53 protein-coding genes (1 of these 53 running past the window's edge) are annotated in these 56,908 nt (G+C 66.9%); 18 read left to right on the top strand and 35 right to left on the bottom strand.

Features of this window, described 5'->3' with window-relative positions; all coding sequences use genetic code 11:
* Positions 1-31 precede the first annotated feature (31 nt).
* A complete protein-coding gene (locus tag GOY17_RS10250; RefSeq protein WP_157030340.1) occupies positions 32-793 on the top strand; it encodes an SDR family oxidoreductase in 762 nt (253 codons plus the stop codon).
* On the opposite strand, the gene GOY17_RS10255 is transcribed toward GOY17_RS10250, so the two are convergent.
* The 14 genes from GOY17_RS10255 to GOY17_RS10320 all read right to left on the bottom strand — a co-directional run bounded on the left by GOY17_RS10255 (position 787) and on the right by GOY17_RS10320 (position 10,963).
* On the bottom strand, positions 787-1,266 hold the full coding sequence (locus GOY17_RS10255) for a YbhB/YbcL family Raf kinase inhibitor-like protein (RefSeq protein WP_157030341.1): 480 nt from the start codon (positions 1,264-1,266) through the stop codon (positions 787-789). The genes GOY17_RS10250 and GOY17_RS10255 overlap by 7 nt on opposite strands.
* A gap of 102 nt (positions 1,267-1,368) precedes the next feature.
* On the bottom strand, positions 1,369-1,980 hold the full coding sequence (locus GOY17_RS10260; protein WP_157030342.1) for an HD domain-containing protein: 612 nt from the start codon (positions 1,978-1,980) through the stop codon (positions 1,369-1,371).
* 195 nt (positions 1,981-2,175) lie between these two features.
* On the bottom strand, positions 2,176-2,748 hold the full coding sequence (locus GOY17_RS10265) for an NADPH-dependent FMN reductase (RefSeq protein ID WP_157030343.1): 573 nt from the start codon (positions 2,746-2,748) through the stop codon (positions 2,176-2,178).
* A gap of 77 nt (positions 2,749-2,825) precedes the next feature.
* Positions 2,826-3,167, bottom strand: coding sequence for a zinc ribbon domain-containing protein YjdM (locus GOY17_RS10270; protein WP_157030344.1), 342 nt, complete (start codon positions 3,165-3,167; stop codon positions 2,826-2,828).
* A 67-nt stretch (positions 3,168-3,234) separates the two neighbouring features.
* Positions 3,235-3,618, bottom strand: coding sequence for a DUF1622 domain-containing protein (locus tag GOY17_RS10275; protein WP_157030345.1), 384 nt, complete (start codon positions 3,616-3,618; stop codon positions 3,235-3,237).
* A gap of 50 nt (positions 3,619-3,668) precedes the next feature.
* On the bottom strand, positions 3,669-4,625 hold the full coding sequence (locus GOY17_RS10280) for a formylglycine-generating enzyme family protein (RefSeq protein ID WP_232338398.1): 957 nt from the start codon (positions 4,623-4,625) through the stop codon (positions 3,669-3,671).
* A complete protein-coding gene (locus tag GOY17_RS10285) occupies positions 4,622-5,566 on the bottom strand; it encodes an HAD family hydrolase (protein ID WP_157030346.1) in 945 nt (314 codons plus the stop codon). The genes GOY17_RS10280 and GOY17_RS10285 overlap by 4 nt, the downstream gene beginning before the upstream one ends.
* Before the next feature lie 16 nt (positions 5,567-5,582).
* Positions 5,583-7,250 (bottom strand): arylsulfatase, encoded by a 1,668-nt coding sequence (locus GOY17_RS10290; protein WP_115840440.1) that lies wholly within the window; start codon positions 7,248-7,250, stop codon positions 5,583-5,585.
* Positions 7,251-7,295: 45 nt separating this feature from the next.
* The gene (locus GOY17_RS10295; RefSeq protein WP_232338399.1) at positions 7,296-7,922 is read right to left on the bottom strand and encodes a YidH family protein; all 627 of its coding nucleotides are present in this window, start codon (positions 7,920-7,922) and stop codon (positions 7,296-7,298) included.
* 12 nt (positions 7,923-7,934) lie between these two features.
* Positions 7,935-8,345: a hypothetical protein gene (locus tag GOY17_RS10300; RefSeq protein WP_232338400.1), complete on the bottom strand. Its 411-nt coding sequence runs from the start codon at positions 8,343-8,345 to the stop codon at positions 7,935-7,937.
* A 322-nt stretch (positions 8,346-8,667) separates the two neighbouring features.
* Positions 8,668-9,123 (bottom strand): azurin, encoded by a 456-nt coding sequence (gene azu / locus GOY17_RS10305; protein WP_157030348.1) that lies wholly within the window; start codon positions 9,121-9,123, stop codon positions 8,668-8,670.
* Positions 9,124-9,200: 77 nt separating this feature from the next.
* Entirely contained in the window at positions 9,201-10,004 is an 804-nt protein-coding gene (locus GOY17_RS10310) for a DNA alkylation repair protein (protein ID WP_157030349.1), read from the bottom strand.
* 5 nt (positions 10,005-10,009) lie between these two features.
* Positions 10,010-10,378, bottom strand: coding sequence for a VOC family protein (locus tag GOY17_RS10315; RefSeq protein WP_157030350.1), 369 nt, complete (start codon positions 10,376-10,378; stop codon positions 10,010-10,012).
* Between the two features lie 99 nt (positions 10,379-10,477).
* Positions 10,478-10,963, bottom strand: a complete 486-nt coding sequence (locus GOY17_RS10320; RefSeq protein WP_157030351.1) for a hypothetical protein — start codon at positions 10,961-10,963, stop codon at positions 10,478-10,480.
* Between the two features lie 148 nt (positions 10,964-11,111).
* Here GOY17_RS10320 and GOY17_RS10325 point away from each other — a divergent pair, with 148 nt between their 5' ends.
* The 3 genes from GOY17_RS10325 (at position 11,112) to GOY17_RS10340 (ending at position 16,144) form a co-directional block, all read left to right on the top strand.
* Complete coding sequence (locus GOY17_RS10325) at positions 11,112-11,525, top strand: BlaI/MecI/CopY family transcriptional regulator (protein WP_115840986.1); 414 nt, start codon at positions 11,112-11,114, stop codon at positions 11,523-11,525.
* Positions 11,518-13,413, top strand: coding sequence for a M56 family metallopeptidase (locus tag GOY17_RS10330; protein WP_157030352.1), 1,896 nt, complete (start codon positions 11,518-11,520; stop codon positions 13,411-13,413). The genes GOY17_RS10325 and GOY17_RS10330 overlap by 8 nt, the downstream gene beginning before the upstream one ends.
* A 1,063-nt stretch (positions 13,414-14,476) precedes the next feature.
* Positions 14,477-16,144 (top strand): GMC oxidoreductase, encoded by a 1,668-nt coding sequence (locus GOY17_RS10340; RefSeq protein WP_157030353.1) that lies wholly within the window; start codon positions 14,477-14,479, stop codon positions 16,142-16,144.
* Between the two features lie 21 nt (positions 16,145-16,165).
* Here GOY17_RS10340 and GOY17_RS10345 read toward each other — a convergent pair whose 3' ends face one another.
* A complete protein-coding gene (locus GOY17_RS10345) occupies positions 16,166-16,432 on the bottom strand; it encodes a DksA/TraR family C4-type zinc finger protein (protein ID WP_157030354.1) in 267 nt (88 codons plus the stop codon).
* Positions 16,433-16,569: 137 nt separating this feature from the next.
* On the opposite strand from GOY17_RS10345, the gene GOY17_RS10350 reads away from it, so the two are divergent.
* Positions 16,570-17,646: a tetratricopeptide repeat protein gene (locus tag GOY17_RS10350; RefSeq protein ID WP_157030355.1), complete on the top strand. Its 1,077-nt coding sequence runs from the start codon at positions 16,570-16,572 to the stop codon at positions 17,644-17,646.
* An 85-nt stretch (positions 17,647-17,731) separates the two neighbouring features.
* Positions 17,732-18,544, top strand: coding sequence for a TIGR04325 family methyltransferase (locus GOY17_RS10355; protein WP_157030356.1), 813 nt, complete (start codon positions 17,732-17,734; stop codon positions 18,542-18,544).
* Between the two features lie 73 nt (positions 18,545-18,617).
* Here GOY17_RS10355 and GOY17_RS10360 read toward each other — a convergent pair whose 3' ends face one another.
* From GOY17_RS10360 to ald, 11 genes are all read right to left on the bottom strand, one after another.
* Positions 18,618-19,166 carry a DUF4136 domain-containing protein gene (locus GOY17_RS10360; RefSeq protein ID WP_157030357.1) on the bottom strand — a complete coding sequence of 183 codons (549 nt, stop codon included), beginning with the start codon at positions 19,164-19,166 and terminating at the stop codon, positions 18,618-18,620.
* Between the two features lie 278 nt (positions 19,167-19,444).
* A complete protein-coding gene (locus GOY17_RS10365; RefSeq protein WP_232338401.1) occupies positions 19,445-20,884 on the bottom strand; it encodes a transporter in 1,440 nt (479 codons plus the stop codon).
* A gap of 91 nt (positions 20,885-20,975) precedes the next feature.
* Positions 20,976-21,485 (bottom strand): hypothetical protein, encoded by a 510-nt coding sequence (locus GOY17_RS10370; RefSeq protein WP_157030358.1) that lies wholly within the window; start codon positions 21,483-21,485, stop codon positions 20,976-20,978.
* Positions 21,486-21,499: 14 nt separating this feature from the next.
* A complete protein-coding gene (locus GOY17_RS10375; protein WP_157030359.1) occupies positions 21,500-22,201 on the bottom strand; it encodes a C39 family peptidase in 702 nt (233 codons plus the stop codon).
* Positions 22,198-22,626, bottom strand: coding sequence for a hypothetical protein (locus GOY17_RS10380; protein ID WP_198173651.1), 429 nt, complete (start codon positions 22,624-22,626; stop codon positions 22,198-22,200). The genes GOY17_RS10375 and GOY17_RS10380 overlap by 4 nt, the downstream gene beginning before the upstream one ends.
* Positions 22,627-22,754: 128 nt before the next feature.
* Positions 22,755-24,098 carry a hypothetical protein gene (locus GOY17_RS10385; RefSeq protein ID WP_198173652.1) on the bottom strand — a complete coding sequence of 448 codons (1,344 nt, stop codon included), beginning with the start codon at positions 24,096-24,098 and terminating at the stop codon, positions 22,755-22,757.
* Positions 24,099-24,532: 434 nt separating this feature from the next.
* Complete coding sequence (locus GOY17_RS10390; RefSeq protein ID WP_157031684.1) at positions 24,533-25,852, bottom strand: replication-associated recombination protein A; 1,320 nt, start codon at positions 25,850-25,852, stop codon at positions 24,533-24,535.
* A gap of 149 nt (positions 25,853-26,001) precedes the next feature.
* The gene (locus GOY17_RS10395) at positions 26,002-26,697 is read right to left on the bottom strand and encodes a hypothetical protein (protein ID WP_157030360.1); all 696 of its coding nucleotides are present in this window, start codon (positions 26,695-26,697) and stop codon (positions 26,002-26,004) included.
* A 104-nt stretch (positions 26,698-26,801) separates the two neighbouring features.
* Positions 26,802-27,428: an outer membrane lipoprotein periplasmic chaperone LolA gene (gene lolA / locus GOY17_RS10400; RefSeq protein WP_115841511.1), complete on the bottom strand. Its 627-nt coding sequence runs from the start codon at positions 27,426-27,428 to the stop codon at positions 26,802-26,804.
* A 92-nt stretch (positions 27,429-27,520) separates the two neighbouring features.
* Positions 27,521-29,881, bottom strand: a complete 2,361-nt coding sequence (locus GOY17_RS10405; RefSeq protein WP_232338402.1) for a DNA translocase FtsK — start codon at positions 29,879-29,881, stop codon at positions 27,521-27,523.
* A gap of 247 nt (positions 29,882-30,128) precedes the next feature.
* Positions 30,129-31,199: an alanine dehydrogenase gene (gene ald, locus GOY17_RS10410; protein ID WP_157030361.1), complete on the bottom strand. Its 1,071-nt coding sequence runs from the start codon at positions 31,197-31,199 to the stop codon at positions 30,129-30,131.
* 297 nt (positions 31,200-31,496) lie between these two features.
* Here ald and trxB point away from each other — a divergent pair, with 297 nt between their 5' ends.
* From trxB to GOY17_RS10435, 5 genes are all read left to right on the top strand, one after another.
* Positions 31,497-32,450 carry a thioredoxin-disulfide reductase gene (trxB, locus tag GOY17_RS10415; protein WP_157030362.1) on the top strand — a complete coding sequence of 318 codons (954 nt, stop codon included), beginning with the start codon at positions 31,497-31,499 and terminating at the stop codon, positions 32,448-32,450.
* Positions 32,451-32,520: 70 nt separating this feature from the next.
* The gene (locus GOY17_RS10420; protein ID WP_157030363.1) at positions 32,521-33,678 is read left to right on the top strand and encodes a GNAT family N-acetyltransferase; all 1,158 of its coding nucleotides are present in this window, start codon (positions 32,521-32,523) and stop codon (positions 33,676-33,678) included.
* Positions 33,675-34,445, top strand: coding sequence for a leucyl/phenylalanyl-tRNA--protein transferase (gene aat / locus GOY17_RS10425; protein ID WP_157030364.1), 771 nt, complete (start codon positions 33,675-33,677; stop codon positions 34,443-34,445). Before GOY17_RS10420 ends, aat begins: the two co-directional genes overlap by 4 nt.
* Before the next feature lie 98 nt (positions 34,446-34,543).
* Complete coding sequence (infA, locus tag GOY17_RS10430) at positions 34,544-34,762, top strand: translation initiation factor IF-1 (protein ID WP_031372296.1); 219 nt, start codon at positions 34,544-34,546, stop codon at positions 34,760-34,762.
* A gap of 134 nt (positions 34,763-34,896) precedes the next feature.
* Positions 34,897-36,228: an aminotransferase class V-fold PLP-dependent enzyme gene (locus GOY17_RS10435; RefSeq protein ID WP_198173653.1), complete on the top strand. Its 1,332-nt coding sequence runs from the start codon at positions 34,897-34,899 to the stop codon at positions 36,226-36,228.
* Between the two features lie 91 nt (positions 36,229-36,319).
* On the opposite strand, the gene clpA is transcribed toward GOY17_RS10435, so the two are convergent.
* Together clpA and clpS are read right to left on the bottom strand one after the other, a co-directional pair.
* Complete coding sequence (clpA, locus tag GOY17_RS10440) at positions 36,320-38,605, bottom strand: ATP-dependent Clp protease ATP-binding subunit ClpA (RefSeq protein ID WP_115841516.1); 2,286 nt, start codon at positions 38,603-38,605, stop codon at positions 36,320-36,322.
* A gap of 139 nt (positions 38,606-38,744) precedes the next feature.
* Positions 38,745-39,065 carry an ATP-dependent Clp protease adapter ClpS gene (gene clpS, locus GOY17_RS10445; protein ID WP_115841517.1) on the bottom strand — a complete coding sequence of 107 codons (321 nt, stop codon included), beginning with the start codon at positions 39,063-39,065 and terminating at the stop codon, positions 38,745-38,747.
* Positions 39,066-39,199: 134 nt separating this feature from the next.
* Between clpS and GOY17_RS10450 the strand changes: the two genes are divergently transcribed.
* From GOY17_RS10450 to hflD, 4 genes are read left to right on the top strand one after another with little or no spacing between them, the layout of a single operon-like run.
* Complete coding sequence (locus GOY17_RS10450) at positions 39,200-39,700, top strand: hypothetical protein (RefSeq protein ID WP_157030365.1); 501 nt, start codon at positions 39,200-39,202, stop codon at positions 39,698-39,700.
* The gene (locus GOY17_RS10455) at positions 39,700-40,179 is read left to right on the top strand and encodes an NUDIX hydrolase (RefSeq protein ID WP_157030366.1); all 480 of its coding nucleotides are present in this window, start codon (positions 39,700-39,702) and stop codon (positions 40,177-40,179) included. Before GOY17_RS10450 ends, GOY17_RS10455 begins: the two co-directional genes overlap by 1 nt.
* Positions 40,176-41,309 (top strand): tRNA 2-thiouridine(34) synthase MnmA, encoded by a 1,134-nt coding sequence (gene mnmA, locus GOY17_RS10460; protein WP_157030367.1) that lies wholly within the window; start codon positions 40,176-40,178, stop codon positions 41,307-41,309. Before GOY17_RS10455 ends, mnmA begins: the two co-directional genes overlap by 4 nt.
* Positions 41,310-41,323: 14 nt before the next feature.
* The gene (hflD, locus tag GOY17_RS10465; protein ID WP_157031686.1) at positions 41,324-41,926 is read left to right on the top strand and encodes a high frequency lysogenization protein HflD; all 603 of its coding nucleotides are present in this window, start codon (positions 41,324-41,326) and stop codon (positions 41,924-41,926) included.
* 398 nt (positions 41,927-42,324) lie between these two features.
* Here the strand turns inward: hflD and acnB are convergent, their stop codons facing one another.
* The 3 genes from acnB to GOY17_RS10480 are packed head-to-tail and all read right to left on the bottom strand — an operon-like array spanning position 42,325 to position 45,663.
* Positions 42,325-44,910: a bifunctional aconitate hydratase 2/2-methylisocitrate dehydratase gene (gene acnB, locus GOY17_RS10470; protein ID WP_157030368.1), complete on the bottom strand. Its 2,586-nt coding sequence runs from the start codon at positions 44,908-44,910 to the stop codon at positions 42,325-42,327.
* 38 nt (positions 44,911-44,948) lie between these two features.
* Entirely contained in the window at positions 44,949-45,413 is a 465-nt protein-coding gene (locus tag GOY17_RS10475; RefSeq protein WP_157030369.1) for a type II toxin-antitoxin system VapC family toxin, read from the bottom strand.
* Positions 45,414-45,417: 4 nt separating this feature from the next.
* Positions 45,418-45,663, bottom strand: coding sequence for an AbrB/MazE/SpoVT family DNA-binding domain-containing protein (locus tag GOY17_RS10480; RefSeq protein WP_115841523.1), 246 nt, complete (start codon positions 45,661-45,663; stop codon positions 45,418-45,420).
* Between the two features lie 235 nt (positions 45,664-45,898).
* Here GOY17_RS10480 and acnA point away from each other — a divergent pair, with 235 nt between their 5' ends.
* Entirely contained in the window at positions 45,899-48,664 is a 2,766-nt protein-coding gene (gene acnA, locus GOY17_RS10485) for an aconitate hydratase AcnA (RefSeq protein WP_157030370.1), read from the top strand.
* A 287-nt stretch (positions 48,665-48,951) separates the two neighbouring features.
* On the opposite strand, the gene GOY17_RS10490 is transcribed toward acnA, so the two are convergent.
* Positions 48,952-49,362: a Cif family virulence factor gene (locus GOY17_RS10490; protein ID WP_232338403.1), complete on the bottom strand. Its 411-nt coding sequence runs from the start codon at positions 49,360-49,362 to the stop codon at positions 48,952-48,954.
* 219 nt (positions 49,363-49,581) lie between these two features.
* On the opposite strand from GOY17_RS10490, the gene GOY17_RS10495 reads away from it, so the two are divergent.
* Both GOY17_RS10495 and GOY17_RS10500 read left to right on the top strand, forming a co-directional pair.
* Positions 49,582-51,261, top strand: a complete 1,680-nt coding sequence (locus tag GOY17_RS10495) for a long-chain fatty acid--CoA ligase (RefSeq protein WP_157031687.1) — start codon at positions 49,582-49,584, stop codon at positions 51,259-51,261.
* Between the two features lie 165 nt (positions 51,262-51,426).
* Positions 51,427-52,302 (top strand): crotonase/enoyl-CoA hydratase family protein, encoded by an 876-nt coding sequence (locus GOY17_RS10500; RefSeq protein WP_157031688.1) that lies wholly within the window; start codon positions 51,427-51,429, stop codon positions 52,300-52,302.
* Positions 52,303-52,409: 107 nt separating this feature from the next.
* Here the strand turns inward: GOY17_RS10500 and GOY17_RS10505 are convergent, their stop codons facing one another.
* From GOY17_RS10505 to lysS, 3 genes are all read right to left on the bottom strand, one after another.
* Positions 52,410-54,581, bottom strand: coding sequence for a response regulator (locus tag GOY17_RS10505; protein WP_157030372.1), 2,172 nt, complete (start codon positions 54,579-54,581; stop codon positions 52,410-52,412).
* A gap of 6 nt (positions 54,582-54,587) precedes the next feature.
* Entirely contained in the window at positions 54,588-55,604 is a 1,017-nt protein-coding gene (locus GOY17_RS10510) for a response regulator (RefSeq protein WP_232338601.1), read from the bottom strand.
* Positions 55,605-55,904: 300 nt separating this feature from the next.
* Positions 55,905-56,908, bottom strand: the 3' portion of a protein-coding gene (gene lysS, locus GOY17_RS10515; RefSeq protein ID WP_157030373.1) for a lysine--tRNA ligase. Its footprint extends 520 nt past the window's final position; the window shows 1,004 of its 1,524 coding nt (coding positions 521-1,524); its start codon lies off the right edge, out of view; it ends in the stop codon at positions 55,905-55,907.

Consider the following 56,908-nt stretch of genomic DNA (forward strand, 5'->3'; position numbering starts at 1 on the left):
GGCCCTTGCATCCCGACATCCGGAGAACACCATGTCCAATCAGACCCCTTCCCTCTCCCTCGACATCGCCGGCAAGGTCGTCGCCATCACCGGCGCGAGCAGCGGCATCGGCGAAGCGACCGCACTGCGGCTGGCGCAGCACGGCGCGATCCTCGCACTCGGCGCGCGTCGTACCGACCGGCTCGAAGCGATCGCCACGCGCATCCGCAACGAAGGCGGCGACGTGTTCGTGCAGGCGCTCGACGTCACGCGACGCGACGACGTGGAGGCGTTCGTGAACGCCACGATCGCGCGCTTCGGCCGCGTCGACGTGCTGGTCAACAACGCGGGCGTGATGCCGCTCTCGCGCATGGCCGACCTCAAGGTCGACGAATGGGACCGCATGGTCGACGTCAACGTGAAGGGCGTGCTGTACGGCATCGGCGCGGTGCTGCCGTCGATGAACGAGCGCGGCGCCGGGCAGATCATCAACGTCTCGTCCGTCGCCGGCCGCCAGGTGTTCGCCACGGCCGCCGTCTACTGCGCCACGAAGTTCGCCGTGCACGCACTGTCGGAAGGCCTGCGCCAGGAGTCGCCGTTCCTGCGCGTGACGACCATCGCGCCAGGCGCCGTGGAGTCGGAACTCACCAGCACGATTTCCGATGCCGCGATGAAGCGTGAAGTGGACGAGGTGTTCCGCAAGGACATGCTGCCGGCCGATGCAATCGCGCGCGCCATCGCCTTCGCGATCGGCCAGCCGGCCGACGTCGATGTCAACGAACTGGTGGTGCGTCCGACCGCACAGGCTTACTGATCGCCCTTCTGGTACGTGCCAATGAACTCCGCCTGCCCGAGCACATGGCCTTCCATGGCGTCGAGCAGGCGGAGCTTGTCGACGTCGCCGAGATGCGGCAATTCGATGCCCAGTGCGTAGAGCTTGAAGAAATAGCGATGCCGGCCGATCGGCGGGCACGGACCGCCGTAGCCGGCACGCTGCCAGCCGTTCTGGCCCGCCTTGGTGCCGAACGGCAGGCGGTCGGTCTGGATGTTTTCCGCCAGGCCCGTCGAGTTCGCCGGCAGGTTGTAGAGCACCCAATGCACGAACACGCGCTTGGGCGCGGCGGGATCGGGCGCGTCGGGATCCTCGACGATCAGCGCCAGGCTGCGCGTGCCCTCCGGCGCGCCGGACCAGCGCAGTTCCGGCGAAACGTCGTCGCCTTCGCAGGTGAAGCGAGAGGGAATCACCGCGTTGTGTTCGAAGGCAGGCGAACTGATCTGGAAAGCCATGCGCGACTCCTTGCCCGGTTCACGTCGCCCGGTTCACGTCGCCCGGTTCACGTCATCGAGGCGATTGTTCGGCATCGCGCGCATGCATGCCGTCAAGGACGGCTAACGTTTTGACGTCACCGCGCGGCGCAGGTTGTTGCGCGCGGACGCATCCAGGCGCTGGTGGAAGAACGGCGTGAGGTAGATGCGCTCGCGCCCGAGCAGCGATTTCAGGAAGCGCTTGCGGTTGATCTTGAACAACCACCCCGGCACGACGGCGCGGTATTCGGCGGCGATGCCGCGATCGTACGCATCGAACACCGTCGGCTCCGCGCCGAGGATCGCCATGTCGCAGTCGAGGAACAGCGCGGCTTCCTCGTCCACGTCGGCCGGCTCCAGCACGCCATGCCGCGCGGTGAGTTCGATCAGCTGCGTCACGCGCGGCACGTCGATATGGCGATCGGGCATGAAGCGCGCGATGTGTTCCTCGGCCAGCTGCGCCGAGCGCGTTTCGTTGTCCTTGCGACCGGCTTCGTAGATCGCATCGTGGTACAGCACCGCGAGCGCGACTTCCGACGGCTGCGTCCAGCCCGGCCCGTGCGATGCCTCGACGTAATGGCGCAGCACTTCGCGGACGTGCTCGAAGTTGTGGTACGCGCGCGGTGGCGTCGCGTAGGCGTTTTCGAGCGCGATGCGCTGGGGTTCGGGAAGATCGAAGGGAAGGTTCAGCGACATGGGCGGGCGGCGAGCTGACGTGGGTGCATTGTCGCGCTGTAAGCAGCCTGCGTCTTGCGTCATCAACATTTCGCGGAAACCCGTCACCTGCACGCGGCCGTCCTGGTGGGAATGCGGGGCATCGCGGTCGTACACACATCGCATGCCCCGACCCTCACCCCAACCCCTCTCCCGGAGGGAGAGGGGCTCAAGCACTCAGGCCCGCGCGCGCCCCGCATCCACATGCAGCCGCACCCACTGTGCGTAGCGGTCCATCCAGTCCTGCAGGAACTTGCGGCTGCCTTCGTTGGCGACGTTGCCCGCATCGTCGAAGAAGCCTTCCTTCACGTGGATGTAGGCTTCCGGCTGGCCCATCGTCGGTGCGTCCAGGTAGGCCAGGATGTTGCGCAGGTGCTGCTGCGACATCGCCGTGCCCGCCGCGCCGATCGAGCCGCCGATCACCCCCGCCGGCTTTCCCTGCCACGCACTGTCGCCGTACGGGCGCGAGGCGTGGTCGATCGCGTTCTTCAGCACGCCTGGCACGGAGCGGTTGTACTCCGGCGTGACGAACAGGATGCCGTCGGCCTCGCGGACTTCCTGCTTGAGCCGCCTCACCGGCGCGGCCTGGTGGCTGTCGTCGTCCTGGTTGTACAGGGGCAGGTCGTCGATCCGGCACTCGTGGAAGGTGAAGGACGACGGCGCCATCTTTGTCAGCGCGTTGGCGAGCTGGCGGTTGATCGACTCCTGGCGGAGGCTGCCGATCAGCAGCCCGATGCGGTACTGGCCCATGGAACGCTCCCGTGTCGGAAAGCGTCCACTTTCGCGCCGCCCGCGATAACACGCGGTGATGGCGCGGCGCCCTGCGCTCAGGCCTTGCGCAGGAAGATGGTCTTCAGCACCAGGCCCTTGATCTTGTCCGAATTGCCTTCGATGTGTTCGGCATCGTCCTCGACGAGGCGGATGTTGCGGATCACCGTGCCCTGCTTGAGTGGGATGGAGGAGCCCTTCACCTTCAGGTCCTTGATCACCACCACGGTGTCGCCGTTGGCGAGCGTATTGCCGTTGCTGTCGCGCACGACCACGTTCGAGGAGGCCTCGCCCTCGCCTTCCACCGGCCATTCGAAGCCGCAATCGGCACAGACGAAGTTCGCGCCATCCACGTAGGTGTTGGTCAGGGTGCACTGCGGACAGGCGGGCGAAACGGGCATGGCACGGCTCCTGCTTGGGGCCGCGCATTCTACGCGACCGGGACGCCCATCCGCGGCGCAGCGCGGGTCAAGGCGCAGGTTTCTCGGGAAGCGATTCGCGCTCGCGCGCTCGTTCCAGCTCGCGGATCTCGGACACGTCGCGCTCGAGGAAATAGTTGAGGAACGTGCGGATCACCGCGACCGCGGCGAGGCGCCCGATGCCATCCCAGTCGGGCGTGATGGAGGATTCGATGATGTCCGCCGCCAGCTGGAACGTCAGGCCCGCCACGAGCCAGTGCGAGTAGCGCATCCACAGGTGGCGCCGTTCGTGCCGATCGATCTCGCCCTGCGCCATCAGCAGCGCGATGCCGTCCTTCACCGCGATGAGCGTGCCCAGCACGATCGTGCCCAGCGCGATGAAGTCGATCGCCAGGATGGTCGGTTCGGATACGGCGATCAGCCAGCGCTCCATACGCCCTCCCCGCCGCGCATCGCGGCCTTGGTCAACTCATCGCATTCGACTCAGCCGCGCACCACCAGACGGAAACCGACGTGGCAGGTCGAGGTATCCACCGGCTGCGCCATGCGCGCCGCCGGGCGATAACGACGGCAATAGTTCGGCGCGCACAGGTGCGATCCGCCCTTCATCACGCGACGCGGAATGCGCGCAGGATCGCGCGGGTCCAGGCTCGCGTCACGCTCGGCGCCGCGCGGATTCTCGAGCGTGCAGCACGAATGCTGCTGGATGCGGCCGTGGTCCTGGTACCAGTCGGCGGTCCATTCCCACACGTTGCCGATCATGTCGTACAGGCCATAACCGTTGGGCTCGAACGAGCCGACCGGCGCGGTCCACACGTAGCCATCTTCGGGCTTCAGCTCCCACGGGAACTCGCCCTGCCACGTGTTCGCCATGTGCTTGCCGTCGGGCACCAGTTCGTCGCCCCACGCGTATTCGGTGCCATCGCGCCCGCCTTTTGCGGCGAATTCCCATTCTGCTTCCGTCGGCAGGTCCTTGCCGATCCACTGTGCATACGCGAGCGCATCGGCGTAGGCGACATGCACGACGGGGTGATCCTCCAGCCCATCGAGCGAACTGTCCGGGCCGCGCGGATGCCGCCAGTCGGCGCCGGGAATGTACTGCCACCAGTGGTAATGGTTGCGCAGGTCCACGCGCCCCGGCGGCGGTACGAAGACGACCGATGCCGGCACCAGCATCGCCGGATCCGCATCGGGATAATCCGCCGCATCGGCCGGCTTCTCGGCCTGCGTGACATGCCCCGTGGCCGCGACGAAGCGCGCGAAATCGCTATTGGTCACCGCATGACGATCGATCCGGAAAGCATCGACGCGCACCTTGTGCGCCGGCTTTTCTTCCGGGTAGTGATCGTTCGAGCCCATCGTGAACGAGCCGCCTTCGATGCGGACCATGTCGTCGTGCCGGCTGTCGGCACGCGCGGGGTTGTCGACCGTCTCGCTCAAGCATTGCCTCCGTTGGGGGTCTCGTCGCCGTCGGCGAACACGCGGTCCCAGTCGCGTTGCATGCTCACCACGCCGATGCCCAGTTCAGCGGCCCGGTCCAGCCCGTCGCGCAGCGCGCTCAGCCTGAAATCGCGATCGTAGGCGAACTCGCGCGTGGCATCGTCATGGTGAAGGAGCCACGCCATGCGCGGCCCAGTGCCACCGAGCGTATACCGGATCATCGCCAGGTCGCCATCGGAATTTCCGAACGCGAACACGGGCCGGCGACCGATGTGCAACGCGATGTTGACTACCTTCTCGTCCCGGTCGTCGAAGCTGCCCAATTCGGGCAGTTTCCGCAGGACCATGCCGCCCGGGCCATCCTCGAGCTTCATCTTCGTGCTGGAACCGACGACCTGCTCTGGGGGAATGCCGTACAGCTGCTGCGCGACCACCCGCACGAACTCGATGCCGCCGCCGGTGACGATGTACGTCTTGAATCCATTCGCGCGCAGATGGTCGAGCAGCTCGCGCTGCGGCGCATAGGTGTTGTGGAGGAACGGCCGACGCAGCTTCGGATGCTCGGCCTGCCGCAGCCAGCGCCACGCGTTGGCGTGGAACTCCTCGACCGTCATGCCGGCGTGCGTCGCGAACGCCGGCTCGAAGACGTCCTTCTTCGGCAGCGACATCAACGTCTTCACGTCGCCGTCGATCATCGCCTTGAAGGCAGGCTTGTCCAGCAACGACGGATCCTGCTGCGTCAGCCGTTTCACCTCGGCCAGCGCGAAAAACACCTGCACCTGCAGCGGATACTCGCACCACAACGTGCCGTCGTTGTCGAAGACGGCGATGCGTTCGTCCTGCGCGACGAAATCCGGGCCACCTTGCGCGCAGGCGCGCGCGACGAAGTCGAGGATCCCCGACTTCGCCGCGCCGTCGTTCCAGGAAGGCAACGGGTCCATGCGTGGCATCCCTGCGTCAGCCGGACTTGCTGCTGATCTCCGTCATCTTCTGCTCGGCCTGCTCCAGGTTGAAGCTGCCGGGCGTCTGCGCGGGCGGGAACTCCTTGAACGTCGCGAGGAACTGCGCCGCCGCGGCCTGGGCGCCGTAGATCCAGAACGCATTGTGGAGCATCCAGTCCCAATACGTGTTGGACGTGATGTCGGCACGCTCGTAAGGATCCATGCGCAGGTTGAACATCTTGGGCAGGCGAAGCTCGGTGAACGGCTCGGCCCAGATCTGCAGCGTGCCCTGGCAGCGCTGTTCCATGAAGACGATCTTCCAGTTCTGCCAGCGTATGCCGAGCACGTCGCCATCGTCGCTGAAGTAGAAGAACCACTTGCGGGGCGATTTCTCTTCCTCGCCCGTCAGGTAGGGCAGCAGGTTGTAGCCGTCGATGTGGTTCTTGTACTTGCGACCGTTGACGGTGGTTCCCTTCTTCAGGCGATCGATGCAATCGGTGTCGCCGGCGGCGGCGAGCAGCGTCGGCAGCCAGTCGTGATGCTGGATGATCTCGTTGCTCACCGCGCCCGCGGGAATGCGGCCCGGCCAGCGGATCAGTTCCGGAATGCGGAACGCGCCTTCCCAGTTGCTGTTCTTCTCGCTGCGGAACGGCGTCATGCCCGCATCCGGCCAGCTGTTCATGTGCGGGCCGTTGTCGGTCGAATAGATCACGATCGTGTCTTCGGCCAGTCCGAGTTCATCCAGCAGATCGAGCATCTGCCCGACGTTCTTGTCGTGGTCGATCATCGTGTCGTGGTACGGCGACTGGTGCTCGCCGGCCTGCCCCATGCTCTCGGGCTTGGTGTGCGTGATGAAATGCATGTGCGTGGTGTTGAGCCACACGAAGAACGGCTTGCCGGCCTTGTCCTGGCGCTTGATGAAATCGCTGGCGGCTTCGACGAACTCGTCGTCGCAGGTTTCCATGCGCTTGCGGTTGAGGGGACCGGTGTCCTGGATCTTCTGCTTGCCGACGCGGCCCCAGCGCGGGTGCGTGGTCGCATCGTCCTTGTCCGTCGCCCAGCTGTGGATGACGCCGCGCGGACCGAACTGCTCGCGATAGCGCGGATCCTTTGGATAGCCGTACATTTCCGGCTCTTCCTCGGCGTTGAGGTGATAGAGGTTCCCGAAGAACTCATCGAAGCCGTGCAAGGTGGGCAGGTGCTTGTTCAGATCGCCCAGATGGTTCTTGCCGAACTGACCCGTCGCGTAGCCGCGATCCTTCAGCAGCGAAGCGATGGTCACCACCGAATCGACCATGCCCTGCGGCGCGCCCGGAATGCCCACCTTCGACAGCCCCGTGCGATGCACGCTCTGCCCCGTGATGAACGAGGAGCGGCCCGCGGTGCAGCTCTGCTCGCCATATGAATCGGTGAAGCGCATGCCTTCGTGCGCGATGCGGTCGATGTTGGGCGTGTGGTAGCCCATCAGACCGTGCGTGTAGCAGCTGAGGTTGGCGATGCCGATGTCGTCGCCCCAGATCACCAGGATGTTCGGCTGCTTCCCGCCCCCGCCACCCCCGCCCTTGCGCGCGGACGCCTTCTGCGGTGCGCTCCCGCTGCTTGCGGCGCCCTTGTCGGACCGCTGCGAAGGCGGTGCGGATTTGGCCACCTTGGCCGGACGGGCGGCTTTTTTCGCCTGAGCCATGACGCGTCTCCTTGTGGTGTGGGGGAAGCAGGACGAACAGCGGGATCAGCCGCGCGCCACGTCGAACACCATCGTGACGACGGCGTACAACCCGATCAGCAGCAGCGCGCATGCGGTGAGCAGCGTGTAGGAAACCGGATAACCGCTTTCGCCATGCACCAGCCCGTGCTGGACCATGGCGTTGCGTTGCGCACGCAACGTGCGCATGAAGTTGATGTGGTAGACGATGCCGACGATGAGCAGCAACACGCCCAGCATCACCAGGGCCATGCCGAAGTTGCTAGGCGCGGCGGTGCTGATGTTCAGGAAGCCCGATTCGCGCCCCTTGCTGAACACCTGGAAGATCGTGAAACCGAAGCCGATGAGCGACAGCGCGGTTCGGATCACCGACATCAACGTGCGCTCAGCGCTGAGGCGCGTGCGCTGGAACGACATGCCGGTGCGGCGCATCGACATCTCGGTGCGATTGGTCGACAGGTCGGTGCGGTATTCGGACAGATCCGTCCGGTGTTCCGAAAGACCCGTGCGGTGCGTCGAGAGCTTCGTGCGATGCTGCGAGAGCTCGACCGATGCGACGTCGGCGTCGAGCAGCCCCACGTCGGGAATCGCCGGCAGCTGCGTGTCCTCGAATCGCTTCGGCCGGGCCGGGGTTTCATCGTGCTGCGAGCTCATCGGCGTCTCCGTTCAGGCCGTGCGATGCGCACGCGCATGCCACCACCGCACCAGCCGGTTGATCGGGCCGCGCAGCAGCAGGTAAGGAAGGAAGCACAGCACGACGATCACGTTGATCGCCTCCAGCACGTGGAAGGTGCCGAGCACGCGATACTGGTAGATGATCTCCATCACCAGTCCGAGGATCAGGATGCGCGTGGTCGCCTTGATGCCTTCATGAAGCGACGCGCGACGCGCCGCCGGATCGTTGACGATCTTCCAGAAATACGGACGCCGGCCGGTCTTCGCATCGCGTGTGCCGTCGCGCAGCGCCATCAGCAGCGCCATGCCCGGTTGCAGGAAGAAGCGGAACGACATCGGGCCATGCGTGCGGCCGATCAGGTCGTCGTAGAAACGCACCACGTCGTGCACGAACGCTTCCAAGCCCTGCCCCTCCTGCATGACTGCATGGGAACAACCGGCAAATCGGACAGCTCGACTCGCGATGGCGGCGGGAAAAGCACGCCACCGGCGCGACGCACCGGAACGCTCTTCCTCGCAGTCGCCTCCGTCAGACTCGCCGTGAAAGACGGCGTCCCCGGCGGCAGGCCACCGGATCATCGTGTCGATGCGGTGAAAGAGTCGTGACGGCGGAATGAATGACGCTGCGTCCTTGTGTGAAGAACGCTCGCGAACGGTTTGCGGCGACGAGTTCTTCGACGCCGCGGGCGTATCACCTGTTGCTGACAGCGGTCGCGTCAGGCAATCACTTCACCACGATGAGCTTGCCGCGCATGAGCGTCGCGTGGCCCGGGAAGCTGCAATAGAAGGCATAGTCGCCGCCGGCTTTCAGGCGCGAGCCGGGAAACGTGGTCTTCGTGCTCTGGCCGCCGCCGATGAGCGCGGTGGCCGCGATCACGCGCGGATCGTTCTTCGGCACGTATCCCGCCGCTGCGCCGGCCTTCAATCCATCGCGCGCGATGGCGTCGTACAGCACGGTCTGCGAGACCACCACGTTGTGCCCCATCGCGGCCACCGGCATCTTCCCGGTATGGGTGAGCTCGATGGTGATGGCGGGGCACGACGCGGACACGGTCGCGGTCTTGATGTCGTACTGCATCGCATCGTTGGCCTTGATCTTCACCGTGCAGTTGTCGGCGGCGAAAGCGTGCGACGAAACACCGGCAAGCGCGAGGCCGGCCAGCAGCAGAGCGGTTTTCATGTCATCCCCTTGAGCATGCGCAGGATTGCGTCAGGGGAAAGTCTAGGAAGCAACCTGCCCTGCGCTCTTGATCCGGATCAAGCCGTGCTTCGCGGCCTGCTTCCGACCGTCCTGCCTGCCAATTGCTTCTGTGGTGCCTTCACAGCCGCCTTCTTCGTCGTCTTCTTCGCCGGTGCTTTCTTCGACGCCTTCGGAGGCTGCTTCGCGAACTCGCGCAGCGCATCCTTTCCGATCCATCGCGCACTCGCCTCGTCGGAGGCCGCAAGCCGCTTCGCTACGAGGGTCGCTTGCGTGCGCCAGTCGGCGCGCCGGCCGATCGCACGCAGCGCCCAGTTCACGCCCTTCTTCACGAAGTTGCGATCGTCGGAGGCCTCGCGTTCGATCAGTGCCAGGCCATCGGCATACAGCGACTCGTCGCCCAGTCTGCCGTGCAACGCAAGGCTTGCGAGCAGCGCGAATGCCGCGCGCTTCTGGAATTCGTCGCGGCGCGACGACCACTGCCCGACCTTGGCGAAGGCATGCGGCGTCCGGTCGAACAACACGAAGCACAGCGTGTCGCACACGGCCCAGTTGTCGAAATCCCGACACCAGCGATCCATCTGCGCCGCGGTCACCTGTTCGGGCTCCTCGACATACGCCGCGAGCATGCGCGCCTCGTAGACGCCCGTGCTCCACAATGCCGCCGCGAGGTCGTGATCGCGGCCAAGCTGCTTCGCGAGCGCCTGGATGTCCTTCATCGACACACCGAGCGCGTGGTCGGACGGAATCGCGAATCGCGCCATGCCCGCGCGTGCGGCTTCGGAGGCGTGATCGCGAAGCCAGTCCAGCGCGAATTGCGTGCGCGCCTTGGGCGTCTCGTCCATGGACGTGCGTGCGGCCATGCGCGTCACTTCCGCTTCAACTGGTGCAGCAGCAACGCATTGCCTTCGCTGTCCACGCACACGGCCATCCGGCACACCGGCGTCACGATGATGTCGCTGCGGAAGGTGACGCCCTTCTTCTTCAGGTCTGCGACGGTCGCGTCCAGGTCGTCCACTTCGAAGCCGACCGTACCGCCGGCGGCTTCGCTGGGCTTGGACGGCGTGGCGTTGGTGAGCGCGAAGCAACCGCCGCCGGGCAGGTCGTATTCGATCCAGTACTGCCCGTCCTGGTGGCCATGCGAGCCGCGCTTGAGGCCCAGCGTGTTCTCGTAGAAATCGCAGGCGCGATCGACGTCGACCACGGGGTACATCGTGAAAGCGACCTTCTCCAGCATGGCGGCGCTCCGTCCGGTGGATTGCGCTCGTTTATCGGTCGCGCGACCGATGCGTCAAGGGGTGTTTGCGGCCAGCCGACCGGCGGACGCCGGCGGCACTCAACCGCGCCGTAGCGCGCGACGTGCGAACAGCACGCAGATCACGCCGAACAGCATGTGCGCGAGCACGGCGTAGGCGATCCAGTCCGGATGCGCGAACGACGGCGAGCGTCCGACGCGCGAGAGCGGCATCACCACGAAGTTCATCACCACGTACAGCACGACGCCGTAGAGCACGCCGAGCACGACGGGCCGCGCCAGCAGCGACGGGAAACGGCGGGCGACCAGCGTGTAGATCGCCACGAAGGCCGTGGCCATCAGCACGTGCAGCACCGCGCCGAGCACGGCCGACTGCGTGCCGCCGTCGTAGCTGGCCTGCCCCAGCACGCCGACCGCGATGGTCTGGAAGACGCGCCTTAAACCTTCCGCGTCCCAGGAGAACCAAAGCGTCGTGGCGAAGATGAAGTCGCCAAGGGCGACGAGCACTCCGCCGATCAAGACGAAAGCCCAGAGGATGCGCGGTGCGAACGGACGGACGGAGGACATCGCGATGCTCCCGGTGGCGCCTGGCGCGGCCGGCCCATCCTAGTGGCGCTCGAAGGCCGGCACCCGTGACTTTCGTCATAGACAAAATGGTCTAGACAAAACGTTCTAGATGGATCAGCATCCTCGCACGCACCTTTCGAATACCGCCATGACCCGCAGGAACGCCCGACCGCCGAAGCCCACCGCCGCCGAGCTCGACCTGCTGCGGGCGATCTGGCGTCTGGGTCCTTCTACAGTGAAGGACGTCCACCAGGCCCGGCTCGCCGAGCGCCCCGACATCACCTACGCGACGGTGCTGCGCCTGATGCAGGTGATGCACGGCAAGGGCTTGCTCACCCGCGACGAGAGCCAGCGATCGCACGTCTACGCCGCCGCGCATGCCCAGGACGCGCTGCAGACGAACCTGCTTTCCGAGTTGATCCAGAAGGCGTTTTCCGGCTCGGGCAAGGCGCTGGTGATGGCGGCGTTGAACGAACACGTGAGCGACAAGGAACGCGAGGAAATCCGCCGTTTCCTCAAGGACAACGCCGACGACAACGGCACGGAGCACCGCGATGACTGACTTCCTCGCCCAGCTGGTGCCGGCGCTCGGCCGCGCCCTGCTCCATTTCCTTTGGCAAGGCGCGCTGATCGGGCTGCTTGCGGCGATCGCCTTGCGGCTGATGCGCGATGCACGCCCGCAGGTGCGCTACGCGGTGGCGTGTTCGGCGTTGCTGCTGTGCGCATTGGTGCCGACGCTGTATGTCGTCGCGCAGATATGGACGCCCGCGTCGACCGGCGGCGTCATTCCCGCCGGCGACGACGTACGCATCACCGCCCTGGCCATCGTCACCGGCGACGTCGCACCGGATTGGGCATCGCGACTGGACGCCGCGCTGCCGACGATCGTGCTGCTCTGGGCCGCCGGCGCCGGAGCGCTGTCGCTGCGCATGGTCGCCGGACTGCTGTGGATCCAGCGCCTTCGCGCAACGCCGCAAGCGGCCGCACACGCGCAGTGGCAAACGCGACTGGACGCGCTCGCGCAGCGTTTCGGGCTGCGTCGCGATGTCGCGCTTCGCGTCGTCCAGTCGCTGTCTTCGCCGGTATCCGCCGGCTGGTGGCGCCCGGTCGTGCTGCTGCCGGCGGGATTGCTCACGCGCATGCCGGCCGATCTGGTCGAAGCCCTGCTCGCGCACGAGCTGGCGCACATCCGCCGCCACGATTACCTCGTCAACCTGCTGCAGAACCTCGCCGAGGCGCTGCTGTTCTACCACCCGGTCACGTGGTGGCTGTCGCGTCGCATCCGCGACGAACGCGAACACATCGCCGACCGCCTCGCCGCCGACGTCACCGGTCAACCGCGCCGGCTCGCGCTGGCGCTGTCCGAACTGGCGGAGTGGTCGTGCAGCCACACCGTCGACCTGTCCACGCCCAACCTCGCGCAAGCCGCCCATGGAGGCCATCTGATGTCCCGCATCGAACAACTCGTCCGTCCCGGCGCGCGCCCCGTGCGCGGCGGCGTTGCCTTGCCACTGGTCGGCGTCGCGATCGCCTGCCTGGCGTTCTACGCGCATGCGCAGGTCGGCCAGGACGCGAAACCCGCAGCCGCCGCGTCCGCGCAAGCGAAAGCCGATGCAGCCAGCCACGGGCAACCCTCCGCGCAACCGAAGGCGAAGCCCGCCGCCACGCCGGCGAAGAGCGCCTCGACGACGCTGCGACTCAAGCACGACGACGACAACGCCTACGCGCTCATCAGCAAGGATCGCGACGGGTTCCGCATGTCCGGGTCGACGGCCGACATCCCCGAAATCGAACGCGCCCGCCGCAGCCTGACCAACCAGGACTTCATCTGGTTCCGTCGCGATGGAAAGGCCTACGTGGTGTCCGACGCCGACACGATGGCGAAGGTGCGCGATGCATGGCGCGACAGCGATCGCATCGGCGAGCAGATGGAAGCGCTCGGCGACCAGATGGAAGTGCACGGCAACAAGATGGAGGCGCTGGGCGCGCAGATGGAACAGCTCTCGGCCAAGGCCGACGACGATCGCGCGATCAACGCATCGTCGCGACGCATGGAACGCCTGGCCGACCAGCAGAGCGCGTTGGCCGAACGGCAGTCGGAGATCGCCTCGCAGATGGCGCGAGCCGACGGTGCCGGCCGCGATCGCCTGGAAGCGACGATGGACGACTTGGGCCGCCAGATGGATGAACTCGGTCGCCAGATGGACGAGCAGAGCCGCGTGATCGAGCAGCAGACCGCCGCCTTGGCTGCAAACCAGGGACCGATGGAAGCGCTGGGCCGCCAGATGGATGAAGCCAGCAAGCCGATGGATGCCCTCGGCCGCCAGATGGATGCGCTCGGCAAGCAGCAGGAAAAGATCATCGAGGAAGCCGAACGCAAGACGCGCGTGCTGCTCGACAGCGCGATGGCGCGCGGCCTCGCGCAGCCGATGCCGCTGGTGGCGCGGTGAGGTGTTGGTGGTTGGTTGGTTGGTTAGCTGGTTAGTTGGTTAGTTGGTTGGTCGGTTGGTCGGTTGGTTGGTTGGTTAGTTGGTTGGTTGGTTGGTTAGTTGGTTGGTTGGTTAGTTGGTTAGTTGGTTGGTTGGTTAGTTGGTTGGTTGGTTAGTTGGTTGGTTGGTTAGTTGGTTAGTTGGTTAGTTGGTTGGTTGGTTAGTTGGTTGGTTGGCTGGTGTGCTGATGTCTTGAGCCGAGAGGCTGACGACGTGACAGCCTGGATCCCGGGTTCCGCCGGGATGGCGGCTTGAAGCCCCTCTCCCGACGGGAGAGGGGTTGGGGTGAGGGGCGGCACGTGCGGCTGAGCTGACGCTCGCGATGCGTGGCTGTTGTCCAACGCTGACGCGATCAGCGCTTGTAGCAAAATCAAAATGGATTCCAGCTGTCGCTGGAATGACGGTGAAGTGGTTCGCCGGTGAGGGTGCCCGAGGGCTGCGGGCCTGGATCCGGCATTCGCCGGGATGACGGCTTTCAAGCCGCTCTCCCGACGGGAGAGGGGCGGCGGAGTGACTCCGTTGACGTTCGCTATGCGGCGGCGCCGCCTGCATCGACTCTCGTTACTGAAACCGCCGCCATCCGTGGCGAAGCGCATCCCACTCCGGAACGCCCCGCCCGGCCATCCATGGCCGGGCTTTCGGCAGGCCACGCGGCAGTGCCGCTTTGCACCGACTTCGTTAATGAAACCGCCGCCATCCATGGCCCAACGCATCCAACTCCGGAACGCCCGCCCGGCCATCCATGGCCGGGCTTTCGGCAGGCCACGCGGCAGTGCCGCTTTGCATCGACTTCGTTGCTGAAACCGCCGCCATCCCTGGCGAAGCGCATCCAACTCCGGAACGCCCCGCCCGGCCATCCATGGCCGGGCTTTCGGCAGGCCACGCGGCAGTGCCGCGTAAGCGGCCTGCCTCAACCTTCCCACCTGTCCCCTTTCTTCCCCGGGCTGCGTTGGTTTCGAACGGTGGCCCTGTGTGCGCTTCGTGCACAGGCGCATAAGAAGAACTGTTCCCAGGGGCAAGGCATTTGATCTTCGATTTCCGGAACGCGTCCTCGCCGGCCGACATCGACGCGGACATCTGCATCATCGGGGCCGGCGCCGCCGGCCTGGCGATCGCATGGGCGTTTCTCGACACGCAGGCGTCCGTCTGCGTGATCGAGAGCGGCGGCCTGACCGCCGACGCGCGCTACCAGGCGTTGCTGGAGGGGCATTCGGTCGGCGAACCGCCCTTCGATCCGGGTGCCTCGCGGCTGCGCGCGTTCGGCGGCACCTGCAATTACTGGGGCCGCGGCTGCATTCCACTGGCGAACCTCGCACCGCGCGACTGGGTACCGCACAGCGGCTGGCCGATCGGCTTCGCCGACCTGGAGCCCCACTACCGTAAGGCGCGCACGTTCTGCGGTCTCGACCAGCACGACTTCGGTGAGGACACCTTCCTCACGCCCTTCTCGCGACGGCCGCTGGACTTCGACAGCGACGCGCTGGTGCACAAGACGTTCGCGTCCAGTCCGATGATCTTCGGCCACGCGTACCACGACGTGTTCGAACGCGCGGACAACATCACCGTGCTGCTGCACGCTAACCTGCTTGAACTCGACGCAGTGGAATCGGCGCAGGCCGTGCGGCAGGCGCACATCGGCACGCTCGACGGTCGCCGCGGTACCGTGCGTGCGCGGCACTACGTCCTTGCCTGCGGCGGCATCGAGAACGCGCGCTTGCTGCTGTCCTCGAACGCGACCGTTCCGCAGGGCCTGGGCAATCCGCACGATCTGGTCGGTCGCTATTTCATGGACCATCCCAGCGGAAAGCTCGGCACGCTGTTCGCCGACGATCCGCACGTGCTCACGCGCCCGTACGATCGCAACGTGCCCAAGGGCCGCCCGCAGGCGCATCCGGAGATCTGCCTGTCGGACGAAGCGCAGCGCCGGCACCGCATCCTCAGCGGTCGCGTGCGGCCGTTCGCGTTCGAGGAACCGGTGCCGGAAGGCCTGCAGGCGCTGCGCGACCTGCGCGCGGCGATCCGCGCGCGTCGCGGCAACGAGAACTGGGCGATCAAGGCGCGCGTGTGCGGGCGTCGCAATGGCGAGCCGGACTACATCGCCAATGCGATGCCGACCGAAGACATCCGCTCGCTCACGCTGCGCGCGGGGCTCAATGCGGGCGACATCGCCAAGGCCGTCGGTCGCAAGCTCACGCGCAAGCCCACGGTGCGCACCGAGCGCGTCGACCTCATCGGCTATTTCGAACAGGTACCGAACCACGACAGCCGCATCACCCTCGGCGACGAACGCGATGCGCTGGGGCTTCGGAAGGTCAACGTCGACTGGCGCCTGACCGAGCTGGACCGCCACACCTACCGCACGGCCGCGACGCTGTTCGGCGGCGAACTCGCGCGCGCGTGCAACGGTCGCTTCCAGTCGGCGTCATGGCTGGAGGAAGACGGCGGCGTGCCGCAGGTGTTCGGCACCTCGCACCACATGGGCACCACGCGCATGGCCGACAGCCCACGCGAAGGCGTGGTCGACCGGCACTGCCAGGTGCACGGCGTGGACAACCTGCATATCGCCGGAAGTTCGGTGTTCCCGACTGGAAGCTGGGCGTTCCCGACCTTCACCATCATCGCGCTGAGCCTGCGACTGGCCGAGCAGTTGCGCGTGAGGCTCGAACAGGCGACGCCGCTGCTGGGAATCTGAGCGCTGCGTCTGGCGCCTCGATCAACGCAGCTGTGAATCCTTGCTGCCGCGACGGTTGTAGCCGGCGAAGGCGGCCTCTTCGGCGTCGTGCGCTTCCTGGCAGGCGATGCACAGGCGCACGCCCGGGACGGCGTCGCGGCGGGCCTGCGGGATCTCCACGCCGCATTCCTCGCAATGCGTCAGGCCCGGCCCCTGCGGCAGCTTGCTGCGTGCGCGCTTGATGCCGTCCTTCACGGTCGCGTCGATCTGGTCCTGCACGGCGCCGTCGCCTGCCCAACCGGTGGCCATGTCGAGTCTCCTGCGTGGATCCGGGTCCGAGGATAGCGCCGGGGCCCTGAACTTCCCGCACACGCGCGCTTGCCCGGTGCAGGACTACACTCGCCGCAGGCTGAATCGCGGCCCGCCGGGCCGCAAGGTGTTCGTCGATGCGCAACAGGCTCGTCGCGATGATCCTCGCGCTGGCGTTGTCGATCGCGCCTGCGTTCGCCCAGCCCGCCGCGAGCCTGGTCGCTGCGCCCGACCAGGTAATGGCCCTGCCCGCGCCACTGCGCGAGCGGTTGCATCGCGAGATCCTCCACGACAACCCCTCCGCGCACGACAGGCTGCAGCGCCTGGGCGCCTTCATGTTCTCGCCCGAAGGGCTGGGCATGACCTACGTGGAGACCGCGAACCACACCGTCGCGCAGGCATACGAAGCGCGTACTGCGAACTGCCTCACCTTCACGATGCTCTTCCTCGCGCTGGCGAAGGAAGCGGGGCTGGAAGCGGCGCCGCAGGAAATCGGGCAGATCCTCGGCTTTCGCCAGGCCGACGGCACGCTCTACCTGAGCAACCACGTCAATGCGTCCGTGCGCGCGGGGGTGCGGAAATACACGGTGGATGTCGCGGGCGACCTGATCATTCCACGCGATCAGCCCGAGCCGATCACGACCACGCGACTGATCGCGCACTACTACAACAACCTCGCCGTCGAACGCCTGGCCGACGGCGATTACGCCGCGGCGCTGTCGCTGCTCGACACCGCCCTGAAGCTGGATCCCGGTTACGCCGGCTTCTGGAGCAACGCCGGCGTCGTGCGCACGCGAAGCGGCGATCCGCGCGGCGGCGAGAAGGCCTATCGCCGCGCGCTTGCACTCGATCCTGACAACGCCAACGCGCTGTTCAATCTCGCCGGACTTGCAGCCCGCATGGGCGATCGCTCGCTTGAAGCCGAATACCGCCAGCGACTGGCGAAGGTGCAGCGCAACGATCCCTTCCACGCCTTCATGCAGGCGGTGAACGCCGAGAACGCCGGCGACCTCGCGCGCGCGATCCGCGAATACCGGCGCGCGGTCGACCTGCAACCGCAGGAGCATCGCTTCCACTCGGCGCTGGCCAACGCGTACCTGAAGGCCGGCCGGATCCGCGCGGCCGTCCGCTCCCTCACCCAGGCGCAGGCGCTGAGCGATGGCGACACGCGGGCTGCCTACAGCGAGCGACTGGACGCGCTGCGCGACCGCTGACGTCGCCGCGTCCCCTTTTGCCCGCCGAGCGCGTTTGCTTCCCTGAGACGATCGGAAGGGGATCCCCGTGCAACATGAAACGCTGATGGCCAAACGCCACCTGGTGCGCATCGCCATCGAGACCGCCGAGCTTCCCGGCGTGCGCCTGGTCGCGCGGCCGCTGTACCGCCGCCTGTTCAACCGGCCCTACCACGGCGGCAACGCGTACTACGGCGCCTACGATTCGCGCGCGCAGGCGCTGGCTGCCGCACCAAAGCTGCCGACCAGCTACGACCAGCCTTCCACGACGGGGATGTACATGGATCGACATCGGAGCATCCGCGTCAGCGACTACCCGATGGTGCATTGGCTGTCGCGCCTGCTCGCACAGGGCCGCCATCGCATCTTCGACCTGGGTGGCCACATCGGCGTGACCTACTACGGGTTCCGCCGTTACGTCGATTACCCGGCGACGATGGAGTGGCGCGTGCACGACGTGCCAGCCGTGATGGACGCCGGACGCAGCTGGGCGCGCGAGAACGATCCGCAGGGGCTGCTGCACTTCGCCGACGATCCGGACGCCGCGAGCGACCACGATGTGCTGATCACCTGCGGCGCGCTGCAGTACCTGGACTACACGCTGCCCGAGCTCCTCGGCCGCCTGCCCTCGCCCCCTACGCACGTGCTGGTGAACCTCACGCCGGTGCATCCGCGGCGCGGCTACGTCACCTTGCAGAACATCGGCAAGGCCGTGCTGCCGTATCGCGTGATGGCCAAGCCGGAGTTCGTCGCGCAGATGGAGGAACTGGGCTACTGCCTGGAAGACCAGTGGCAATCGAAGGAACGCCACCTGCGCGTTCCGTTCGAACCGGATTGCACGCTCGATCACTACGCGGGGTTCTATTTCAGGCGGGTGTGATCCGCACAACGCGTGCAATGAAACGACGAAGGCCGGCATCGCGCCGGCCTTCTGCACTACGTCTTGCTGCCGGTCACTTCGCCGGCGCGCTACCCGGCGGGAACGACGCGAACATCTTCTCCACGCCGGCCTGCGCCTTGGCGTTCACGTCTTCCGGCGAATCGGGCACGGTGCCCGACGCGGTGCCGCGCCAGATCGCCTGCTTGGTCTTCATGTCGAACATGTCGACGACCAGCGTGCCGACCTCGTAATTGCGCACCGTGGTGGTCGCCGAACCCATGCCGGCGCCGCCCCAGCGACCCCACCCGTAACCGCCCCACGCCGGACCGCTGTAGAAGGTGTCGAGCGTCTGCTGCTGTTGCGTGGCGACGTTGGCGACGATGCCGACATCGGCGTCGGTGCCCGTCGCCTGCTGCCAGCCGTGCGCGGCGAGCTTGGCATCGATCGCCGCGACCACGCGCTGTTCCACCAGCGGCGAGCGGCCTTCGGGTTTCTTCAGCCACGTGTAGGTACGATAGCTGGAGAACTGCGCCGAGGGGTCGTAATCCGTGTGCACCGTCGGCGTGCTGGCGCAGCCGGAGAGCGCGAGGAGCATCACCGCGCCGAGGACGAGTCGTTTCATGAGCCTTCTCCGTGGACGTTGGGGCGAGAGGGAAACCCGATGCGGACTGCCGGCGCGATACCTCGCGGCGCGCGCGTGATCGCGAGATAGAACCTTTGCGGGTGAAACAGGTGTGAAGGGTTTGTGCCGGCGCGATGGAACCGTCGTCATCCCAGCGAACGCCGGGACCCAGGCCGGCAACGCGCGCGCTTGCGACAACACCAACTCGACCAGGTCGTGACAGCTTGGGTCCCGGCGTTCGCCGGGATGACGAGGCTCGTAAGGACTGTCGCGAAACCTCAGAACGAAATCGGCACCCGCGCCGTCAGCGTCATGTCCGGCGTATCGCGCGTCACGCCTACGCCGAGTGCGACGTTGAGCGACCAGCGATCGCTGAAGCGGTATGTACCGCCCAGCAGCAGCGTGCCGAGCGTCAGGCGCACGGAGCCGGGCGATTCCCGGCCGTTCTGCTTCGTCTTGCCGATCAGGCTCGTGTCGTAGCCCAGGCTGATGGACGCCTTCTCGTTGAGCGCCAGGCCCATGCCGAGGTTGAAGCCCCAGATGTCGCCGGCCTGCACGTCACCGAGGAATTCCTCTTCGCGCCCCAGTACGGTGCGCGAAACGTTGCTGCGTTCGAAGTTGTACAGATAGCTGAAGGTGCCGAAGAACACGACCGGGTCGGACGGATACAGCCACGTCACGCCCGGCTGTATCGCTTCGAAGCCGGTGCCGGTCGGCAGTTCCAGCGGCAGGCCGGTGCCGGTGGCGTTCTGCAGGCAGCGCTGCACGCAGTCGGTGGTGACTTCGAACAGATCCTTGCCGGTGCGGCTCTTGTAGCGCAGCCAGCCGATGTAGAACGCCTTGTCCGGGCCGCCGCGGTTGAGCTGGTAACGCGCCGTCGCCTCGACGTCGCCCATGCCGTGGCCGCTGGCGTTGAACACGCGGTCCTGCGCGCTGCCGGTGAAGATCTCGCGGCTGACGGTGTCGCCGTTGAGATAGACGTACGGGACTTTCACCTCGACCTCGGCACGGCCGCCGATGCCCATGCGACCGGTGATCGTGCCGACGCCGGAGGTCGTCTTGACCTGGCGCACGTCGATCAGGCCGATGAGGATCGCCGGGATCACGGTGTAACCGACCAGCGCCACGCGGTCGTTCGCCGAATAGCCGTACTGCAGCGAGGGTTCGAGGATGAACTTGCCCGACGGCGTGAGCACGCCGGGCTGGTCGAAGATCTGCGCGACTTCCGGCGGGCGCGTTACCGAATCGGGCGCCTGTCCGACCGGCTTCTGCTTCGGTTGTGGCTGCTGTTGTTGTGGTTGCGCGGCCTGCGCCTGGCGTTGATCGGCCGGCGGAGGCGCCGCGGCCGGCGCCTGTTGCGCCAGCGTCGGCAGCACGGTGCCCGGCGCGACGCCCGCGCCGCGTTCGGCGTCCAGGCGTTCCTCGTCGAGCGCGCGTTGCAGGTTCGCGACCGCCGCTTCCTGCTGCGCGAGCGAGTTGCGCAGCTCATCGAGCTTCCGGGTCTGCGCGTTGATCTCGCGCTGCAGGTCGTCCAGCGAACGTTGCGGCGCTGCCGGCGCCGGCGCCGCGGGGAGAGCCCCGGCCGCCTGGGGCTGCGCAGCCGGACGGGCCGGCTCCAGTCCCTGCCACTGGTCCTGCGCGTGGGCCGCCGCGGCGGCGGCGAGCCACAGGCATGGAGCGAGCATCAGGCGGCGGGGCAACTGCGGCGTCCTTCTCATGCGTCGTCCTTCTGGTGCGGCCGTGCCGGGAGGTCCATCCGGTTACAACGCAGGCGGGCCCCGAATGCGGGCGCGCGGCGACGGCTCTCGTTCAGGGCGCGGTGGCGGTCACCATCGCGTTGTGCAGCGTCGACTGGGTGTTGAGATCCTGGAACGCCTGCAGCGTGTCGACGCCGACGTTCACCGTGGTCAGGGCGCGGATGTCCTGCCCGTCCCTCGTGTTCTGGATGACGATGCCGCCGGGCGCGCCGGACGGCTCGAACGTGTTGCCGCCGCCCACCTGCACCACGACGCCCTCGTTGAAGCGCTGCAGCTCGCGCGCCTGGTCGGTCGTCATGCGCCCGACGTCGGGAATCTGCACGCGCGTGGTCGCCACCACTTCGCCGTTGACGAACACCGCGCGTTCGATGCCGAACGACAACGCCGTTCCGCCGTCGGTGATGAAGCCGCCGCGCATGTCTTCGAGCAGCGCGGGATCGATCGCGACCCAGTCCTCACCGAGCACCGTCGAAGGCGGCGCGGCCAACACGGGCGCGCACCACGCGAAGGCGGCGATCAGGGCGAGCTTGAACGACGCGTGCTTGAACGAAGGCGAGTCCATGGTCGAACCCTCCGTCAGATGTCGCCCGGGCTGCGCCGGGGCGTCACGATGTTGTAGAGGCTGTCGCGGGCGATGCCCGCATCCAGCGGCGCCGGCGGCGCGGTGCGCCAGTCCTGCGCCATGTTGAACTGCGCCCGGTCGCGGCGGTTGTGCACCACGAACAGGATGCGGTTGTCCCACAGCTTCTCGAAGCGAGAGCGCGGCATCGCACGCGTGCCGCGCGCGGGATCGCCGAGCAGGACCCGTTCGTTGCGGAAGCCCTTCACCACGACGAAGTGCCGGTAGCCGCGGTCGTTGAGCAGCACGATCGCCGGCAGGCCTTCGGCGACGAGCTTGTCCAGCGGCTGCTCGAATCCGTCCGCCTCGAATCCCAGCGAACGCAAATAGCGGCGCATGTCCAGCAGCGAGAACCCGCGCTGGCGGATCTTCGCCTGGTCGCCGGTCTGGTACATGTGCATGAACACTTCGGCCTCGGTGACCGGATGGCCGTACTGGTAGGTCAGCAGCGTCGCCGTCGCGGCCGAGCCGCAGCTGAAGTCGTACTGCTGGCGCACGGTGGTCTTGAAGCGCGCTTCCTTCAGGCTCGTGACCTTCAGCGAATAGGCGCCGTTCGGCGGCGCGCGCACGTCCACCGTCCCGGCCTGCGCGAGGCCGGAAAGCAGGATCCACGCCGAAGCCGCCAACACCGCGCGGCGCCGGAATGTGCGCAGGCTCATGGGCCCGCGTCCGCGAACTTCACGTTCACGATCATCGCGTTCTGGATCAGCACGTTCGCGCCGGTGTTCTGGATCACCGTGGAAATGCCGCTGGCGTTGGCGAACGAACCGGACGTGACCGAGTTGCTGCCGGTGAGCACATCGTCGGCGATCGCGTCCTCGACGCGGCCGTTGACGAGGATGTCGTTGTCGACCAGTTGCGCCTCGCCGCCGCGCATGTCTGACAGCGCGCCGGGATCGACGGCCGATCCGAACGCCGCGTCGGGCGCGACGGTCGCATCGACAATGGCCGGTTCGACGAAAGCCGGTTCAACGACGACAGGTTGCGATGCGGCTTCGGGCGCCTGCTGCGCGGAGGCGATCGCCGCCACGCACCACATCGCCACGCCCAGGCCGCCCACTGCGATGGAACGATTGCGTTGCATCGTCATGCTCCTTGCCGTGTGGGTCCGTGTGCGACTGCAAAGCTCCCGCCGGCGTCGCCGCCGGCGGGAATCTGCAATGCGCACGTTGATCGCACGACGCCGCGGGGCGTACGTGCGTCGCGTAACGCTTACGGACCGACGGTCAGGTTGGCCTGGACAGTGATGCCCTGCTGGATCAGCGAGGAGAAGCCACTGTTCTGCGCCGCCACCGTGATGCCGGCTGCGCCACTGGCGGTACCGGTCATCGTGGAGGACATGTCGAACGTGCCCGCATCGACGGTGTTGGTGCCACCGGCGCCGCCGGAGCCACCGGTCGCGCCGTTGCCGACGCCGCCGTTGCCCGTGCCGCCCGTGCCGCCCGCACCGTTGCCGGTGCCGCCCGCGCCGCCGTCGCCGCCGGTCGCGCCGGCTGCCGCAACCGCGCCGTCGCCGGCCGTCGCCGAGCCGTTGGTCGCGCTTGCATCGGCGCTGCCGTTGCTCGCGTCGCCATTGCTCGCCGCACCGCCCGCACCGCCGCCACCGGCACTGGCGGTCACGGTGCCGCTGGCACCGCCATCGCCTGCGGTCGCGCCGGACGTGCCGGTGCCCGCGCCGGACGTGCCGGTCGAGGTTGCAGTGGCCGTACCACCTGCGCCACCAGCGCCGCCGGTGCCCGTACCGCCCGCACCGCCGGAGCCGCCGGTGCCGTCGTTGCCGGCATCGTTGCCGCCACCGCCGTCGCCACCGGAGTTGCCGCCGCCACCGCCACCGCCGCCGCCGTCGCTGCCGCCGGCACCTGCGGCCGAGCCGGCCAGGCTTGCGCCGCCCGCGTCGCCGCTGTCGTTGTCGGTATCGCCGCCACGACCGCTGTAGTTATCCCAGGTGTCGCCGCCACGGCCGCCACGGCCGGCAGTCGAATCGCCGATGGTCGCGTCGCCGACGCTCGCGTCGCCCGAAGTCGCGCTGCCGTTCACGGCATAGCCGCCGGAACCGCCGTCGCCACCGGAGCCACCGTCGCCGCCGCTGCCGCCGTCGCCGCCGTAGCCGTCGCCACCGCCGCCTTCGCCGCCGTAGCCGTCGCCACCGTAGCCGTCGCCTCCGGCGCCGCCCGATCCGCCATTGGCATTGCCGCCATTGGTGGCGACATTGCCGATGCCGTATGTGCGAACGTCGTATACCGCGCCTTCGAGCACGGTCGATGCGACGATCGTGCTGGAGGTGGAGCTGAAGGTGGAGGAGTCGGTGTAGGTGCTGGTCGCGGTGCCGCCGTTGTTCGCGGCCGCGGCTCCGTTGTCGGCGCCGGCCCAGCCGTCGTTCTCGCGGTTGTCGCCTGTGCTGCTGTCGGAGTTGTCGGAGTTATCGGAGTTGTCCGACGCGGTGAACGTATCGTCACCGTCGCCACCATTGCCGTTGGTCTGTTGTGCCATCGCCTGGCCGCCGAGCCCCAGGGCAATGAGCACTGCTGTTGCCATCAAGCTGGTACGAATGCGCATTGTTGTTCTCCTTTACGTGACGTCGGCTGGCACCCGGGGGAGGCACCGGTAAACGACGCAAGGAACTACACGCATGGCCGGTGCCAACCTTCGTTCAGGCGCGGCAACGCGTTGATCACGCGGGTTAATCGTCCTGAATCGCACACACGCCTTTCGCGCCGCGCCGCTGAAGCGGAGCGAACCGGATCGTCTCGTTGCAAAACTGGAATGCGACTTTCGGCTACTGAGCGCCCCGCGCCTCAGATGTGTACCGCAAGGCCTTGATGCGTCGAGACACGCAGCGCATTCGTTGCCATTCAGCCGCGCGTTTCAGCGCCGAAACGCGGGACATTACCGCGACACTTCAACGGTACCGGCGCTGTTTCGACTCAATGACTTATGCGTGAATGTTGAAGCCAACTCCACGTTGCGGGCAGGCAACACGCGGAAAACGCTCAGGTTCCTTCGTCGTCGCCACTCACATTGCCATCACGCCGGGCATCGTCGCGCAGCGCACGAAGGCGATCGAGTTTTTCCTTCAACCTGATCTCCAGCCCGCGCTCGACCGGGCGGTAGTACACGCGTTCGCCCATCGCATCGGGAAATCCGGTCTGGTCGAGCGCGATGCCGCCTTCGGCATCGTGGTCGTACTGATAGCCCTTCGAATAGCCGAGTTGCTTCATCAACTTCGTGGGCGCATTGCGCAGGTGCAGCGGCACGTCCTGCGTGCCGTACTGCTGCACATCGGCGCGCGCGGCGTTGTAGGCGGCGTACACCGCGTTCGACTTCGCCGTCGTCGCCAGGTACACCACGACCTGCGCGAGCGCGAGTTCGCCCTCCGGACTGCCGAGGCGTTCGAACGTGTCCCACGCTTCCAATGCCATCGGCATCGCGCGCGGATCGGCCAGGCCGATGTCTTCCACCGCCATGCGCGTGAGGCGTCGCGCGAGGTACGAACGATCGCAACCACCATCGAGCATCCGCGCGAACCAGTACAGCGCGGCGTCGGGATTGGAGCTGCGCACGGATTTGTGCAATGCGGAGATCTGGTCGTAGAACTGCTCCCCGCCCTTGTCGAAGCGGCGCGTGCGATCGGCGAGCACCTGCGCGAGCGTCGTCGCGGTGATCTCACCCTCCTCGCCTTCGGCCAGTTCCGCCGCGATTTCCAGCAGTGTCAGCGCGCGGCGCACGTCGCCGTCGGCGGCTTGCGCGATCTCGCCGAGCAGCGCGTCCTCGACCTTCAGCCCGCGCCCGCCGAGGCCGCGCTCCTCGTCGTCCAGCGCCTGCCGCAGCGCGATGCGGATGTCGTCGGCCGACACCGCTTCCATCACGTGCACGCGGCAGCGCGAGAGCAAGGCGGAGTTGAGTTCGAACGAGGGGTTTTCCGTCGTCGCGCCGACGAACAGAATCGTGCCGCGTTCGATGTGCGGCAGGAACGCATCCTGCTGCGCCTTGTTGAAACGGTGCACCTCGTCGACGAACAGCACCGTGCGATGGCCTTCGGTGAAGCGCTGCGCGGCTTCGGCCAGCACCTGCCGCACCTCCGGAAGGCCGGAGAGCACGGCGGAGATCGCGCGGAAATCGGCGTCGGCGTACTTCGCCAGCAGCAGCGCGAGCGTCGTCTTTCCGCAGCCCGGCGGTCCCCACAGGATCATCGAATGCACGCGGCCGGATTCGATCGCGCGTCGCAGCGCCGAGCGTGGCGACAGCAGCCGCTTCTGCCCGACCATCTCGTCGAGCGTGCGCGGGCGCATGCGTTCGGCGAGCGGCTGCATGCCGCGGTTGTCGACGTGAAGCAGGTCGTCGGTCAGGGAGGACGAAGAAGTCGTGCGGCGGGCCACGTGCGGTCTCGCGGGAAGCTGCGCACACGATACCAAGCCCGGCTTCGGGGCCCCGTCATCGCGGATCGCACGCGGAAGCGGGTTCAGCGCGAGGATGCGGTGAGCTGCGGCTTGCCCGCGTCCTCCGGCCCCAGCTGGTAGTCCATCTGCAGCCATGCGCCGTCGCGGCGGTCGTACAGCGCGTGCACGCGCACCTCGCTGCTGCCGTCGCGGCCGAAGTCCGCCAGGCCGCGCGCTTCCATGCCCAGGTAATGCGCGGCCATCTCGACCGTTTCGACGCGATCGAGCTGCATGCGCACCGACGTCATGCCGAGTTCGCGCTGTAGCGTGTCGGCCATGCGGTCTTCGAGTTGCTGCAAGGCGATGCCGTCGTTGGGAATGAGGCGGCCCTCGCCGCCGACACCGAGTTCCAGCTCGGGCCATCCGGCCTGACCGAGGAAGTCGTCGTAGCGGCTGGTGAAACGGAAGCCGATCCAGCCGGTCTCGCCCGCGAAGCGCATGCCGCCTTCGCCGCGGATGAGCCGCTGTTGCGCATCGAGCGGCTGCGCCTGGACGTCGTCGAACTTGGCCTCGATCGCGCGGCCGCCGAAGCGCTCGGACAGTGCGGCCACGACCGTACCGGCGATCGCCTTTTCCAGCGCGGCGCGGTCCATCGCGCGCGACGCCGGTGTGGACGCCAGCGCACGCGTCGGCGCGGCGGCGGTCACAGCGGGTTCGTTCGACAGGGCCGGTGCCGAAAGCAGGCACAGGCCGATCAACAAGGCGGGACGGCGGACCACGGGGCGCTCCGGCGGCCGGCGGATCCGGCCCCTGCCCTCACGAAAACGAAAAGGCCTGCCGAAGCAGGCCTTTCGCGTCGCGGCTGGCTGGCTGGCTGGCCGGCTTATTCGCCGCCGATCACGTCCACGCCCTTGGGCGGCGTGTAGCGGAAGGTATCGGCGGCAAAGGCGGGATTGCGCTTCCAGCCGGTGAACTCGATCTCGGTCCGCTGCCCCAGGTTGTCGACGACCTGCATCTTCACCAGACCGCTCCCGCCGAAGCCCAGGCGCGCGCTGCGGAACGCCGCGTCCGACTCGTTCTTCGGCGCAAGCGACAACCATTCCAGGCCCTTGTCCATGCCCAGTTCCTTGACGATGAACTGTGCGTCGAGCTTCGCCGGATCGATCAGCGCGGCGAGCGGGCTGTTCTGTTCCTCCACGCCCTGCGGACGGACGGTGGCCTGCTGCAGGTCAGGATCGAACACCCAGACCTTCTTGCCGTCGGCGACGATCAGCTGCGGATACGGCTTCACGTACTGCCAGCGGAACAGGCGCGGCGTCGCCAGCGCGAGCGTGCCGGTGGAGGTTTCCTTCAACTTGCCCTGGGGGTCGAAGACCTGCTGGCTGAATTCGCCGCTCAGGCCCTTGAGGCCCTTGGTGAAGGTGTTGAGGTCGTCGCGCGCACCGGCGAAGGCCGTGGTCGAGGCCAACGCGAGCGCCAGGACGGCGCCGATGAAACGAACTGCACGCATGCGAAAAACTCCGGTATCCACGTGTTGCCGGCGAGTGTGCCGGCGGTTGTCTGAACAGGCCTGCACGCCGCGGCATGGTGCCGCGGCACGGTTCATTTCGGCGGCGGCGGCGCCAGCACGGAGCGGTCGCCGTTGTGCTCCGGCGGGGTCACGACGCCGGCGGCTTCCATCGCCTCGATCAGGCGCGCGGCGCGGTTGTAGCCGATCTTCAGGCGGCGCTGCACGCCGGAGATCGACGCGCGGCGGGTCTCGGTGACGATGCGCACGGCTTCGTCGTACAGCGGGTCGGATTCGTCGCCGCCACCGCCGCCGGTTTCCGGCAGGCCGGTCGCGCCGACCACCACGCCGTCGCCCATCGTCTGTACTTCGTCGAGCACGCCCTCGATGTAATCCGGGCCGCCGCCAATCTGCTTGAGGTGCTCCACGACGCGATGCACTTCCTCGTCCGACACGAACGCACCGTGGACGCGTTCGGGCATCGCGGTGCCCGGCGGCAGGTACAGCATGTCGCCGTGGCCGAGCAGCGTTTCCGCACCGGACTGGTCGAGGATGGTGCGCGAATCGATCTTGCTCGACACCTGGAACGCGATGCGCGTGGGGATGTTGGCCTTGATCAGGCCGGTGATGACGTCCACCGACGGGCGCTGCGTCGCCAGGATCAGGTGGATGCCGGCCGCACGCGCCTTCTGCGCCAAACGCGCGATGAGTTCTTCGACCTTCTTGCCGACGATCATCATCATGTCGGCGAATTCGTCGATGAAGATGACGATGAACGGCAGCGTTTCCAGCGGTCGCGGCGTCTCGCCGAGCTCGGCGTTCGGCTTGAACAGCGGATCCATCATCGGCTGGCCGGCGTCGATGGCGTCCTTCACCTTCTTGTTGAAACCGGCGAGGTTTCGCACGCCCACGCTTGACATCAGCTTGTAGCGGCGCTCCATCTCGGCCACGCACCAGCGCAGGCCGTTCGCCGCTTCCTTCATGTCGGTGACAACCGGCGCGAGCAGGTGCGGGATGCCCTGGTAGACCGAGAGCTCCAGCATCTTCGGGTCGATCATCAGCATCCGCAGGTCCTTCGCGGAGGCCTTGTACAGCAGCGACAGCACCATCGCGTTGACCGCGACGGACTTGCCCGAGCCGGTGGTACCTGCGACCAGCAGGTGCGGCATGCGCGCCAGGTCCGCCACCGTCGGGCGGCCGGCGATGTCCTTGCCCAGCGCCAGCGTCAGCGGGCTGGTGGACTTGTCGTATTCCTTCGAGCGCAGCAGCTCGGAGAGGAAGATCATCTCGCGCGAGGTGTTCGGCGTTTCCAGGCCGATCACCGACTTGCCGGGGATCACGTCGACCACGCGGACCGACTTGACCGACAGGCCGCGCGCGATGTCCTTGTCGAGCGTGGAAATCTGGCTGACCTTCACGCCCGGCGCGGGCTCGATCTCGAAGCGCGTGATGACGGGGCCCGGATAGGCGCCGACGACCTGCGCGTCGATGCGGAAATCCTTGAGCTTGAATTCGATCTGGCGCGAGAGGGTTTCCAGCGTCTGCTCGTCGTAACCCTTCGGCTGCGGCTTGGGATCGTCGAGCAGGGCCAGCGGCGGAATGCCCGTGCCGTCACCGGTGTGGAACAGCGGGATCTGCGTCTCGCGCTTGGCGCGCTCGCTCTTCTCGACGACGGCGGCGGCCGGCGGCGGCGGCTCGATCTTCACCGGCGCGCGCTTGGCCCGCAATTCGGTATCGACCTTGCGCGCTTCCTCGCGTTCCTCGCGCATCGCGCGCGTCTGCTGCCACTCGGTCGCCTGCTTCTCGCCCTTGCGGAACAGGGTGCTCAGGGTCGGACCGAACGCCAGTACCCACTGGCCGATCTTGTCCATCACCGCGAACCACGACAGCCCGGTGGCCAGCGTCACCGACACCAGCAGCAGCGCGAGCAGGAACAGGTTTCCGCCGACCGGGCCGAAGCCGCTGTAGAGCGACTTGCCGACCAGCTGGCCGAGAATGCCGCCAGCGCGCGCGGAGAAGGCCTCGGCCGTGCCGACGCGAAGTTCCAGTAGTCCCGTCGCGGCGACGAGGAATCCGACGATGCCGACCAGCCGCAGCGCGGGGCCGAAATCCGCCTCGCCGTCGCCGTCGCTGTCCATGCCGAACAGGGCGATCCACGCGATGGCACCGAGCATGATCGGCAGGAGGAACGCGACGTAACCGCACAGGTAAAGCAGGACGTCGGCCGTCCACGCGCCGACGCGACCGCCGACGTTGTGCAGCGGCGCCGTCACGCTGCCCGAATGCGACCAGCCCGGATCCTGCGGTGAGAACGTCACCAGGCTCGCCAGCAAATACAGCAGGAGCGGGGCGATCAGGATCAGCGCGATGTCGCGCACCAGCCGCTGCTTGCGCGGCGACGGCGGCAGCTTCTCGGCCTTGAGCTTCTTTCGACTGGCTGCGGACGCTTGCGCCACCGTGATGTTCTGCCTCAAATGGATTGCGTTACTTGTTGAATATACGACAGAAGTCGGCACGAAGGGCGATTTTCCAACCCTTCTGGAACGAAGTTCGCCTTCAGGATCGCACTTCGCCTGCCGTCATCCCGGCGAGGGCTCCGGGAGCGAACAACAGCCTATCCCAGCCAGCCGTTCCGCGAACCCACAAAGAAACGGGGAGCGCCAGTCGCCCGGCGCTCCCCGCGTCGTTCTTGCCGAAAATGGTTTAGACCTTCATGTCCTGCAGCGCCGGGTGGACGATCTTGCCGCCCTCGACGTTGATGCCGCGGACCAGCGCCGGGTTGTTGCGCCAGTCGCTGCCCGAGGCCAGCTTGTTGACCCAGGGCAGGATCGCCGCGCAGATCGCCTGCGAGCTGGTCTGCGGCACGGCGCCCGGCATGTTGGTCACGCAGAAGTGGGTGACGCCCTCTTCGACGTAGGTCGGTTCCTTCCAGGTGGTCGGACGCGAGGTCTCGAAGCAACCGCCCTGGTCGATCGAGATGTCCACCAGCACGCTGCCCGCTTCCATGCCCTTGAGCATTTCGCGGTTCATCACGTGCGGCGCCTTGGCGCCGGTGACCAGCACCGCGCCGACGACGAGGTCCGCCGAGGCGACTTCGCGCGCGACGACGTCCGCATACGGGTACAGCGCGGTGACGTTGTTGCCCAGTCGCATCATTTCGTCCATGCGGTCCTGGCGCATTTCGAACACCACGACATTCGAGCCGCCCGCGGCCGCCAGCTGCGCCGAGGCGCTGCCCGCCTTGCCCGCGCCGAACACGACGACCTTGCCACGTTCGGTCGACGGAAGGCCGCCGAGCAGCTTGCCCTTGCCGCCCTGCGGCTGGTGCAGCAGGTGCGTGCCGACCTGCACGGCGATCTTGCCGGCGATGACCGACATCGGCGCCAGCAGCGGCAGGTCGCCGTTGGGCAGTTCGACGGTTTCGAACGCGACGCCGGTCAGGCCGATGTCGAGCAGTTCGCGCGTGAGCTTCGGCTCGGCCGCCAGGTGCAGGTAGCAGAACAGCAGGTGATCCTTGCGCAGGTGCGACAGGTCGCCGGCGATCGGCTCCTTCACCTTCACGATCAGCTCGCCCTTCTCGTAGAGCGCCGCAGCGTCGGGCGCGATCTTCACGCCCAGCTGCGTGTACTGCTCGTCCTTGAAGCCCGACTTGATGCCGGCATCCTTTTCGATCCAGACCTCATGGCCGCGCTTGACCAGGTCGCCGGCCGCGGCCGGAACGAGCGCGACGCGCCCTTCGAGGGTCTTGGTTTCCTTGGGAACGCCGATCCGCATGTCTCTTACCTTCGATCGTTGAAAAGCCGCGCGTGGTTGCGCGGCTCATTGGGGGGATGTGGTGACGAAAAAAACGCCGCATCGGCGGCGCGCGTGCCTATTGTCGTCCGTCGCGTCGGCGGCCTCACGGCGCAGTGCAACATTGCGTCGCGCGGCAGGCCCGGTTCAGTGCCTTGTTTTAGGGGGACCGCGCCGCCAAGCTATGACTCCTGCATTCGTTGCACACGCCTGCGTATGGCGGTTCATGCAACGAACCCTTTCGCGCGCAGCGCATCCAAACAGCACGCAATTATACCCATGAGCCCATCGAAGCACTCCAAAGTCATCATCCTCGGCTCCGGCCCGGCCGGCTGGACGGCCGCCGTCTATGCGGCGCGCGCGAACCTGAAGCCGCTGGTGATCACCGGCCTGCAGATGGGCGGCCAGCTGATGACGACGACCGAGGTCGACAACTGGCCCGGCGACGCGCACGGCCTGATGGGCCCCGACCTGATGGCGCGCATGCAGGCGCACGCCGAGCGCTTCGACACCGAAGTCGTGTTCGACCACGTCCACACCGTGGACACGTCCTCGCGTCCATTCCGACTGGTCGGCGACAGCGGCGAATACACCTGCGACGCGCTGATCATCGCCACCGGCGCGACGGCGAAGTACCTCGGCCTGCCGTCGGAAGATCTGTTCAAGGGCCGCGGCGTGTCTGCCTGTGCCACCTGCGACGGCTTCTTCTACAAGGAACAGGACGTGGCGGTGATCGGCGGCGGCAACACCGCGGTTGAAGAGGCGCTGTACCTGTCGAACATCGCGCGCAAGGTTTACCTCGTGCATCGCCGCGACACGCTGCGCGCCGAGAAGATCATGCAGGACAAGCTGTTCGCGAAGATCCAATCCGGCAAGATCGAGCCGGTGTGGCACCACCAGGTCGACGAAGTGCTCGGCAACGATGCGGGCGTCACCGGCGTGCGCGTGAAGTCGGTGCAGGACGGTTCGACCAGGGACATCGCGATCCACGGCCTGTTCGTCGCGATCGGCCACACGCCGAACACCTCGCTGTTCGAAGGCCAGCTGGAAATGAAGAACGGTTACCTCGTCATCAAGACGGGGCTGGACGGCAATGCGACGCAGACGTCGGTGCCGGGCGTGTTCGCCGCGGGCGACGTCGCCGACCAGGTATACCGCCAGGCGATCACGTCGGCGGGCTTCGGCTGCATGGCCGCGCTCGATGCCGAGAAGTTCCTCGACAAGGAAGGCTGAGGAACGCACCCACGGATGACGCGGTGCTGCCGCGTCATCCGCGTCACGGAATTCACGCTCCGACGCACCGATGCCCACCGCCCGCATCCTCGACTCGCTCGCGCAGGTTTCGCCCTCGCAGTGGGACGGGCTGCACGACGGCCGCAATCCCTTCGTCGCGCATGCCTTCCTGCACGGGCTGGAGCGGCACGGCTGCCTTCGCGAGAAGTGGGGCTGGCGTCCGCAACACCTGACTCTGTGGGAAGGCGACGAACTCATCGCCGCCGCACCGGCGTACCTGAAGGACAACTCGCACGGCGAGTTCGTGTTCGACCACGCCTGGGCGCACGCCTACGCGCGCGCCGGCCTCGATTACTTCCCGAAGTGGCTCGGTGCCGTGCCCTACTCGCCCGTGACCGGGCCGCGCCTGCTGGCGAAGACACCGGATCGGCGACGCCTGCTCGTCGAGACGATGGCCGCGCTGTGCGGAAGCAACGAGTTGTCGTCGGCCCACGTCAACTTCCACACGGACGATGACGACGCCGACTTCGGCGGCGACTGGCTGTCGCGCATCGACGTGCAATACCACTGGCGCAACGATCGCGGCTGGCGCGGTTTCGACGACTACCTCGCCGCGTTCGACCACAAGCACCGCAAGAACATCCGCCAGGAACGTGCGAAGGTCGCACGTGCCGGCATCGCGTTCCGCGTAGTCGATGGCACGCAGGCCAGTGCGGACGACCTGTCGGCGATGCACGACTTCTACCTGCAGACGTTCGCCGAATACGGCAACCATCCGGCGATCACGCTGGAGTTCCTGCAGCACCTCGCCCGCGAGATGCCGACGTCGCTGGTGATCATGCTGGCGATGCGAGACGACGCGCCGATCGCCGGCGCGCTCTGCCTGCGCGGCGGCGACACGCTCTACGGCCGCTACTGGGGCGCGACCGAAACCGTGCCGGGACTGCACTTCGAAACCTGCTACTACCAGGGCATCGAGTACTGCCTGCGCGAAGGCTTGACCCGTTTCGAGCCCGGCGCGCAGGGCGAACACAAGCTCGCGCGCGGCTTCCTGCCGACGTTCGTGCGCAGCCGGCACTGGATCGCGCACGAAGGCTTCCGCGATGCGCTGCGCGAGTGGTGTTCGCAGGAGGCGGCGTCGATCCGCGCCTATGCCCGCACGCTCGCCGCGCATTCGCCGTTCAAGTCGGCCGATGCGGGCACCGATGCGCCATCATCGCCGGCGTGAGCACCCTCCCCGCGCTGCTGCCGCCCGAACCCGATGCACCGTTTCCGCCGGTGGATCGGGCCCTGCGCCAGCCCGACGGGCTGCTGGCCATCGGCGGCGACCTGAGTCCGCCGCGGCTGCTCAACGCCTATCGCCACGGCATCTTCCCCTGGTATTCGCAAGGCCAGCCGATCCTGTGGTGGAGCCCGGACCCGCGCACGATGTTCGCCACCGACGGCGTGCGGTTGGGCTCCAAATTCCGCCGTGGCCTGCGTCGTTCGACGTGGGAGGTCCGGGCCGACACGGCGTTCGCCGAGGTCATCCGCGCCTGCGCCGAGACGCCTCGCCCCGGCCAGCGGGGCACGTGGATCACGCGCGAGATGCGCGCCGCCTACGAGCGGATGCATGAGCTCGGTCACGCGCATTCGTTCGAAGTGTTCGAAGGCCAGCGACTGATCGGCGGGATCTACGGCGTGGCGATCGGCCGCATGTTCTTCGGCGAGAGCATGTTCAGTGCCGAGTCCGGCGGCTCGAAGGTCGCACTCGCCGCGCTGGCGGCGCACCTGGGCAGCTGGGGCTTTCCGCTCATCGATGCCCAGGTCGAGAACGACCACCTGCTCAGCCTCGGCGCGGAGCTCTGGCCGCGGCCGCGGTTTCTCGCCGCTGTCGCCGAACTGACCGCTGAGCCCGGTATCGTGGGCTCGTGGTCCGGGCGCGTGGGCTGCTGGCCCGCAACACGGCTGGCAGCGCCGGCAAGGGCCGCAGGGCCCGCTTGCCACGATCCTTAACCGATTTTTTGCACGAACGCCACCGGCATGGCAAAATGCGGGGCTTCGTTGCCGCTCCGCTCCCGGATGCGGCTCACGACCCACTCTCCAGGAAGCACATGGCAAAAGACGACGTGATCGAATTCGAGGGCACGGTGGCGGAAACCCTTCCGAACACCATGTTCCGGGTGCGCCTCGAAAACGGGCACGAGATCATTGCCCACATCTCCGGCCGCATGCGGAAGAACTACATCCGCATCCTGACCGGCGACAAGGTGAAGGTCGAAATGACCCCGTACGACCTGACCAAGGGTCGCATCACCTACCGCATGAAGTAATCGCTTCGATAGTTGCGGCAAGTGCTTGAAAGGAAAGCGGCCAGTGGCCGCTTTCTTCGTTTCCGGGTGTCCGTCGCCCGGCCAATCGCGCGTTGTCCCCATGGACCGGCCACCGGTCGCTTCGGGGTCCTGCCATGCCCAGTCGTCGTGCGTTCCTCGTCGCACAAGGCGTGTTGTTCGCCGCCGCCGCGGCGCCCACCGGATTGCTCGCCGCCCTGGCCGCCAACACGCCGCCCCTGCCGCGGCTGGACGACTGGGAGGCGGTGCGCGGGTTGTTCCGCCTCGACCCGGCGTACCTGCACTTCTCCGGGTTCTTCATCGCGTCGCATCCCGAACCGGTCCGCCAGGCGATCGATGCCTTCCGCCGCACGCTCGACGAGAACCCCCTTCTCACGGTCGAGCACGGCATGTTCGGGTCGGACGAACAGAACCTCGAACGTAGGGTCCGCGAAGCCGCAGCGCCCTACCTTGGTGGGCGCGCCGACGACATCGCACTGACCGGCAGCACAACGATGGGGCTGGCGCTGGTCTACCACGGCCTCCAGTTGCAACCCGGCGACGAGATCCTGACCACCGTGCACGACCACGTCGTCCACCACGAGGCGATCCGCCTGTCGGCGATGCGCAACGGCGCCAGCGTGCGGAAGATCCGCCTGTTCGAGCGATCGGCAGACGCCACGGTCGAGGGCATCGTCGCCGCCGTGCGCGAGGGCATCGGACCGAAGACGCGCATCCTCGGAATCACCTGGGTGCAGTCGAGCACGGGATTGCGTGCGCCCGTGCGACAGATCGCCGACGCCGTCGCCGAGATCAATGCCAAACGCAGCGAGGACCAGCGCGTGCGGATCGTGCTGGATGGCGTACACGGCTTCGGCTGCATCGATGCGGCGGCCGCGGAACTGGGCGTCGACTACTTCTGCGCGGGCACGCACAAGTGGATCCTTGGCCCGCGCGGCACCGGCCTGGTGTGGGCGTCGGCGGAGAACTGGGCGCGGTTGCGGCCGACGATTCCGTCTTTCTCCGACCTCGAACTCTACGAAGCGTGGAAGGACGACCGCCCGCCGCGCGGCCCCAACGTCGCCGCGCGCGTGACGCCCGGCGGATTCCACGCGTACGAACACCACTGGGCGCTGGCGAGCGCCTTCGCTCTGCAGCAGCAACTGCAACGGCCGCGAGTGGCGGCGCGCGTGGCCGAACTCAACGGGCGCATCAAGGACGGACTCGCCGGCATTCCGGGGCTCACGCTGCACACGCCGCGCGATCCGGTCCTGTCTGCCGGCATCTGTTGCTTCGAACTGAAGGGCAAGACGCCGGACCAGGTCGTCGCGGCGATGCTGGCCCGCAAGGTGCTGGCGAGCAGCAGCCCGTACGCCGTGAGTTACGCGCGCCTCGCCGGCGGGCTGATGAACACACCCGACCAGGTCGACCAGGCGTTGGCGGCGCTTCGGGAAGTGGCGAAGAGCTGACGGAACGATCCCGTCAACCGAACGATCCCGTCAAAAGAAAACGCCGGGCGACTCGAAGCCGCCCGGCGTTTGCATTACTGCCCTGCTGCGATCAGACCGTCGCCGGCAACAGCTTCTCCGGCTCGGCCTGCGCGGTGACGACCAGCTCGTCGTCCTTGACGTCGATGCTGACCTTGCCGCCGTTGACCAGCTTGCCGAACAGCAGTTCGTCGGCCAGCGGACGCTTGATCTTGTCCTGGATCACGCGGGCCATCGGACGGGCGCCCATGAGCGGATCGAAGCCATGCTGCGCCAGCCAGTCGCGTGCGGTCGGCGTGGCCGACAGCGACACGTCCTTCTCGTGCAACTGGGTTTCCAGCTCGATCAGGAACTTGTCCACCACACGCAGGATGTGATCGAAGCCTAGCGCCTGGAACTGCACGACCGCGTCGAGGCGGTTGCGGAATTCCGGCGTGAAGCTGCGACGGATCACTTCCATCGCATCGGTCGAATGGTCCTGGCGGGTGAAACCAATCGTGCGGCGCGAAGCTTGCGCGGCACCGGCGTTGGTCGTCATCACCAGGATCACGTTCTTGAAGTTCGCCTCGCGACCGTTGGTGTCGGTGAGGATGCCGCGATCCATGACCTGCAACAGGATGTTGAAGATGTCCGGATGCGCCTTTTCCACCTCGTCCAGCAGCAGCACGCAGTGCGGCGTCTTGACGATCTTCTCCGTCAGCAGGCCGCCCTGGTCGAAACCGACATAGCCCGGAGGCGCGCCGATCAGGCGGCTGACCGAGTGCGGTTCCATGTATTCGGACATGTCGAAGCGGACCAGTTCGATGCCCAACTGCAGCGCGAGCTGCTTGGTCACCTCGGTCTTGCCCACGCCGGTCGGGCCGGCGAACAGGAAGTTGCCGATCGGCTTGTCGGGATTGCCCAGGCCGGAGCGCGCGAGCTTGATCGCCGAGGTCAGCGTATCGATCGCCGGATCCTGGCCGAAGATCACCATCTTCAGGTTGCGCTCGAGGTTCTTGAGCACGTCCTTGTCCGACGCGGAGACCTGCTTGGTCGGGATGCGGGCCATCTTGGCGACGATCGTCTCGATCTCCTCGACGTCGATCAGCGACTTGCGCACGTCATCGGCCAGCAGGCGCTGGCGAGCGCCGGCCTCGTCGATGACGTCGATGGCCTTGTCGGGCAGCAGGCGGTCGCCGATGTGCTTCACCGACAGGTCCACGGCGGCCTGCAGCGCGTCATCGGCATAGGTCACGCCATGGTGCGCCTCGTACTTGGGCTTCAGGCCCTGCAGGATTTCATAGGCCTCGCCCACCGTCGGCTCGACGATGTCGATCTTCTGGAAGCGACGCGCCAGCGCACGGTCCTTCTCGAAGATGCCGCGGTATTCCTGGAACGTGGTCGAGCCGATGCAGCGCAGTTCGCCCGATGCCAGCGCCGGCTTGATGAGGTTGGAGGCGTCCATTGTGCCGCCGCTCGCCGAACCCGCACCGATGATGGTGTGGATCTCGTCGATGAAGAGCACGGCCTCGGGCAGCTTCTTCAGCTGCGTCAGGACCGCCTTCAAGCGCTTCTCGAAGTCGCCCCGGTACTTGGTGCCGGCCACCAGCGCGCCCAGGTCGAGCGAATAGATGGTGGCGTCCATCAGCACGTCGGGCACGTCGCCATCGACGATGCGCTTGGCCAGGCCTTCGGCGATCGCCGTCTTGCCGACGCCGGCCTCGCCGACGTACAGCGGGTTGTTCTTGCGGCGGCGGCAGAGCACCTGGATGGTGCGCTCCACTTCGTCGGCGCGACCGACCAGCGGGTCGATCTTGCCGTCGCGCGCGAGCTGGTTGAGGTTCACCGCGAACTCGGCCAGGGCGTCGCCCTTGCCTTCGCCCTCGCCGCCTTCACCCGATTGCGATTCACCGTCTTCCTGCGAGGAGCGCGTGGGTTCCTGGCCGCCGTGCTTGGCGATGCCATGCGAGATGTAATTGACGACGTCCAGGCGGGCGACGTCCTGCTGGTTGAGGAAGTAGACCGCGTGGCTGTCCTTCTCGCCGAAGATCGCCACCAGCACGTTCGCGCCGGTGACCTCCTTCTTGCCACTGGACTGCACGTGGTAGACCGCGCGCTGCAGTACCCGCTGGAAGCCCAGCGTCGGCTGCGTGTCGCGGTCGACGTCCTCGGGCAGCACCGACACCGAGGTGGCGATGGCCTGCTCCAGGTCGGTGCGCAGGCGCTGGAAATCCACGCCGCATGCCTTGAGCACGGCTTCGGCCGATGGGTTGTCGAGCAGCGCCAGCAGCAGGTGTTCGACCGTCATGTACTCGTGACGCGCCTCGCGGGCGCGCTTGTAGCACTGGCCGATGCTGTATTCGAGATCCTTGCTGAACATGGTGGCGTAAGCCTCCGGAAAGCTACTGCCGTCCTAGATGGGGACGCACATGGGGAATTCCATGCTCGCCAGGCTTCGGGATCCGGGGTGGACCCCGCGGGTTCCGCCCTTATCGCTCAGGACGTACTGAGCAGGACTTTTAGGCCTTTTCCATCGTGCACAGCAAGGGATGTTGGTTGAGTCTTGAAAATTCGTTCACCTGCGCCACTTTCGATTCTGCGACCTCGCGGGTGAAAACGCCGCAGACGCCACGCCCCCGGGTATGCACATGCAGCATGATCTGGGTCGCCTTTTCGGCGTTCATCGCGAAAAAACGCATGAGAACCTCGACTACGAAGTCCATCGGCGTGTAGTCGTCGTTCAGCAGCAGGACGGAATACAGCGGCGGCCGGGCGATTTCCGGCTTCCCCGTCTCCACCAGTACGCCGTGCTGGTGCTCGTGTTCGGTCTGTTTGGCCATGGGCGGGATTATAGGCCGCGCTGGAATGCCGCATCGCCCGCCTGCGTGGACGCCCGAGCCCGGCGGCCGGCACAATGCCCTGATTCCTGCGGTCGTCGATCGCCCGCACCCTCTTCCACGCCAAGGACCGTTACATGCGATTTCACGCCCTCGCCGCCGCCCTGGTGTCGCTGTCGGTTTCGATGACCGCCTTCGCCGCCGACACGACGTCCACGCGTGAAACGGACCGTTCCGCCGATCCGGCCATCGCGCGGCAGCTCGACGCCCTGAAGTACCAGTACGAAGTCGACGACGACGGCGACTACAAGCTCGCCTTCGACATGGACAACGGCCGCTCGCAGCTGGCGTTCGTGATCTCGGCCGTCGAAAGTTTCGGCGACATGAAGGTGCGCGAGGTCTGGGCGCCGGCGTATCGCGCGAGCGGCACGCAGTTTCCGGCGGACGTCGCCAACAAGCTGCTCGAGGACAGCCACGCCAGCAAGCTCGGCGCGTGGGTCAAGCAGGGCGACATGGCGGTATTCGTGGTGAAGCTGGCCTCCGACGCGAGCCAGGCCGATCTGTCCGACGCGCTCGACTTCGTCCTGCGCACCGCCGACCAGATGGAGAACGAGCTGACCGGCAAGGACGAGTTCTGATGACCTACCGTCAAGGCCGGTTCTGGCAGCCCGACGTCACCGTGGCCACGGTGGTGGTCGATGGCGGCCGGCTGCTGATGGTCGAGGAGACGGTGGGCGGGAAGCTCGTCCTGAACCAGCCGGCCGGACACCTGGAGCCGGACGAGACGCTGATCGAGGCCGCGCTGCGCGAAACGCGCGAGGAAACCGGCTGGGACGTGCGCCTGACCGCCTTCGTCGGGGCGTACCAGTGGAAGGCGCCGGTCAATCCGGACGGAAGCGGCGGCCGCCATTACCTTCGTTTCGCCTTCGCCGCCGAGCCGGTGGCGCACGATCCTTCACGAACGCTCGATGAGGGCATCGTGCGCGCCGTGTGGATGACGCCGAGCGAGCTGCAGGCCGCGCACGATCGCCATCGCAGCCCGCTGGTCTGGCGCGTCGCGGCCGACTTCCTCGGCGGCAAGCGGCATTCCCTGGACATCACGCAGCACATCGCATGAGTACGGCACCGCGCACTGCAGTCCGTACGGTAGTCGGCATGTCCGGAGGCGTCGATTCCTCCGTTGCCGCGCTGCGCCTGCGCGACGAGGGCGAGCCGATCGCCGGGTTGTTCATGCAGAACTGGGACGACGATGGTTCCGGGGACTGCCGCGCCGAGGACGACCGCCGCGACGCCGTCGCAGTGAGCGGCCGGCTCGGCATTCCGATCCATTTCCGCGATTTCTCCGGCGAGTACTGGAAGGGTGTGTTCGAGCACTTCCTCGCCGAATACGCCTCGGGCCGCACGCCGAACCCGGACGTGCTGTGCAACCGCGAGATCAAGTTCAAGCATTTCCTCGACGCGGCACGCGCGCTGGGCTCGGAGTTCATCGCGACCGGGCATTACGCCCGCGTCGAGGCGCGCGACGGCCGTCATCTGCTGCTGCGCGCGGTGGATAGGAGCAAGGACCAGAGCTACTTCCTGCACCAACTCGGGCAGGCGCAGCTGTCGGCGACGAAGTTCCCGCTCGGCGGGCTGCTCAAGCGCGACGTGCGCCAGATGGCGCTCGACGCCGGGCTGCCGACCGCCGCGAAGAAGGATTCCACCGGCATCTGCTTCATCGGCGAGCGCGACTTCCGCGAGTTCCTCGGCCGCTACCTGCCCGCGCGCGAAGGCGAGATGCGTACGCCCGACGGCCAGGTCATCGGGCGGCATCCGGGCGTGTTCTATTTCACGCTCGGCCAGCGCGAAGGCCTCAACATCGGCGGCGTTCGTGGCTTCGAAGCGGCGCCGTGGTACGTGGTCGGCAAGGACGTCGGCGAGAACGTGCTGTACGTCGACCAGGGCAGCGATAGCCCGTGGCTGCATTCGCAGGCGCTGTGGTCGGAAGCGGCGCACTGGATCGCGGGCAGCCCGCCGGCGAAGCGGTTCGAGTGCACGGCGCAGACGCGCTACCGGCAGGCCGACGAAGCCTGCGAGGTCGATGTCCGCGACGACGGCACGCTGTCGGTGCGGTTCGCCCGCGCGCAGCGCGCGGTCACGCCCGGACAATCCCTGGTGCTTTACGACGGCGATGTCTGCCTGGGCGGCGCGGTGATCGCCGCCACGGACGCGCCCCTGGAAGAACGATTGAAGGCTCGAGCTGCATGACCCAGAACACGTCGATGTCCACGCGCGTCCTCGCCCTCGCCGGCCTCGTGCAGGCCCTGGCCCAGGTGCGTCGCGTGGCGGACACCGGACAGGCCAACGCCGCCATCCTCACCACCGCGATGGATTCGGTGTTCCGCATCGATGCGCCCTCGCCGAAGGCCGTCTACGGCGACGTCGAGGCGCTGCGCCCGGGCCTGACTTTGTTGCGCGACTACTTCGGCAGCTCGCAACGCGACGAACAGCTGCCGCGGCTGGTGCTGGCGGTGATGCAGCTGGAACGCCGTTTCGTGCGCGACGACGACATGGGGCGCCGCGTGCAGTCGGGCATCCGCGCTCAGGCCGGCAATGCCGAGCGCATGGGCAGCACGCATCCCGACGTGATGGCCGCGCTGGGTTCGCTCTATGCCGAAACGCTCAGCCACCTGCGTCCGCGCGTGCTCGTGCAGGGCAACCCGCATTACCTGGGCCAGGCGAACGTGGTGTCGGAAGTGCGCGCGATCCTGCTCGCGGCCGTGCGATCGGCCGTGCTCTGGCGCCAGTGCGGCGGCAGCCTCTGGGATTTCCTGCTGCGTCGCCGCGACTTGCTGGCCGCCGTTCGCGATCACCTCGAAGGTTGATCGCCCCCGGCGGTTCGCCGCTTCGCGATGAGCGTTCGCGGTCAGCCCGTGACCGCGCCCGCCGCCACCGCCCACCAGACCGCGGCCCCCAATGCCGCGAGTATCGTCCAGCGCATTGCCTGCTCCACCCGGTCTGACCGGGCCGGCTTGTCCGTTCTCATGTCGCTTCCCCCTGCGTGCCGCCTATGAGATAGCGGCACAGGACGCAAGTCCTTGACTGTTGTCACGCAGTGGATCGGAACCGGCGGCCAGAAGTCGCGGTTTGTTCGAGGATTGCGACGCCGGACGCAGGTTGTTGCGCGGTGCGTCATTCGCCGCTTCCGCCGACTACCCAATGCCAGAACAAAAAATCCCGGCCGAAGCCGGGGTTTTCGTTTGTCGCATGAAGCCGTTGCCGATCAGGCCGCGACCGTCTCCGCGATCTGGCGGTAATCCTCGATCTGGTCGAAGTTCATGTAGCGGTAGATCTCCGCGCCCTTCGCGTTGATCACGCCGATGTCGGCCATGTATTCCTCGCGCGTCGGGATGCGGCCCAGGCGCGAGCAGATGGCGGCCAGCTCGGCCGAACCCAGGTACACGTTGGTGTTGCGGCCCAGGCGGTTCGGGAAGTTGCGGGTCGAGGTGGAGAACACCGTCGCACCCTCGCGCGCCTGCGCCTGGTTGCCCATGCACAGCGAGCAGCCCGGCATTTCCATGCGCGCGCCGGCCGTGCCGAAGGTGCCGTAGTGGCCTTCCTTGGTGAGCTCGGAGGCGTCCATCTTGGTCGGCGGGGCGACCCACAGGCGCGTCGGGATGTCGCGCTTGCCTTCCAGCAGCTTCGCGGCGGCGCGGAAGTGGCCGATGTTGGTCATGCACGAACCGATGAACACTTCGTCGATCTTCGCGCCGGCTACGTCGGACAGCGTCTTCACGTCGTCCGGATCGTTCGGGCAGGCGAGGATTGGCTCGACGATCTGGTTGAGATCGATCTCGATGACCGCGGCGTACTCGGCATCGGCGTCGCCTTCCAGCAGCTGGGGGTTGGCCAGCCATGCTTCCATCGCCTTGATGCGGCGGGCGAGCGAGCGCGGATCGGCGTAGCCCTCGGCGATCATCCACTTCAGCAGCGTGATGTTGCTGGTGAGGTATTCGATGATCGGCTCCTTGTCGAGCTTCACCGTGCAGCCGGCGGCCGAACGTTCGGCCGAGGCGTCGGACAGCTCGAACGCCTGTTCGACCTTCAGGTGCGGCAGGCCTTCGATTTCGAGGATGCGGCCGGAGAAGATGTTCTTCTTGCCCTGCTTGGCGACGGTGAGCAGGCCCTGCTTGATCGCGGCCAGCGGGATCGCGTTGACCAGGTCGCGCAGCGTGACGCCCGGCTGCATCTCACCCTTGAAGCGCACCAGAACCGATTCCGGCATGTCCAGCGGCATGACGCCGGTGGCCGCCGCGAAGGCGACCAGGCCCGAGCCGGCCGGGAACGAGATGCCCACCGGGAAGCGCGTGTGCGAGTCGCCGCCGGTGCCGACGGTGTCGGGCAGCAGCATGCGGTTGAGCCAGCTGTGGATCACGCCGTCGCCCGGGCGCAGCGCGATGCCGCCACGGTTGCTGATGAAGGCCGGCAGCTCGTGGTGCGTCTTCACGTCCACCGGCTTCGGGTAGGCGGCGGTGTGGCAGAACGACTGCATGACCAGGTCGGCCGAGAAGCCCAGGCACGCCAGGTCCTTAAGCTCGTCGCGGGTCATCGGTCCGGTGGTGTCCTGCGAACCGACCGAGGTCATCTTCGGCTCGCAGTACGTGCCCGGGCGGATGCCCTTACCTTCCGGCAGGCCGCAGGCGCGACCGACCATCTTCTGCGCCAGCGAGTAGCCCTTGCCGGTGTCGGCGGGGTTCTGCGGCAGGCGGAACAGCGTCGACGGCGCCAGGCCCAGCGCTTCGCGCGCCTTGGCGGTCAGACCACGGCCGACGATCAGCGGGATGCGGCCACCGGCGCGGACTTCGTCGAACAGCACGTCCGACTTCACCGAGAACTCGGCGATGACTTCACCGTTCTTCAGCGCCTTGCCCTCGTACGGACGCAGCTCGACCACGTCGCCCATGTGCATCTGCGACACGTCCAGTTCGATCGGCAGCGCGCCGGCATCTTCCATGGTGTTGTAGAAGATCGGCGCGATCTTCGAACCCAGGCACACGCCGCCGAAGCGCTTGTTCGGGATGAAGGGGATGTCCTCGCCCGTGAACCACAGCACCGAGTTGGTGGCGGACTTGCGGCTGGAACCGGTGCCGACGACGTCGCCGACATAGGCGACCAGGTGGCCCTTGGCCTTCAGCGATTCGATGAAGGCGACCGGGCCGCGCTTGCCGTCTTCTTCCGGCTCGATGCCGTCGCGCTTGTTCTTCAGCATCGCCAGCGCGTGCAGCGGGATGTCCGGGCGCGTCGTCGCGTCGGGCGCCGGCGACAGGTCGTCGGTGTTGGTCTCGCCGGTCACCTTGAACACGGTGATGGTCATCGACTCCGGCACTTCCGGACGGCTGGTGAACCACTCGGCGTCGGCCCAGCTCTGCAGCACGGCCTTGGCGTTGGCGTTGCCCTTCTCGGCCTTTTCCTGCACGTCGTGGAAGGCGTCGAACATCAGCAGCGTGTGCTTGAGCGCATTGGCGGCAACGGTGCCGACTTCGGCGTCGTCCAGCAGTTCTACCAGCGGGTGGATGTTGTAGCCGCCGAGCATCGTGCCCAGCAGCTCGGTGGCGCGCGCGCGGGAGATCAGCGCGTTCTTCTCGGTGCCGAAGGCGACGGCGGCGAGGTAGGACGCCTTCACCTTCGCGGCATCGTCCACGCCGGCCGGCACGCGGTTGGTGATGAGGTCGAGCAGGAAGCCTTCCTCGCCCGCCGGCGGAGCCTTCAGCAGTTCGATGACGTCGGCGGTCTGCTGCGCGCTCAGCGGCAGCGGCGGGATGCCCAGCGCGGCGCGCTCGGCAACGTGGTGGCGATAGGCTTCCAACATGGTTCTCTCCAGGAAAAGCTTCAGTTCGAGTGTTTGGTTCAAGCGGCCGGCGTGCCCGCCAACGTCTTGGGCACGATGATCTTCAGGCCCTTGAAGTAGTCGCGGAAAAACCCGGCATCGCGGGTGATCAGGCCGGCGCACTGCAGCAGCGCATGGGCGCCGACGATGAAGTCAGGGACGGTTCGCGGCGAGAGCTGGCTGCCCTGCCCCGCGGCGCGGCGCTGGTTGAAGCGGCGCTGCATTTCGCCTGCGCGGATGGCCGAGCGGCGCTCCACGGGCAGGTAGCGCATGCCCATCTCCTCGACGACGTCCATGATGTCGGTGCCGTGGCCGAGGCCGGCGGTGATCTCGCTGACCACCACGTCGCACAGCACGACCGGTCCCTGCGCCAGCGCGTCGCGGACGCACTGCTCCGCGGCGTCGGCCATGCCGGCGTCTTCGCCGAGCAGGTCGATCAGCACGGACGTGTCGATCGCGATGGTGTTGCTGGCCGCGGTGGTCATCGCGTCAGACGTCCACCGGATCGCCCGGGGCGCGCCCGCGCAGTTCGCGCATGACATCGTCGGTGGTCACGCCCTCGGGAAGCTTGAAACGGCCGCGGGCACGCGAAATCGCATCGTCGACGTTCTTGCGCAGGATGATGCGCCCGCCTTCCAGTTCCACCTTCAGATGGGTGCCCTTGGTCAGGCCCAGTGCGTCGCGCACGGCCTTGGGCAGCGTGATCTGGCCACGCTCGGCCACGATGGCTTCCACGGTCGACCTCCCGGCTTGATGGTTGCGTACCGACGGATTCGGTATGCATGAATGATACATACCTTCCCGCCCATACTCAATTCAGCATGGCAGGGCAAGCGCACAATAGGAGCCCTGTTCAGGAGGTGAGACCATCGTCCGGTCGGCGTGTTAACGCGCGCAGCGGATAATCGACCGGGTCTTGTCCCCTCTCCGAGCCAGACTCGCCATTCAGCCCAGCCGCCAGGAGGCCCCCGTGTCCCAAGACTCCTTCCAGACCCGCCGCACGCTCGACGTCGGCGGACGTTCGCTTACCTATTTCAGCCTGCCGGCACTGGGCGAACGGTTCGATATCGGCCGCCTGCCCTATTCCATGAAGATCCTGCTGGAGAACCTGTTGCGCCATGAGGACGGCGGCGTGACGGTCGGGCCCGAGCACATCGAGGCGGTCGCGAAGTGGGACTGCAAGGCCGAGCCGGATACCGAGATCGCCTTCATGCCCGCGCGCGTGGTGCTCCAGGACTTCACCGGCGTGCCCTGCGTGGTCGACCTGGCCGCGATGCGCGATGCGGTGACGAAGCTCGGCGGCAATCCGCGCCAGATCAACCCGCTGATCCCGTCCGAACTGGTGATCGACCATTCCGTGCAGGTCGACGTGTTCGGCACGCCCGACGCGCTGGACCTCAACGGCAAGATCGAATTCCAGCGCAACATGGAGCGCTACAGCTTCCTGCGCTGGGGCCAGAAGGCGTTCGACAACTTCAAGGTCGTGCCGCCGAACACCGGCATCGTCCACCAGGTGAACCTGGAGAACCTGGCGCGCGTGGTGGTCGAACGCGACGTCGACGGCGAGCAGCTCGCCTTCCCCGACACCGTCTTCGGGACCGACAGCCACACGACGATGATCAACGGCATCGGCGTGCTGGGCTGGGGCGTGGGCGGCATCGAGGCCGAAGCGGCGATGCTCGGCCAGCCGTCGTCGATGCTGATTCCGCAGGTGGTCGGCTTCAAGCTCACCGGCGCGCTGCCGGAAGGCACGACCGCGACCGACCTGGTGCTCACCGTCACGCAGATGCTGCGCAAGCTGGGCGTGGTCGGCAAATTCGTCGAGTTCTTCGGCGACGGCCTGCAGCACCTGCCGCTCGCCGACCGCGCGACCATCGCCAACATGGCGCCCGAGTACGGCGCGACCTGCGGCATCTTCCCCATCGACGCCGAATCGCTCAATTACCTGCGCCTGTCGGGCCGCAGCGACGCGCAGATCGCGCTGGTCGAGGCCTACGCGAAGGCGCAGGGCCTGTGGCACGAACCGGGCGCGCCGGAAGCGGCGTACTCGACGACGCTCGAACTCGACCTGGGCGACGTGAAGCCCTCGCTCGCCGGCCCGAAGCGCCCGCAGGACCGCGTGCTGCTGGTCGACGTGAAGCAGAACTACCGCGACAACCTTGGCCCGCTGACGGCCGGTCGCGACAAACGCTCTCCCGACGTGGCCAATTTCGTCGCCGAAGGCGGCGGTGCGGCGGTCGGCAACGAATCGCTGCACAAGGGCATGGCGGACATCCGCATCAAGGACGAGAACGTGCGGCTGAAGGACGGCGCGGTGGTGATCGCCGCGATCACCTCGTGCACCAACACGTCGAATCCGGCAGTGATGCTGGGCGCGGGCCTGCTCGCGCGCAATGCGGCGAAGCTCGGCCTGAAGGCGAAGCCGTGGGTGAAAACCTCGCTCGGGCCGGGCTCGCTCGTGGTCACCGATTACCTGCGCAAGGCCGGCGTCCTCGACGATCTGGAAAAGCTTGGCTTTTTCGTCGTGGGCTACGGCTGCACGACGTGCATCGGCAATTCCGGCCCGCTGCCGACCGAAGTCAGCGCCGGGATCGCCGCGGGCGACCTCGTCGTCGCCTCGGTGCTGTCGGGCAACCGCAATTTCGAAGGCCGCGTGCATCCGGAAGTGAAGATGAACTACCTCGCCTCGCCGCCGCTGGTGGTGGCGTACGCGATCGCCGGCACTGTCGACATCGACCTGAGCCGCGAACCGCTCGGCAAGGGCGCCGATGGGCAGGACGTGTTCCTGCGCGACATCTGGCCGACGAACAAGGAAATCGGCGACGTCATCGCCGCCACCGTCGGGCCGGAGCTGTTTGCGCAGAACTACGCCGACGTGTTCAAGGGCGACACGCGCTGGAACACGATCGCTTCGCCCGAAGGCGAGTCGTTCGCGTGGGATGAGGCCTCGACCTATGTCAAGAACCCGCCGTACTTCGACGGCATGAGCATGCAGGTCGGCACGATCGACGACATCCATGGCGCGCGCGTGCTGGGGCTGTTCGGCGACTCGATCACCACCGACCACATCTCGCCGGCTGGCAACATCAAGAAGGATTCGCCGGCGGGTCGCTTCCTGATCTCGCGCGGCGTGCAGCCGGCGGACTTCAACAGCTACGGCAGCCGTCGCGGCAACGACGATGTGATGGTGCGCGGCACGTTCGCAAACATCCGCATCAAGAACCTGATGTTCGGCGGCGAGGAAGGCGGCAACACGCTGTACTTCGGCAAGGACGGCGCGGCGCCGGAAAAGCTGTCGATCTACGACGCGGCGATGAAGTACAAGGCCGACGGCGTGCCGCTGGTGGTACTGGCCGGCAAGGAGTACGGCACCGGTTCCTCGCGCGACTGGGCCGCCAAGGGCACCAACCTGCTGGGCGTCAAGGCCGTGATCGCCGAGAGCTTCGAGCGCATCCACCGTTCCAACCTGGTCGGCATGGGCGTGCTGCCGCTGCTGTTCAAGGAAGGCGAGAACGCGCAGACGCTGGGGCTGGACGGCTCGGAAACCTTCAGCGTCACCGGCCTGCAGGATGGCGAATCCAAGCGCGCCACCGTCACTGCCACGCGCAAGGACGGCAGCACGGTTTCGTTCGAAGTGAAGGTGATGCTGCTGACGCCGAAGGAAGTCGAGTACTTCCGCCACGGCGGCATCCTGCATTACGTGCTGCGGCAGCTGGCGGCTAAGAAGTCGCTGTAACTCCGGAACGGCGGAAGCCGGCCCGCCGCTCACGCGGCGGGCGTTCAGAAGGACGCGCGGCAGTGCCGCGCAAGCCGTCCATCCTTACCCACCACGGCGGCATCCTGCATTACGTGCTGCGTCAGCTGGCAGCCAAGAAGGGGTTGTAACCCACGCCTTTGTTTGAAGCCCCTCTCCCATCGGGAGGGGGGTTGGGGTGAGGGTCGGCGGAGTTTCGACGCCGACGCCGCCCGCTCTAATGATCAGCCCGCGCCTCGGGCTGGTCGGCGTGTAGACGCAGCCAAACGCTACAACCGCCCGACCCACTCCACGCTCGTCATCCGCCACTGCCCATCGACCTCGCGCCACCCGGTCGTGACGTCGTACAGCCTTGCCGTATCGGGCAGCAACTGGCCAGAACTGCCGGTCAGCGCGACGTTGAATTTCGCCGTCGCATGTCCGGGCGTCATGTCGATCGAGATCGGCCCCACATTCGCGCCGATCGCGCCATGGCGAAGGAACATCAGCTGCGCCAGGCGGCGCGCGCCGTTGCGATCCAGCGCGCTGGGCCCGACGAAATCCTCGGCCAGCACCTCGTCCAGCGCCGCGGCGTCCTTCTGCTCGATCGCGGCCTGCAGTTCGCCCATCGTTTCCCGCAGGCGCTCCTCCGGCGGAGTGCGCCCGCAGGCGACCGTCAGGAGCGCCAGGCACGCAGCCACGACCACGCCTACGAAAACCCGTCCCTTCCACATTCCAATCGTTCCCCTTCGCATCGCACGACCACTCCATCCTGCCATGGAGCGTCGGCGCCAAAAGCACGCCGCACCGCGCCTTGCCAGTCCTCGCGCCCCATGCTCCAATCCAGAGAAACCGTACGGTGGAGCATCCATGGAATGCGACCGACGGACCTGATCAACAGCGATGGAGAGGGGATCGCGATGAGTTTCGAACGTCCGTGGCTGGCACAGTACCCCGAGCGGGTTCCGGCCCAAATCGATGTGGATGAGTTTCCGTCCGTCGTCGCCGTGCTGGAAAGCGCCATCGAGAATTACCGCGACCGCCCTGCGTTCGCCAACCTCGGCAAGACCCTCACCTACGCCGAAATCGACCAGCTCAGCGCGCAGTTCGCCGCGTACCTGCTGGGCGAGTTGAAGCTCAAGAAGGGCGATCGCGTCGCGATCATGATGCCCAACTGCCTGCAGTACCCGATCGCCACGTTCGGCGTGCTGCGCGCAGGACTGACGGTGGTCAACACCAATCCGATGTACACCGCGCGCGAGCTGAAGCACCAGCTGGTGGATTCGGGCGCGAGCGTGATCTTCGTGCTCGACAACTTCGCGCACACCGTGCAGGAAGTGATCGCCGATACGCAGGTCAAGCAGGTGATCACGACGGGCCTGGGTGACATGCTCGGCTTCCCGAAGGGCGCGATCGTCAATTTCGTCCTGAAGTACGTCAAGAAGATGGTGCCGGAGTACGACCTGCCCGGCGCGATCCGCTTTCGCGACGCACTGGCGCTGGGCCAGCGGCACACGCTGCCGACGGTCGACATCGAACCGAACGACATCGCCTTCCTGCAGTACACCGGCGGCACCACGGGCGTGGCGAAGGGCGCGATGCTCACCCACCGCAACATGGTCGCCAACATGCAGCAGGCGGCGGCGTGGGTCGGCACGAACGTGCGCATGGGCGAAGAGGTGATCATCACCGCGCTGCCGCTGTACCACATCTTCGCGCTGACGGCGAACGGCCTGGTCTTCATGAAGTTCGGCGGCTTGAACCACATGATCACCAACCCGCGCGACATGAAGGCGTTCGTCAAGGAGCTCAAAAGCACGCGTTTCACCGCGATCACCGGCGTCAACACGCTCTTCAACGGCCTGCTCAACACGCCGGGCTTCGACGAAGTGGACTTCTCGGGATTGCACCTCACGTTGGGCGGCGGCATGGCCGTACAGCGCTCGGTGGCCGAACGCTGGAAGCAGGTCACCGGCTCGACACTGGTGGAAGCCTACGGCCTGACCGAATCGGCGCCGGCGGCGTGCATCAACCCGATGGACCTGGCCGACTACAACGGCGCCATCGGCCTGCCGATCCCGTCCACCGACGCCTGCGTCAAGGACGAAGCCGGCAATGCGCTGCCGCAGGGCGAAGTGGGCGAACTGTGCCTGCGTGGCCCGCAGATCATGAAGGGCTACTGGAAGCGGCCGGAAGACACCGCGGCGGCGATCGACGCCGACGGCTGGCTGCATACCGGCGACATGGCGCGCATGGACGAGAAGGGCTTCTTCTACATCGTCGATCGCAAGAAGGACATGATCCTGGTGTCGGGTTTCAACGTGTACCCGAACGAGGTCGAGGACGTCATCGCGATGATGCCGGGCGTGCTTGAAGTCGCGGCCGTCGGCGTTCCGGACGAGAAGTCCGGCGAGGCGGTCAAGGTCGTCATCGTCAAGAAGGACCCGGCGCTGACCGCCGAGCAGGTCAAGGCGCACGCACGCGAGAACCTCACCGGCTACAAGCATCCGCGCTACGTCGAATTCCGGACCGAGCTTCCGAAGACGAACGTCGGCAAGATCCTGCGCCGCGAACTGCGGGACGCACCGGCAGCACGCTGAACCCATCCTGCCCGTTTGTCGGACGCTTCATGAAAGCCCCTCCCCTCGCGGAGGGGCTTTCTCTTTTGTCGAGTTTTCGCGGTGTAGCATCGCCCCGTGGGCAAAACTCCCCTGCCGCTCGCTGCCCACACCCTGCCTGCGGGCGGCGATGCCGAGGACCGCAACATGAGCACGATCGAGAAACTGCACCGCACGCGCGCCTACCCGACCCTGCGCGTCGAGTCCGACCCCGCGGGTGACACGCACTGGATGTACATGCACAACGACCACACCCAGGGCGCGCGTCCATGCTTCCGCACGGAACTCATGGACGACATGTGGAGCTTCCTCAACTCGATCACGCTGCGCGAGAACCAGCGCCAGAGCGGGCGCCTTCGCCATGTCGTGCTCGCATCCTCCGCGCCGCATGCGTTCAACCTCGGCGGCGACCTGCAACTGTTCTCGCAACTGATCCGCGCGAACGATCGCGAACACCTGCTCGCCTATGCGCGTCGCTGCGTCGAAGGCGTGCACCACTTCCATACCGGCCTGGGTGGCGACGTGCGCACCATCGCGCTCATCCAGGGCGATGCGCTGGGCGGCGGCCTGGAGCTCGCACTGTCGTGCCACACCATCGTCGCCGAGGAAGGCGCCGAGATGGGCTTGCCGGAGGTGCTGTTCGGCCTGTTCCCGGGCATGGGCGCGTACTCGTTCCTGTGCAAGCGCGTTACGCCGCAGCTCGCCGAGCGCCTGATCCTGGAAGGCACGATCGCGCCGGCCGAGGAATGGCACCGCATGGGTGTGGTCGACATCCTCGTGCCGAAGGGCGAAGGCGAAGCCGCCGTCAATGACGTGATCCGTCGCCAGCAGCGTGCCCCGCATGCGCACCTCGCGATGAACGCCGTTCGTGGCATCGGCCAGCCGGTCGGTTATGACGAGCTGATGGGCATCACCGAGGTATGGGTCGACACGGCGCTCGCGCTGGGCGACAAGGCGCTGCGGACGATGGAGCGCATCGTGAAGGCACAGGAGCGTCGTTCGGGAACGGAAGCGGCCGCCTGACGGCTGCCAGGGAAACCGGTTGACCGGAACACTCTGGCCCTGCAGGCAACACCGGCATCACGGGGCAGGCAACATGGGGACGAACGGGCCGAACCTCCGGCCCGGGATCAGGGGGAGCGCTCGCCTTCGCCGCGCGCGGCACGCTGCCGTTCGCGGGCTTCGAGCGCCGCCCTGCCCTGCGTCAGCCGTTCCCGCAAGCGGGCCAGGTGTGATGCCCAGTCGCGCGCCAGCTGCCAGTCCGGCAGGCGCATCAACTCGCCGCTGATGGCGGCCAGCTTGATCAACCCCAGGTTGCTCGCGACGCCCTTGAGCGCGTGCGCCTGGTCGCGTGTGCGCTCCCAGTCCACGCGCTGCGCACAGGCTTCGATCTGTTGCAGGCACTTTTCGGCGTCGATCAGGCACTGCGCGATGAACTCGCGCTCGAAGCCGGCGCCCATGCCGAGCGCGCCCAGTTCGTCCAGCACCGACGGGTCGAAGTGGCTGTCGGTAGCCACCGCGACGCTGCGTGCGGGCGCCACCACGGTCGTGGCGACGCGCTGGTTCGCGGCGATGTCGGCCAGCGTGTCCAGCAGGCGCGTGGTCGACACGGGCTTGGACAGGAACGCCCGTGCGCCGGCCTGTTCGCACGCCTGGATCGACTCGGTCGTGACGTCGGCGGAGAGGATCAGCACCGGCGTGCGTCGGCCACTGCCGGCTTCCATGACGCGCAGCTGGCGCAGCAGGTCCAGGCCGCTGACGTCGGGCATGTGCAGGTCGGTGATGACCGCGTCGTAATCGGACGTCGCCAGCGCGTTGAGCACTTCCTCGCCGCCCTCGACACAGAGCACGCGATGGCCTGCCTTCTGCAGCAGGCGCTGCAACACCATGCGATTGGCGATGTGATCGTCGGCGACGATGATCGACAGGCTGCGCACCCGTGCGCGGTGGCGCAGGAACGGGTCGGAGAACGCGATGACGTTCGGCGCGGTCTCGGGCTGCCCCTGCTCCGGCGCGGCCTGCTCTTCGGCCTGCGGAACGATCTCGGCGCGCTCGAACGGGAGCTCGACCCAGAAGCGGCTGCCGCCACCTTCCACGGGCTCGTAGCCGATGCTGCCGCCCATGCCTTCGGCGAGCCCCTTCGCGATGGTGGTACCCAGCCCCGTGCCGCCATAGCGTCGCGCCAGGCTCACGTCGGCCTGTTCGAAGGGTTTGAACAGACGCTGGCGCATCGCGGCAGGAACGCCGATGCCGGTATCGGTTACCACGAAGCGCAGGCGCACACGCTCGGCGGTCGCATCGGCGACGCCCACATCCACGCGCACCGCGCCCTGATCGGTGAACTTCACCGCGTTGCCGGCGAGATTGATCAGGATCTGGCGCACATGGCCAACGTCGCCGCGCAGGACCTCGGGCACGTCGCGCCCGATCGTGACCTCGTACTGCAGTTGCTTGGCGCGCACCTGCGGCTGAAGGATCAGGCTGATGGCGTCCATCAGCTCGCGCGGGGTGAAATCGACGCGATCGAGCTTCAGCTTGCCCGCTTCGATCGCGGAGATGTCCAGCACGTCCTCGACCAGCGACAGCAGGGTGCGGGTCGATGCCTGGATCGTGCTCAGGCACTCGCGCTGCTCGTTGTCGAGTTTCGTCGTCGCGAGCAGCTCCGACATGCCCGCCAAGCCGTTGAGCGGTGTGCGGAACTCGTGGCTCATGTTCGCCAGGAAGCGGCTCTTCGCTTCGTTGGCGCGACGCGCCTCGTCGGTCGCGGTAGTCAGGGCCCGCAGCAGGCCGGACAGATACAAGGGAATGGCAACCAGGCCAAGCAACAGGCCCACGCCCAGCACGCGGTTGGAGAGCCAGTATTCGTTGGACGCGACCACCGCGCCGAAACTGGCGAACGCCATCGCCACAGCGCCATAGAGGTACCCGTTGCCGAAGCGCAGGCCGTTGCCGATCGTGACCCACATCAGGATCACGTAGACCCAGGCCAGCGGCTCGCCGATGTGGATCATCGCCGCGGCCATGAGGCCATAGTCGGAGATCATGCCGATGATGCGGCGCAGGTGTGACTTGCGCGGCCGCCACAAAATCCAGGCGATCAGGAACGCACCGACCACGAAGCCGGTTTCCACCATCTTCAGGACGTTGACGTATTCCTTCGACGGCAATGCACCGGTTGCGCCGCGCACGAGCATGTAGACGAGCACGACGGAGAGCACCGCCAGGCGCACGAAGGCCTGACCATGCTCACTGTCCGGGCGCCGCGAAAGTTCCTTTTTCAGATGGCGCAGCAGGTTCAACATCGCGGCTCACTCCAGGCCGGGACGCGCTGATACCGTAGAGAACCGGTTGCAGATGTCCTCAAGCCGCTCGCGGCTGCGGATCAGCGCGTCGACGCAGCGCGGATCGAACAACCGACCGCGCTGCGCGTAGAGATAACCCAGCGCCGCGTCCACGTCCCAGGCCTTCTTGTACGGGCGGGGCGAGATCAGCGCATCGAATACGTCGGCAACCGCGACGATCCTGGCTTCCAACGGGATTTCCTCCCCGCGCAGGCCATCGGGATACCCACTGCCGTCGTAGCGTTCGTGATGGCGCAGCGCGATCAGAGCGCCGGCCTGGATGAAGCGGTTCTGGCTGCCGCTGAGCAGTTCATAGCCGATGCGCGGATGACGGCGCATGACCGCGGTCTCGTCTTCCGACAGCGGGCCGGCCTTCATCAGCACCGCATCGGGAATGGCAATCTTGCCGATGTCGTGCAGCGGCGCGGCCATTTCGATGACGCGGACTTCGTCCTCGAACATGCCCAACTGCTCGGCGATCAGGCCAGCGATGTGCGCCATGCGTTCCAGGTAGGCGCTGGTGCCGGCGTCGCGATACTCGATCGCGCGCGCCAGTCGCGAGAGCGTTTCGCGCTCGCGCTCTTCCACCTCGTGCATGCTCGAAAGCAGACGCTGCTCGAGCGAGAGCGCGCGTTGCTTCACGTTTTCCGATTGCTGGCGCAGCTGCAGGAGGTTGCGGCAGCGGGCGCGCAGCTCGCGCGGGCGAACCGGCTTGACGAGGAAATCGATCACCCCGGCTTCCAGGGCGGCCTGGCGGATCGGCTCGTCGCCGACCACCGTCACCAGGATGATCGGGATGTCGCGGTGAAGCGGGAGGCGGCGGAAGCGGCGGGCGAACTCCAGCCCGTCCAGCGCCGGCATGCGGTAGTCCAGCAGGAGCAGGTCGGGCTGGTTGGATTCGCACCAGCCCAGTGCGGCCTCGGGGTCACCGAAATCGGACACATGCAGCTCGGACGAGATGTCCTCGATGATGTGGCGCAGCATCGTGCGCGCTGAGGTTTGGTCATCGACGATGACGACGTTCACATCCGGGTTCCGTAGGAGCCGCCACCCCCTGTGGTGGCCAGTGAGAGGAGCATACCCCGGGCCGGCGGCGCCCGCAGCCGGGAAACGACCCGACTTGATATGGGAATCGGCTGAGGTGTGCGTCAGCTTTAGCTGCGCTTCACCACGATGTGCCGTCGCTCACTGAGCCGGGGCCACCGATCCGCGATCCAGCCACGCGCGATCCGGCTCCCATCCGACACGCATGACCCGCGGGATGTCGAACCCCGCCAGCCCGTCTCAACCGGCTTCCGGACGCATGTAGGGAAACAGCAGCACGTCGCGGATCGAGGCCGAGCCGGTCATCAGCATCACCAGACGGTCGATGCCGATGCCCAGGCCGCCCGTGGGCGGCAGGCCGACTTCCAGGGCGCGGATGTAGTCGGCGTCGAAGTGCATCGCCTCGTCGTCCCCGCCCTCCTTCGCCGCGACCTGCGCGCGGAAGCGCTCGGCCTGGTCTTCCGGATCGTTCAGCTCGGAGAAGCCGTTGGCCAGCTCCTTGCCGTTGACGAACAGCTCGAAGCGGTCGGTGATGCCCTTCTCGCTGTCGCTTTCGCGGGCCAGCGGCGAAACCTCGACCGGGTAATGGGTGATGAAGGTCGGCTGCACCAGCTGGTGCTCGGCAGTCTTCTCGAAGATTTCCAGGAGCAGCTTGCCCCAGCCATACCCGGACTTCACCGGCACCTTCAGGCGTTCGCAATGGCGCACGAGCGCATCGCGATCTGTGCAGTCGGCGGCGGAAATCTCCGGGTTGTAGTGGCGCACCGCCTCGTCCAGGCGCCAGCGGCGGAACGCCGGGCCCAGGTCGATGTCGGCGCCGTCCCAATGCGTCTGGGTGGTGCCCAGCACCTGCACGGCGACGTCGCGGATCAGGCCTTCGGTCAAATCCATGATTTCGGTGTACGTGGCGTAGGCCTCGTACAGTTCGAGCATCGTGAATTCCGGGTTGTGGCGCGTGGACACGCCTTCGTTGCGGAAGTTGCGGTTGATCTCGTACACCCGCTCCAGGCCGCCGACGACCAGGCGCTTGAGGTACAGCTCCGGCGCCACGCGCAGGAACAGTTCCAGGTCCAGCGCGTTGTGGTGCGTGACGAACGGCTTGGCCGCGGCGCCGCCGGGGATGTAATGCATCATCGGCGTTTCCACTTCCAGGAAACGGCGGGCGTCCAGCCATGCACGCATCGCGCGGATGATCTTGCTGCGCTTGACGAACACCTCGCGCGCCTCGGGCGAGACGATCAGGT

This window comes from Lysobacter soli, assembly GCF_009755585.1.
GTDB classification, from domain to species: domain Bacteria; phylum Pseudomonadota; class Gammaproteobacteria; order Xanthomonadales; family Xanthomonadaceae; genus Lysobacter_J; species Lysobacter_J soli.

What these genes read in the sequence shown, in the direction of transcription:
- mnmA (WP_157030367.1), top strand. Translation starts at nt 40,176, where the DNA reads ATGAGTACGGCACCGCGCACTGCAGTCCGTACGGTAGTCGGCATGTCC.
- GOY17_RS10350 (WP_157030355.1), top strand. Translation starts at nt 16,570, where the DNA reads ATGCGCAACAGGCTCGTCGCGATGATCCTCGCGCTGGCGTTGTCGATC.
- GOY17_RS10380 (WP_198173651.1), bottom strand. Translation starts at nt 22,626, where the DNA reads ATGCAACGCAATCGTTCCATCGCAGTGGGCGGCCTGGGCGTGGCGATG.
- GOY17_RS10390 (WP_157031684.1), bottom strand. Translation starts at nt 25,852, where the DNA reads ATGCAGCCGCTCGCCGAACGCATGCGCCCGCGCACGCTCGACGAGATG.
- GOY17_RS10315 (WP_157030350.1), bottom strand. Translation starts at nt 10,378, where the DNA reads ATGCTGGAGAAGGTCGCTTTCACGATGTACCCCGTGGTCGACGTCGAT.
- GOY17_RS10365 (WP_232338401.1), bottom strand. Translation starts at nt 20,884, where the DNA reads ATGAGAAGGACGCCGCAGTTGCCCCGCCGCCTGATGCTCGCTCCATGC.
- GOY17_RS10255 (WP_157030341.1), bottom strand. Translation starts at nt 1,266, where the DNA reads ATGGCTTTCCAGATCAGTTCGCCTGCCTTCGAACACAACGCGGTGATT.
- GOY17_RS10270 (WP_157030344.1), bottom strand. Translation starts at nt 3,167, where the DNA reads ATGCCCGTTTCGCCCGCCTGTCCGCAGTGCACCCTGACCAACACCTAC.
- azu (WP_157030348.1), bottom strand. Translation starts at nt 9,123, where the DNA reads ATGAAAACCGCTCTGCTGCTGGCCGGCCTCGCGCTTGCCGGTGTTTCG.
- GOY17_RS10500 (WP_157031688.1), top strand. Translation starts at nt 51,427, where the DNA reads ATGAGCACGATCGAGAAACTGCACCGCACGCGCGCCTACCCGACCCTG.
- GOY17_RS10275 (WP_157030345.1), bottom strand. Translation starts at nt 3,618, where the DNA reads ATGGAGCGCTGGCTGATCGCCGTATCCGAACCGACCATCCTGGCGATC.
- GOY17_RS10375 (WP_157030359.1), bottom strand. Translation starts at nt 22,201, where the DNA reads ATGAGCCTGCGCACATTCCGGCGCCGCGCGGTGTTGGCGGCTTCGGCG.
- GOY17_RS10385 (WP_198173652.1), bottom strand. Translation starts at nt 24,098, where the DNA reads ATGCGCATTCGTACCAGCTTGATGGCAACAGCAGTGCTCATTGCCCTG.
- GOY17_RS10370 (WP_157030358.1), bottom strand. Translation starts at nt 21,485, where the DNA reads ATGGACTCGCCTTCGTTCAAGCACGCGTCGTTCAAGCTCGCCCTGATC.
- GOY17_RS10495 (WP_157031687.1), top strand. Translation starts at nt 49,582, where the DNA reads ATGAGTTTCGAACGTCCGTGGCTGGCACAGTACCCCGAGCGGGTTCCG.
- GOY17_RS10265 (WP_157030343.1), bottom strand. Translation starts at nt 2,748, where the DNA reads ATGGGCCAGTACCGCATCGGGCTGCTGATCGGCAGCCTCCGCCAGGAG.
- GOY17_RS10435 (WP_198173653.1), top strand. Translation starts at nt 34,897, where the DNA reads ATGCCCAGTCGTCGTGCGTTCCTCGTCGCACAAGGCGTGTTGTTCGCC.
- GOY17_RS10505 (WP_157030372.1), bottom strand. Translation starts at nt 54,581, where the DNA reads ATGTTGAACCTGCTGCGCCATCTGAAAAAGGAACTTTCGCGGCGCCCG.
- GOY17_RS10420 (WP_157030363.1), top strand. Translation starts at nt 32,521, where the DNA reads ATGCCCACCGCCCGCATCCTCGACTCGCTCGCGCAGGTTTCGCCCTCG.
- hflD (WP_157031686.1), top strand. Translation starts at nt 41,324, where the DNA reads ATGTCCACGCGCGTCCTCGCCCTCGCCGGCCTCGTGCAGGCCCTGGCC.
- ald (WP_157030361.1), bottom strand. Translation starts at nt 31,199, where the DNA reads ATGCGGATCGGCGTTCCCAAGGAAACCAAGACCCTCGAAGGGCGCGTC.
- GOY17_RS10450 (WP_157030365.1), top strand. Translation starts at nt 39,200, where the DNA reads ATGCGATTTCACGCCCTCGCCGCCGCCCTGGTGTCGCTGTCGGTTTCG.
- GOY17_RS10475 (WP_157030369.1), bottom strand. Translation starts at nt 45,413, where the DNA reads ATGACCACCGCGGCCAGCAACACCATCGCGATCGACACGTCCGTGCTG.
- GOY17_RS10325 (WP_115840986.1), top strand. Translation starts at nt 11,112, where the DNA reads ATGACCCGCAGGAACGCCCGACCGCCGAAGCCCACCGCCGCCGAGCTC.
- GOY17_RS10250 (WP_157030340.1), top strand. Translation starts at nt 32, where the DNA reads ATGTCCAATCAGACCCCTTCCCTCTCCCTCGACATCGCCGGCAAGGTC.
- infA (WP_031372296.1), top strand. Translation starts at nt 34,544, where the DNA reads ATGGCAAAAGACGACGTGATCGAATTCGAGGGCACGGTGGCGGAAACC.
- GOY17_RS10310 (WP_157030349.1), bottom strand. Translation starts at nt 10,004, where the DNA reads ATGGCCGCACGCACGTCCATGGACGAGACGCCCAAGGCGCGCACGCAA.
- GOY17_RS10285 (WP_157030346.1), bottom strand. Translation starts at nt 5,566, where the DNA reads ATGGACCCGTTGCCTTCCTGGAACGACGGCGCGGCGAAGTCGGGGATC.
- lolA (WP_115841511.1), bottom strand. Translation starts at nt 27,428, where the DNA reads ATGCGTGCAGTTCGTTTCATCGGCGCCGTCCTGGCGCTCGCGTTGGCC.
- GOY17_RS10455 (WP_157030366.1), top strand. Translation starts at nt 39,700, where the DNA reads ATGACCTACCGTCAAGGCCGGTTCTGGCAGCCCGACGTCACCGTGGCC.
- GOY17_RS10260 (WP_157030342.1), bottom strand. Translation starts at nt 1,980, where the DNA reads ATGTCGCTGAACCTTCCCTTCGATCTTCCCGAACCCCAGCGCATCGCG.
- GOY17_RS10290 (WP_115840440.1), bottom strand. Translation starts at nt 7,250, where the DNA reads ATGGCTCAGGCGAAAAAAGCCGCCCGTCCGGCCAAGGTGGCCAAATCC.
- clpA (WP_115841516.1), bottom strand. Translation starts at nt 38,605, where the DNA reads ATGTTCAGCAAGGATCTCGAATACAGCATCGGCCAGTGCTACAAGCGC.
- trxB (WP_157030362.1), top strand. Translation starts at nt 31,497, where the DNA reads ATGAGCCCATCGAAGCACTCCAAAGTCATCATCCTCGGCTCCGGCCCG.
- GOY17_RS10295 (WP_232338399.1), bottom strand. Translation starts at nt 7,922, where the DNA reads ATGAGCTCGCAGCACGATGAAACCCCGGCCCGGCCGAAGCGATTCGAG.
- GOY17_RS10510 (WP_232338601.1), bottom strand. Translation starts at nt 55,604, where the DNA reads ATGCTGCGCCACATCATCGAGGACATCTCGTCCGAGCTGCATGTGTCC.
- GOY17_RS10330 (WP_157030352.1), top strand. Translation starts at nt 11,518, where the DNA reads ATGACTGACTTCCTCGCCCAGCTGGTGCCGGCGCTCGGCCGCGCCCTG.
- acnB (WP_157030368.1), bottom strand. Translation starts at nt 44,910, where the DNA reads ATGTTGGAAGCCTATCGCCACCACGTTGCCGAGCGCGCCGCGCTGGGC.
- GOY17_RS10320 (WP_157030351.1), bottom strand. Translation starts at nt 10,963, where the DNA reads ATGTCCTCCGTCCGTCCGTTCGCACCGCGCATCCTCTGGGCTTTCGTC.
- GOY17_RS10345 (WP_157030354.1), bottom strand. Translation starts at nt 16,432, where the DNA reads ATGGCCACCGGTTGGGCAGGCGACGGCGCCGTGCAGGACCAGATCGAC.
- GOY17_RS10360 (WP_157030357.1), bottom strand. Translation starts at nt 19,166, where the DNA reads ATGAAACGACTCGTCCTCGGCGCGGTGATGCTCCTCGCGCTCTCCGGC.
- clpS (WP_115841517.1), bottom strand. Translation starts at nt 39,065, where the DNA reads ATGGCCAAACAGACCGAACACGAGCACCAGCACGGCGTACTGGTGGAG.
- GOY17_RS10355 (WP_157030356.1), top strand. Translation starts at nt 17,732, where the DNA reads ATGGCCAAACGCCACCTGGTGCGCATCGCCATCGAGACCGCCGAGCTT.